This window comes from Burkholderia sp. lig30 (assembly GCF_000687455.2).
Taxonomy (GTDB): domain Bacteria; phylum Pseudomonadota; class Gammaproteobacteria; order Burkholderiales; family Burkholderiaceae; genus Burkholderia.
In genome coordinates, this window is record NZ_JGVW01000095.1 from 1 (window position 1) to 55,429 (window position 55,429).

56 protein-coding genes (1 of these 56 cut by a window edge) are annotated in these 55,429 nt (G+C 68.1%); 32 read left to right on the forward strand and 24 right to left on the reverse strand.

The annotated features are described in order from the left end of the window. The 5 genes from LIG30_RS18940 to LIG30_RS18960 all read right to left on the reverse strand — a co-directional run. Window positions 1–993 (reverse strand): NAD(P)/FAD-dependent oxidoreductase (locus tag LIG30_RS18940; RefSeq protein WP_038714588.1); only part of this gene is annotated, 993 nt, incomplete at its 3' end. 20 nt (window positions 994–1,013) lie between these two features. Then, window positions 1,014–1,679: a HutD/Ves family protein gene (locus LIG30_RS18945; protein WP_038714453.1), complete on the reverse strand. Its 666-nt coding sequence runs from the start codon at window positions 1,677–1,679 to the stop codon at window positions 1,014–1,016. Further along, on the reverse strand, window positions 1,676–2,611 hold the full coding sequence (locus LIG30_RS18950; RefSeq protein WP_038714454.1) for an electron transfer flavoprotein subunit alpha/FixB family protein: 936 nt from the start codon (window positions 2,609–2,611) through the stop codon (window positions 1,676–1,678). The genes LIG30_RS18945 and LIG30_RS18950 overlap by 4 nt, the downstream gene beginning before the upstream one ends. Beyond that, window positions 2,608–3,387 (reverse strand): electron transfer flavoprotein subunit beta/FixA family protein, encoded by a 780-nt coding sequence (locus tag LIG30_RS18955; RefSeq protein WP_038714456.1) that lies wholly within the window; start codon window positions 3,385–3,387, stop codon window positions 2,608–2,610. The genes LIG30_RS18950 and LIG30_RS18955 overlap by 4 nt, the downstream gene beginning before the upstream one ends. A 27-nt stretch (window positions 3,388–3,414) precedes the next feature. Further along, window positions 3,415–4,599 carry an NAD(P)/FAD-dependent oxidoreductase gene (locus LIG30_RS18960; protein ID WP_038714458.1) on the reverse strand — a complete coding sequence of 395 codons (1,185 nt, stop codon included), beginning with the start codon at window positions 4,597–4,599 and terminating at the stop codon, window positions 3,415–3,417. Window positions 4,600–4,845: 246 nt separating this feature from the next. Here LIG30_RS18960 and LIG30_RS18965 point away from each other — a divergent pair, with 246 nt between their 5' ends. Both LIG30_RS18965 and hutG read left to right on the forward strand, forming a co-directional pair. Continuing rightward, entirely contained in the window at window positions 4,846–5,811 is a 966-nt protein-coding gene (locus tag LIG30_RS18965) for a LysR family transcriptional regulator (protein WP_038714459.1), read from the forward strand. 17 nt (window positions 5,812–5,828) lie between these two features. Next, window positions 5,829–6,635 (forward strand): N-formylglutamate deformylase, encoded by an 807-nt coding sequence (hutG, locus tag LIG30_RS18970; RefSeq protein WP_038714590.1) that lies wholly within the window; start codon window positions 5,829–5,831, stop codon window positions 6,633–6,635. Between the two features lie 212 nt (window positions 6,636–6,847). Here the strand turns inward: hutG and LIG30_RS18975 are convergent, their stop codons facing one another. Beyond that, window positions 6,848–7,450: a helix-turn-helix domain-containing protein gene (locus LIG30_RS18975; protein ID WP_038714460.1), complete on the reverse strand. Its 603-nt coding sequence runs from the start codon at window positions 7,448–7,450 to the stop codon at window positions 6,848–6,850. Between the two features lie 247 nt (window positions 7,451–7,697). Between LIG30_RS18975 and glnT the strand changes: the two genes are divergently transcribed. The 7 genes from glnT to LIG30_RS19005 all read left to right on the forward strand — a co-directional run bounded on the left by glnT (window position 7,698) and on the right by LIG30_RS19005 (window position 15,358). Further along, on the forward strand, window positions 7,698–9,086 hold the full coding sequence (glnT, locus tag LIG30_RS18980; protein WP_235510337.1) for a type III glutamate--ammonia ligase: 1,389 nt from the start codon (window positions 7,698–7,700) through the stop codon (window positions 9,084–9,086). Between the two features lie 10 nt (window positions 9,087–9,096). Further along, window positions 9,097–10,005 (forward strand): class II glutamine amidotransferase, encoded by a 909-nt coding sequence (locus LIG30_RS18985; RefSeq protein WP_038714462.1) that lies wholly within the window; start codon window positions 9,097–9,099, stop codon window positions 10,003–10,005. Then, entirely contained in the window at window positions 9,993–10,682 is a 690-nt protein-coding gene (locus LIG30_RS18990) for a protein glxC (protein ID WP_038714464.1), read from the forward strand. Before LIG30_RS18985 ends, LIG30_RS18990 begins: the two co-directional genes overlap by 13 nt. A 26-nt stretch (window positions 10,683–10,708) precedes the next feature. Further along, window positions 10,709–12,070, forward strand: coding sequence for an FMN-binding glutamate synthase family protein (locus LIG30_RS18995; RefSeq protein WP_038714467.1), 1,362 nt, complete (start codon window positions 10,709–10,711; stop codon window positions 12,068–12,070). A 131-nt stretch (window positions 12,071–12,201) separates the two neighbouring features. Further along, window positions 12,202–13,602: an ammonium transporter gene (locus tag LIG30_RS19000; RefSeq protein WP_038714468.1), complete on the forward strand. Its 1,401-nt coding sequence runs from the start codon at window positions 12,202–12,204 to the stop codon at window positions 13,600–13,602. Window positions 13,603–13,992: 390 nt separating this feature from the next. Then, complete coding sequence (locus LIG30_RS26840) at window positions 13,993–14,154, forward strand: hypothetical protein (RefSeq protein WP_160326711.1); 162 nt, start codon at window positions 13,993–13,995, stop codon at window positions 14,152–14,154. Between the two features lie 130 nt (window positions 14,155–14,284). Continuing rightward, window positions 14,285–15,358, forward strand: a complete 1,074-nt coding sequence (locus LIG30_RS19005; RefSeq protein ID WP_038714469.1) for a porin — start codon at window positions 14,285–14,287, stop codon at window positions 15,356–15,358. A gap of 206 nt (window positions 15,359–15,564) precedes the next feature. Here the strand turns inward: LIG30_RS19005 and LIG30_RS19010 are convergent, their stop codons facing one another. Further along, window positions 15,565–15,963, reverse strand: a complete 399-nt coding sequence (locus LIG30_RS19010; protein WP_038714471.1) for a GreA/GreB family elongation factor — start codon at window positions 15,961–15,963, stop codon at window positions 15,565–15,567. A 520-nt stretch (window positions 15,964–16,483) separates the two neighbouring features. Here LIG30_RS19010 and LIG30_RS19015 point away from each other — a divergent pair. Beyond that, entirely contained in the window at window positions 16,484–16,813 is a 330-nt protein-coding gene (locus LIG30_RS19015; protein ID WP_038714474.1) for a DUF4148 domain-containing protein, read from the forward strand. Between the two features lie 163 nt (window positions 16,814–16,976). Here LIG30_RS19015 and LIG30_RS19020 read toward each other — a convergent pair whose 3' ends face one another. Continuing rightward, a complete protein-coding gene (locus LIG30_RS19020) occupies window positions 16,977–17,438 on the reverse strand; it encodes a CBS domain-containing protein (RefSeq protein ID WP_038714476.1) in 462 nt (153 codons plus the stop codon). Between the two features lie 178 nt (window positions 17,439–17,616). Here LIG30_RS19020 and ribA point away from each other — a divergent pair, with 178 nt between their 5' ends. After that, the gene (gene ribA / locus LIG30_RS19025) at window positions 17,617–18,267 is read left to right on the forward strand and encodes a GTP cyclohydrolase II (RefSeq protein WP_038714478.1); all 651 of its coding nucleotides are present in this window, start codon (window positions 17,617–17,619) and stop codon (window positions 18,265–18,267) included. Between the two features lie 348 nt (window positions 18,268–18,615). Here the strand turns inward: ribA and LIG30_RS19030 are convergent, their stop codons facing one another. Both LIG30_RS19030 and LIG30_RS19035 read right to left on the reverse strand, forming a co-directional pair. After that, on the reverse strand, window positions 18,616–19,353 hold the full coding sequence (locus tag LIG30_RS19030) for a hypothetical protein (protein WP_038714480.1): 738 nt from the start codon (window positions 19,351–19,353) through the stop codon (window positions 18,616–18,618). 55 nt (window positions 19,354–19,408) lie between these two features. Beyond that, entirely contained in the window at window positions 19,409–20,011 is a 603-nt protein-coding gene (locus LIG30_RS19035; RefSeq protein WP_038714481.1) for an acyl-homoserine-lactone synthase, read from the reverse strand. A 398-nt stretch (window positions 20,012–20,409) separates the two neighbouring features. On the opposite strand from LIG30_RS19035, the gene LIG30_RS19040 reads away from it, so the two are divergent. Further along, window positions 20,410–21,144: an autoinducer binding domain-containing protein gene (locus LIG30_RS19040; protein WP_038714484.1), complete on the forward strand. Its 735-nt coding sequence runs from the start codon at window positions 20,410–20,412 to the stop codon at window positions 21,142–21,144. A 52-nt stretch (window positions 21,145–21,196) separates the two neighbouring features. Here LIG30_RS19040 and LIG30_RS19045 read toward each other — a convergent pair whose 3' ends face one another. The 3 genes from LIG30_RS19045 to LIG30_RS19055 all read right to left on the reverse strand — a co-directional run bounded on the left by LIG30_RS19045 (window position 21,197) and on the right by LIG30_RS19055 (window position 24,080). After that, window positions 21,197–21,904: an MgtC/SapB family protein gene (locus LIG30_RS19045; RefSeq protein WP_038714486.1), complete on the reverse strand. Its 708-nt coding sequence runs from the start codon at window positions 21,902–21,904 to the stop codon at window positions 21,197–21,199. 387 nt (window positions 21,905–22,291) lie between these two features. Further along, a complete protein-coding gene (locus LIG30_RS19050) occupies window positions 22,292–23,455 on the reverse strand; it encodes a metallophosphoesterase (protein ID WP_038714488.1) in 1,164 nt (387 codons plus the stop codon). A gap of 40 nt (window positions 23,456–23,495) precedes the next feature. Beyond that, window positions 23,496–24,080 carry a malonic semialdehyde reductase gene (locus LIG30_RS19055; RefSeq protein ID WP_038714490.1) on the reverse strand — a complete coding sequence of 195 codons (585 nt, stop codon included), beginning with the start codon at window positions 24,078–24,080 and terminating at the stop codon, window positions 23,496–23,498. A gap of 315 nt (window positions 24,081–24,395) precedes the next feature. Between LIG30_RS19055 and LIG30_RS19060 the strand changes: the two genes are divergently transcribed. Further along, window positions 24,396–25,004, forward strand: coding sequence for an alpha-ketoglutarate-dependent dioxygenase AlkB family protein (locus LIG30_RS19060; RefSeq protein ID WP_038714491.1), 609 nt, complete (start codon window positions 24,396–24,398; stop codon window positions 25,002–25,004). Window positions 25,005–25,099: 95 nt separating this feature from the next. Then, on the forward strand, window positions 25,100–26,050 hold the full coding sequence (locus LIG30_RS19065; RefSeq protein ID WP_038714494.1) for an IclR family transcriptional regulator: 951 nt from the start codon (window positions 25,100–25,102) through the stop codon (window positions 26,048–26,050). Between the two features lie 114 nt (window positions 26,051–26,164). Here the strand turns inward: LIG30_RS19065 and LIG30_RS19070 are convergent, their stop codons facing one another. Continuing rightward, entirely contained in the window at window positions 26,165–27,244 is a 1,080-nt protein-coding gene (locus tag LIG30_RS19070; RefSeq protein ID WP_038714496.1) for a porin, read from the reverse strand. Window positions 27,245–27,671: 427 nt separating this feature from the next. On the opposite strand from LIG30_RS19070, the gene LIG30_RS19075 reads away from it, so the two are divergent. The 14 genes from LIG30_RS19075 to LIG30_RS19140 all read left to right on the forward strand — a co-directional run bounded on the left by LIG30_RS19075 (window position 27,672) and on the right by LIG30_RS19140 (window position 41,054). Next, window positions 27,672–27,989 (forward strand): non-heme iron oxygenase ferredoxin subunit, encoded by a 318-nt coding sequence (locus tag LIG30_RS19075; RefSeq protein WP_038714497.1) that lies wholly within the window; start codon window positions 27,672–27,674, stop codon window positions 27,987–27,989. Window position 27,990: 1 nt separating this feature from the next. Next, complete coding sequence (locus tag LIG30_RS19080) at window positions 27,991–28,302, forward strand: recombinase-like helix-turn-helix domain-containing protein (protein WP_038714499.1); 312 nt, start codon at window positions 27,991–27,993, stop codon at window positions 28,300–28,302. 46 nt (window positions 28,303–28,348) lie between these two features. Then, window positions 28,349–29,422 carry an aromatic ring-hydroxylating dioxygenase subunit alpha gene (locus LIG30_RS19085; RefSeq protein WP_038714501.1) on the forward strand — a complete coding sequence of 358 codons (1,074 nt, stop codon included), beginning with the start codon at window positions 28,349–28,351 and terminating at the stop codon, window positions 29,420–29,422. Further along, window positions 29,415–30,185: an SDR family oxidoreductase gene (locus LIG30_RS19090; protein WP_038714503.1), complete on the forward strand. Its 771-nt coding sequence runs from the start codon at window positions 29,415–29,417 to the stop codon at window positions 30,183–30,185. The genes LIG30_RS19085 and LIG30_RS19090 overlap by 8 nt, the downstream gene beginning before the upstream one ends. Window positions 30,186–30,211: 26 nt before the next feature. Then, window positions 30,212–30,739, forward strand: a complete 528-nt coding sequence (locus LIG30_RS19095; protein ID WP_038714593.1) for a cupin domain-containing protein — start codon at window positions 30,212–30,214, stop codon at window positions 30,737–30,739. Between the two features lie 18 nt (window positions 30,740–30,757). Further along, the gene (locus tag LIG30_RS19100) at window positions 30,758–31,654 is read left to right on the forward strand and encodes an alpha/beta fold hydrolase (protein WP_038714504.1); all 897 of its coding nucleotides are present in this window, start codon (window positions 30,758–30,760) and stop codon (window positions 31,652–31,654) included. After that, window positions 31,651–32,505 carry an IclR family transcriptional regulator gene (locus LIG30_RS19105; RefSeq protein ID WP_038714595.1) on the forward strand — a complete coding sequence of 285 codons (855 nt, stop codon included), beginning with the start codon at window positions 31,651–31,653 and terminating at the stop codon, window positions 32,503–32,505. Before LIG30_RS19100 ends, LIG30_RS19105 begins: the two co-directional genes overlap by 4 nt. A gap of 73 nt (window positions 32,506–32,578) precedes the next feature. Next, window positions 32,579–33,376, forward strand: a complete 798-nt coding sequence (locus LIG30_RS19110; protein WP_038714506.1) for an SDR family oxidoreductase — start codon at window positions 32,579–32,581, stop codon at window positions 33,374–33,376. After that, window positions 33,369–35,042, forward strand: coding sequence for a thiamine pyrophosphate-binding protein (locus LIG30_RS19115; RefSeq protein WP_038714507.1), 1,674 nt, complete (start codon window positions 33,369–33,371; stop codon window positions 35,040–35,042). Before LIG30_RS19110 ends, LIG30_RS19115 begins: the two co-directional genes overlap by 8 nt. Next, window positions 35,035–35,862: an aspartate dehydrogenase gene (locus LIG30_RS19120; RefSeq protein WP_038714508.1), complete on the forward strand. Its 828-nt coding sequence runs from the start codon at window positions 35,035–35,037 to the stop codon at window positions 35,860–35,862. The genes LIG30_RS19115 and LIG30_RS19120 overlap by 8 nt, the downstream gene beginning before the upstream one ends. Window positions 35,863–35,884: 22 nt before the next feature. Beyond that, window positions 35,885–37,375, forward strand: a complete 1,491-nt coding sequence (locus LIG30_RS19125) for an aldehyde dehydrogenase (RefSeq protein WP_038714511.1) — start codon at window positions 35,885–35,887, stop codon at window positions 37,373–37,375. Between the two features lie 18 nt (window positions 37,376–37,393). After that, complete coding sequence (locus tag LIG30_RS19130) at window positions 37,394–38,359, forward strand: VOC family protein (protein WP_038714513.1); 966 nt, start codon at window positions 37,394–37,396, stop codon at window positions 38,357–38,359. Then, the gene (locus LIG30_RS19135; RefSeq protein WP_038714514.1) at window positions 38,352–39,620 is read left to right on the forward strand and encodes an NAD(P)/FAD-dependent oxidoreductase; all 1,269 of its coding nucleotides are present in this window, start codon (window positions 38,352–38,354) and stop codon (window positions 39,618–39,620) included. Before LIG30_RS19130 ends, LIG30_RS19135 begins: the two co-directional genes overlap by 8 nt. Before the next feature lie 33 nt (window positions 39,621–39,653). Then, entirely contained in the window at window positions 39,654–41,054 is a 1,401-nt protein-coding gene (locus LIG30_RS19140) for an MFS transporter (RefSeq protein WP_038714515.1), read from the forward strand. 82 nt (window positions 41,055–41,136) lie between these two features. Here the strand turns inward: LIG30_RS19140 and LIG30_RS19145 are convergent, their stop codons facing one another. Next, a complete protein-coding gene (locus LIG30_RS19145) occupies window positions 41,137–41,571 on the reverse strand; it encodes a universal stress protein (RefSeq protein WP_038714518.1) in 435 nt (144 codons plus the stop codon). Window positions 41,572–42,016: 445 nt separating this feature from the next. Between LIG30_RS19145 and LIG30_RS19150 the strand changes: the two genes are divergently transcribed. The 3 genes from LIG30_RS19150 to LIG30_RS19160 all read left to right on the forward strand — a co-directional run bounded on the left by LIG30_RS19150 (window position 42,017) and on the right by LIG30_RS19160 (window position 45,494). Then, window positions 42,017–43,501: an amidase gene (locus LIG30_RS19150; protein ID WP_038714519.1), complete on the forward strand. Its 1,485-nt coding sequence runs from the start codon at window positions 42,017–42,019 to the stop codon at window positions 43,499–43,501. Window positions 43,502–43,856: 355 nt separating this feature from the next. Beyond that, window positions 43,857–44,540 carry a hypothetical protein gene (locus LIG30_RS19155; protein ID WP_038714520.1) on the forward strand — a complete coding sequence of 228 codons (684 nt, stop codon included), beginning with the start codon at window positions 43,857–43,859 and terminating at the stop codon, window positions 44,538–44,540. A 96-nt stretch (window positions 44,541–44,636) separates the two neighbouring features. Then, entirely contained in the window at window positions 44,637–45,494 is an 858-nt protein-coding gene (locus LIG30_RS19160) for an arylamine N-acetyltransferase family protein (protein WP_038714522.1), read from the forward strand. A 104-nt stretch (window positions 45,495–45,598) separates the two neighbouring features. Here LIG30_RS19160 and LIG30_RS19165 read toward each other — a convergent pair whose 3' ends face one another. From LIG30_RS19165 to LIG30_RS19175, 3 genes are read right to left on the reverse strand one after another with little or no spacing between them, the layout of a single operon-like run. Beyond that, window positions 45,599–46,498, reverse strand: coding sequence for a metal-dependent hydrolase (locus tag LIG30_RS19165; RefSeq protein ID WP_038714523.1), 900 nt, complete (start codon window positions 46,496–46,498; stop codon window positions 45,599–45,601). Further along, on the reverse strand, window positions 46,495–47,409 hold the full coding sequence (locus tag LIG30_RS19170; protein WP_038714525.1) for an SDR family NAD(P)-dependent oxidoreductase: 915 nt from the start codon (window positions 47,407–47,409) through the stop codon (window positions 46,495–46,497). Before LIG30_RS19170 ends, LIG30_RS19165 begins: the two co-directional genes overlap by 4 nt. Window positions 47,410–47,444: 35 nt before the next feature. Next, a complete protein-coding gene (locus tag LIG30_RS19175) occupies window positions 47,445–49,022 on the reverse strand; it encodes a flavin-containing monooxygenase (protein WP_038714528.1) in 1,578 nt (525 codons plus the stop codon). A gap of 532 nt (window positions 49,023–49,554) precedes the next feature. On the opposite strand from LIG30_RS19175, the gene speB reads away from it, so the two are divergent. Then, window positions 49,555–50,523: an agmatinase gene (gene speB, locus LIG30_RS19180; protein ID WP_038714530.1), complete on the forward strand. Its 969-nt coding sequence runs from the start codon at window positions 49,555–49,557 to the stop codon at window positions 50,521–50,523. 70 nt (window positions 50,524–50,593) lie between these two features. Here the strand turns inward: speB and LIG30_RS19185 are convergent, their stop codons facing one another. The 6 genes from LIG30_RS19185 to LIG30_RS19205 form a co-directional block, all read right to left on the reverse strand. After that, window positions 50,594–51,586, reverse strand: a complete 993-nt coding sequence (locus LIG30_RS19185) for a sulfonate ABC transporter substrate-binding protein (protein ID WP_038714533.1) — start codon at window positions 51,584–51,586, stop codon at window positions 50,594–50,596. Window positions 51,587–51,756: 170 nt separating this feature from the next. Continuing rightward, a complete protein-coding gene (locus LIG30_RS19190) occupies window positions 51,757–52,590 on the reverse strand; it encodes a MerR family transcriptional regulator (protein WP_038714535.1) in 834 nt (277 codons plus the stop codon). An 82-nt stretch (window positions 52,591–52,672) separates the two neighbouring features. Then, entirely contained in the window at window positions 52,673–52,816 is a 144-nt protein-coding gene (locus tag LIG30_RS25510; protein ID WP_083494093.1) for a DUF2474 family protein, read from the reverse strand. Then, a complete protein-coding gene (gene cydB, locus LIG30_RS19195; RefSeq protein ID WP_038714538.1) occupies window positions 52,794–53,795 on the reverse strand; it encodes a cytochrome d ubiquinol oxidase subunit II in 1,002 nt (333 codons plus the stop codon). The genes LIG30_RS25510 and cydB overlap by 23 nt, the downstream gene beginning before the upstream one ends. 15 nt (window positions 53,796–53,810) lie before the next feature. After that, window positions 53,811–55,217: a cytochrome ubiquinol oxidase subunit I gene (locus LIG30_RS19200; protein ID WP_051995093.1), complete on the reverse strand. Its 1,407-nt coding sequence runs from the start codon at window positions 55,215–55,217 to the stop codon at window positions 53,811–53,813. Window positions 55,218–55,384: 167 nt separating this feature from the next. Further along, window positions 55,385–55,429, reverse strand: the end of a protein-coding gene (locus LIG30_RS19205; protein ID WP_051995094.1) for an MDR family MFS transporter. 1,494 nt of this gene lie beyond the right edge of the window; the window shows 45 of its 1,539 coding nt (coding positions 1,495–1,539); its start codon lies beyond the right edge, outside the window — the gene reads right to left on this strand; it ends in the stop codon at window positions 55,385–55,387.

Consider the following 55,429-nt stretch of genomic DNA (forward strand, 5'->3'; position numbering starts at 1 on the left):
CGCGCCGCCCGGGAACACCGTTTTCGGCAGCGACAGCAGCCCGCCCGCGGTGATCGCGCGCGCGCCGTACGACACCCGCTTGCCGCCTTCGAGGAATTTGCGGATTTCCGGGTGCGTCTTGTAGCGCTGGAACTCCTCGAACGGCGACAGGTACGGGTTCGTGTAGCCGAGGCCCACCACGAAGCCGACCACCACCTGGTTGTTGTCCATGTGGTACAGGAACGAGCCGCCGTAGGTGTCCGACTTCAGCGGCCAGCCGGCCGTGTGGATCACGAGGCCCGGCTGGTGCTTCGCCGGGTCGATCTCCCACAGTTCCTTGATGCCGATCCCGTACGCCTGCGGATCGGCGTTCGCGTCGAGCTTGAATTTGGAGATCAACTGACGGCCCAGATGCCCGCGGCAGCCTTCGGCGAACAGCGTGTACTTCGCGTGCAGTTCCATGCCGAGCTGGAAGTTCTCGGTCGGCTCGCCGTCCTTGCCCACGCCCATGTTGCCGGTCGCGACGCCTTTCACCGAGCCGTCTTCGTGATACAGAATCTCGGCAGCCGGGAAGCCCGGGAAGATCTCGACGCCCAACGCCTCCGCCTGCTGGCCGAGCCAGCGCGTGACGTTGCCGAGGCTGATCACGTAGTTGCCGTGGTTCTGGAAGTTGGCCGGCAGCGCCCAGTTCGGCACCGCCTTCGCGCCCGTCTCGGACAGGAACAGGAAGCGGTCTTCCGTCACGTCGACGGTCAGCGGCGCGCCCTGTTCCTTCCAGTCGGGGATCAGCTCGGTGATCGCACGCGGGTCCATCACCGCGCCGGACAGGATGTGCGCGCCGATTTCGGAGCCCTTCTCGAGCACGCACACGCCGATCTCGGCGCCTTTCTCGGCGGCGAGCTGCTTGAGCCGGATCGCCGCCGACAGCCCGGCCGGGCCGCCGCCGACGATCACGACGTCGTATTCCATGGATTCGCGCGGACCGTACGATTCGATAAGCGAGGCGTGTGTCATGAACGGGCAATGAGTAACGGTCAGGGAGCGGCCGGCTCGATCGCGATCGAGATCAGCCGGGATTCGGGCGCGGCGGGGCGCAGGTCGAGTTCTTCGCCGCGCCCCTCCAGCCACAGGCCATGCAGCGGCACAAGGGTTTGCGTGCTGAGCAGCGCGCTGCCGACGTGCCACTGGCCGGCCGCGCAGATCAGCAGATGCGTCGGCGCGGGCGTGATGCGGCGCGAATGCGTCGTGACGACGACGGCGGCGCGGCACGCGGCACGGCGCGTCATCACGTTCAGCACGTGGGTCGGCCGCACGATGCCGCTCGTCCACATCAGCAGGTCGCCGGGGAAGTGCGCCGGCTGTGTGGGCAGGGCGATCAGGTGCCCGTCCTGCAGGTGCAGCTCGACGCTCGCGTCGTCGACCGGCACGAGCGTACGGTCGATCCCCGGAAACTGCGAGAAGCGGGCCGACCCTTCGAGCGTCGCGAGACTGATCCGCCAGTCGGCGTCGCCGTCGGCGCCGGCGCGGCGCGCGATCATGCGCGTGACGCCCGCGCCGTTCGCCCAGGCCTCGGGCGCGATCCGCGTGCAGTCGACGAACCGCACGCCCGGGTAGTGCGGCGCCGCGTGGCCGCCAGCGGCATGGGCGGACGCGGCCGAACGCCCCGGTCCGGTCGCCGCGGCACGATGCGCGAGCGTCATGCGACGCCTCCCGCGCCGACGTGGCGCTCGAGCGCGGCCATCACGTCGAACAGGTCGCCGACGAAGCCGATGTCGGCGAACGAGAAGATCGGCGCGTCGGCGTCCTTGTTGACGGCGACGATGAGCTTCGAGTCCTTCATCCCGGCCAGATGCTGGACCGCGCCGGAGATTCCGAACGCGACATAGACGTCGGGCGCGACGGTCTTCCCGGTTTGCCCGACCTGGATCGCGTTCGGCGCGTAGCCTGCGTCGACGGCCGCGCGCGATGCGCCGAGCGCCGCGCCGAGCCGTGACGCGAGCGCGCCGAGCCGCGCCATGTTGTCGCCCGACGCGAGCCCGCGCCCGCCCGAGACGACGATCGGCGCATTCGCGAGGTCGATCCCGCTCGACTGCGCGCCGTGCCGTTCAAGCAGCGTCGTCGCGGCGAATTCGGGCGGCGCGTCGAGCGAGACGACCGGAGCCGGCGACGCCCGGTCGCCTGCGGCGGCGAACGACGACGCGCGCACGGTCAGGAAGGTCGTGTCGCGCGCGCTGGCCACCGTCGCGACGACGCTGCCCGCATACAGGCCGCGGACGAACCGGCCGTCGTCGGTCACGCCGGTCACGTCGGCGACGAACGCCGCGCCGGCGAGCGCGGCGGCGCGCGGCAACGCGTTGCGGCCGAGCGTGCGGTGCGCGGCCGCGATCGCCGCATAGCCCGGCGCCAGCGCGGCCAGCTGGGCCGCGAGCCGCTCGGGCGTGAGCGCGGTGGCCGCGTCCGCCAGAAGAATCCGGTCGACGCCGTCGATCAGCGCAGCCTGCGCGGCGGCGTCGGGATCGGTGACGAGCACGTCGACCGGCCGGCGGCATGCCTGCACGGCGCTGACGACGCGCCTGAGCGCGTCGCCCAGCAGGCCGTCGGCGGTCGTTTCTGCGATGACGAGCGTTCTCATGCGGAGGCTCCGGAATGAACAAAGACATGGTGTGACGCGAGGGCGGCGACGAGCGCGTCGATATCGGCGACGCGCTCGCCCGCGCGGCGCACGGCCGGCTCTTCGAGCCGGACCGTCTGCGACGCCGGCGCGAGGTCGATCCCGAATCGCGCGGCCTCGACGACCGCGAGCGGCTTCTGTTTCGCCTTGATGATGCTCGGCAACGTGACGCGCCGCGGCTCGGCGAGGCGCAGGTCGGCGCTGACCACGGCGCGCCCGGACAGCCGCCAGGTCGCGGTGCCGCTGTCGTCGCCGCAGGTGACGCGCCAGCCGTCGCCGTCGCGCGCGAGCGCCGTCGCGTCGAGCCCCTGCGGCCAGCCGAGCAGGCCGGCGAGCATCGGCGCGACGCCGCCCGTGTCGTCGTCGATCGCCTGCTTGCCGCAGAGCACGAGGTCGTACGGCGAGGTATCGAGGAACGCCTTCAGCAGGCGTGCGACGCCGAGCGGATCGAGCGACGCGGCGGCATCGCCTGCGTCGATCAGGATCGCATCGTCCGCGCCCATCGCGAGGCCGGTGCGCAGCACGTCCTGGCCGGCCGGCGAGCCGCACGTGACGACGCTCACGTGCGCGGCGTGGCCGGCCTCGCGCAGGCGCAGCGCCATTTCGAGCGCGCATTCGTCGAACGGGTTGATGGACATCTTGAGGCCGGCCGTCTCGATCGCGCCGGACGTGCCGACGCGCACGCGCACGTTCGGATCGACGACGCGCTTGACGGGCACGAGTATCTTGAGGGTCATGGCAATGTCTCGTCGAAGCGGGTTGAATCAGGACACGGCGCCGAGGCCGTACTTGCCGGTGAGCAGCGCGCCGGTCGCGAAGCGCTCGAGCGCGTAGGGCGCGAGCGACACGTCGGTCGGCAGGCCGAGCGCGTGCTGCGCGAGCAGCTTGCCGATGCCGGGCGACAGCTTGAAGCCGTGGCCGGAGAAGCCGAAGCCGACGACGAGCCCTTCGATGTCGCCGACATTGCCGAGCACCGGATTCCAGTCGGGCGTGACGTCGTAGACGCCGGTCCACGACGACGCGAGCCCGGCCGTCTCGTAGGCCGGGAAGCGCTCGGCGACCTGCGCGCCGACCTCGGCGACGTAATCGAGCGAGATGTCGCCCTGTTCGGTCTCGGGCGCGTTCAGCGTCTCGCCGACCACGCCCTCGGATACGAGCATCTGGGCGCCGCCGTAGCTGCGGTAATACAGCATGCCGGGCGAGCCGAGATCCTTGAACGCCGGCATCTTGAACGTGTAGCGCGCATCGCATTCGAGCGCGAGCACGGTATGCCGTTCCGGCTTGACGGGCAGCGGCACGCCGATCCAGCCCGACAGCTCGGGCGTCCAGATGTTCTGCGTGCTGACCAGCGTGCCGCAGGTGAAGCGGCCCGCGCTCGTGTCGACGCCGACGATGCGGCGGCCGTCGCGCACGATCCCCGTGACGGTAGTGCCTTCGAGGATCTTCACGCCGCGCCGGCGCGCCGATTTCGCGAAGCTCGTCGCGACGAGGTACGCGTCGGCGAAACCGGCTTCCGGCTCGAAGCCGATCAGCGCGGCGTCGTCGAATTGCGCGATCGGCAGGCGCTCGTGCGCCTCGTTCCGGTCGAGCAGCCGGACCTCGATGTCCATCGCGCGCTGTGCGTCGAGCGACGCGCGCAGCGGGTCGAGCTTGTCGCCGTCGGGCGCGCAGATCATGTAGCCGCACTTGACGAGGCCGCACGACGCCTCGTCGTCGCCGACATATTCGGCGAAATTGTTGAATGCCCACCACGACGCGCGCGCCAGCTCGACGTTCTGGCGGACCGAATAATGCGTGCGCAGCAGGCCGGACGATTGCGATGTGGTGCCGGCGCCGATCGTGCCGCGCTCGACGACGAGCACGTTGGCGGCGCCGAGCGACGCGAGGTGATGGGCGACCGATGCGCCGATCACGCCGGCGCCGATCACGATGAAGTCGTAGTGGCTCATGGTTTCCCTCTGGGTAGGCGGTGAGCCGATTCTAGGGAACGGGGCGGTGGCGGAATTTTGTATTAGGCAAACTTATGACGCGTGCGCGGAAGTGCGGATCGAGCGCCCGCATCGCCCGATCCGGGGCACCATCGATTCCGTGTTGCCGGATCGGCCGCTTTCGACGGCCAACGGCTTTGCATGGGGCCGCAGCAAGCGCTGAAGCGCTAACTGCGGTCGACCGCTTTGCATGGGATCAGAGTAACGATGAGACGTACCCCGCCCCCCATTGACCTGCGCGCCCTGCAGGCATTCGTCGCCGTGTGCGAGACCGGCTCGATGACCGCCGCGGCGAGGCGCATCGGCGTGAGCCAGAGCGCGGTCAGCCAGGCGATATCCGCGCTCGAGCGCGACCAGGGCGCGGTGCTGTTCGATCGCGACAGCCGCCCGCCGCGGCCCAACATTGCCGGGCGCGCGCTGCTCGAGCTCGCCGGCCCGCTGCTCGAACACGCGCAGCGGGTGAGCACGCAGGTCGGCGACGCATCGGACGCGGGCCGCCTGCCGGTGCGGCTCGGCTGCGTCGATTCGTTCGCGGCGACGGTCGGCCCGGAGCTGATCCGCGCGGTGTCGGGCACGTCCAGGCAGATTTCGATGTGGTCCGGCCTGACGCCGGGCCTCGGCAAGCAGCTGCACGACCGGGAACTCGACGTCGCGGTGTGCACGCAAATCGCGCTCAGCGACGCGCGCATCGTCGAGGTGCCGCTGTTCTCCGAGGCGTTCGTCGCCGTCGTCGCGCGCAGCCACCTGGCCGGCCGTGCGCCGCTCGACTGGCGCGCGCTCGCGGCCGAGCTGCCGCTGATCCGCTACACGGCGCGCTCCGTGATCGGCCAGCAGGTCGAACGGTTCGCGCGCCACCTCGGCATCGACAGCCCGAGACGCTTCGAATTCGACGCGACGGACCCGTTGCTGAGCCTCGTGAGCGCGCGGCTCGGCTTCGCGATCTCGACGCCGCTGTGCCTGTGGCAGGCGCGGCATTACCTCGGCGAGATCGCCGTGCTGCCGCTACCGTCCGGGCGGCTGGGACGGCGTGATTTCTTTCTGTTGCACCGGCAGGGCGAGTGGGAGGACTTCGTCAAGGAGATCGTCGCGCTGACGCGGACCGTGATCGACCGTTCGATCCGGCCGGCGCTCGCGCGCGCCTTGCCGCAGCTGCCCGACGACGCGCTGCTTTGATCCGTATGGAGCCCGTGATGAGCGACCTGTATACATTGCGGCGTGGCGACGCGCCGCTGCTGATTTCGATTCCGCACCTGGGTGCGGCGATCCCGGCGCCGCTGCGCGACGCGTATTCCGACGCCGCGCTGACGCTCGCCGACACCGACTGGCACCTCGACCGCCTGTACGGGTTCGCGTCGGCGCTCGGCGCGACCGTGCTCGGCGCGACGGTGTCGCGCTATGTGATCGACCTCAATCGCCCGCCCGGCGACGAGAGCCTTTACCCGGGCCAGACGACGACGGGCCTGTGCCCGGCCGAGACGTTTCGCGGCGAGCCGGTCTACCGGGAAGGCCGCGCGCCCGACGTGCAGGAAAAGGCGCGCCGGGTCGCCGCGTACTGGCGGCCGTATCACGCGGCGCTGGAAGCCGAGCTGGCGCGGCTGCGGGCGCGTCACGACCACGTGCTGCTATGGGAGGCGCACTCGATCGCGAGCGTGCTGCCGAGGCTGTTCGACGGGAAGCTGCCGGACCTGAACATCGGCACGCAGGACGGCCGGACCGCCGCGCCGTCCGTGCAGGCCGCGGTCGAGCGCGAGGCCGCTGCAAGCGCATATGCGTCGGTCGCGAACGGCCGCTTCAAAGGCGGCTATATCACCCGCAGGTTCGGCGAGCCGTCGCGCGGCGTGCACGCGATCCAGCTCGAGATGTGCCAGTCGACCTACATGAGCGAGACGTCTCCGTTCGCGTACGACGCGGCGCGCGCGGCGGCCGTCGAGCCGACGTTGCGCCGGATGATCGAGGCGGCGCTCGACGCGCTCGCGTCGCTGCCGGCCGCAGCATAAGGATTGCTGATACATCTTCGTAACCGTGGTTCCCGTTTCAGTGCGACGCTGCACCGCATTCACTCCGGGACCGCACCTTCGACAGGCAGAGCCCGCGCATGAAGCCGATGACGAATACGCCCGACGCCGCTCAAAGTGTTTATCAGTGGGAATCTTTTATTCCTGATGATAAACATGGCACAGAGCTTGCATCATGTGTTGCGGCGGCAGGCTCACTCTTCGGCGGGCTGGCCGTAGACGAAGATCGACAGGAACTGGATCGGGGTCTTGATCAGGCGTTCCGGGCCGTGCGGAACATCGGCGCGGAACGTCAGGGTGTCGCCCGGATGCAGCACGTAGGTCTGCTGGCCGTGCCGGTACTCGATCACGCCCTTGAGCATGTGGATGAACTCGGTGCCGGGATGCTCGAACACCGGAAAGCGTTCGGCCTGGTCCTCCATCGTGATCAGGAACGGCTCGAAGAGCTTGCGGGGGCCCTGGTCGTACGCGAGCAGATGGTAGGTGTGGCCGCTTTTCGTGCCCTTGCGGACCACCTCCATGCCGGCGCCTTTCTTCACGAGCTGGGCGCCGCCCTGGGGGACGTCGAAGTTGCGGAACAGCGTGGAGATGGAGACGCCGAGCGCCTGCGCGATCCGGTGGAGGACGTCGAGGCCGGTTGAAGTCTGCGCGTTCTCGATCTTCGAGAGCATGCCGCGGCTGATGCCGGCCTGCTGCGCGACCTGCGCGATGGTCAGGCCGTGGCGCTGGCGAAGCTCGCGGATCGTCGAGCCGAGATAGCGTTCGAGCGGTGTCTTGCTGTCGTCTGCGGGGTGCATCGTCACCTCGGAAAAAGGACAAGGTTAGCAGATCGCGGTATGCGCGCCGGCGGCCCCGGAGCCGCCGACGTGCGCACCGAGAGTTTCATGGCAGGAATTATTATTGCATGACAATAAATTCCTCCGCACACTGCGGACATGCCTGCAGCGCGCCCCATCCGGCGCTTGCACGTGTCGCGCAGACGGGCCGTCCGGGTGTCGGGCGGTTTCCTTAAATCATCGAAGGACGTAGCTGGAAGGAGTGACGATGAACCTGAACGATGCGAGCAAGTTGCCGGTCAACGTGCTCGGAAGCGTACCCCGCTTCGACTCCGCGGACGAAGCGCAGGCGTACCTCACGCAGCAGGGCGTGAAGTACGTGCTCGCGCAATTCGTCGATATTCACGGCGTGGCCAAGGCGAAGTCGGTGCCGGTCGCGCACCTGGGCAGCGTGCTGAAGGCGGGCGCGGGCTTTGCCGGTTTCGCGATCTGGGGTGTCGGCATCGAGCCGAACGGGCCGGACTACATGGCGGTCGGCGATCTCGCGACGCTCACGCCGGTGCCGTGGCAGCCGGGCCTCGCGCGGATCGTCTGCGACGGCCACGTCGACGGCGCGCCGTGGGTGTTCGACTCCCGCGTGACGCTCAAGCGCCAGGCCGCGCGCCTGTCCGAGCGGGGCTGGACGCTGTTCACCGGGCTCGAGCCGGAGTTCTCGCTGCTGAAGCGCTCGGCGTCGGGCACGCTGGAGCCGTGCGATCCGAGCGACACGCTCGCGAAGCCGTGCTACGACTACAAGGGCCTGTCGCGCACCCGGGTGTTCCTCGAGCGGCTCACCGAGGCGCTGCGCGCGGTCGGCATCGACGTCTACCAGATCGACCACGAGGACGCGAACGGCCAGTTCGAGATCAACTACACGTACACCGACTGCCTGACGTCGTGCGACCACTACGTGTTCTTCAAGATGGCCGCGTCGGAGATCGCGAACGAGCTCGGGATGATCTGCTCGTTCATGCCGAAGCCGTTCGCGAACCGCCCCGGCAACGGCATGCACATGCACATGTCGATCGGCGACGGCGAGCGCAACCTGTTCGCGGATTCGGCCGATCCGCTCGGCATGGGCCTGTCGGCGCTCGGCTACCAGTTCACCGCCGGCCTGCTGGCGCACGCGCCGGCGCTGACCGCGCTCTGCAACCCGACCGTGAACTCGTACAAGCGTCTCGTCGTCGGCCGCTCGCTGACCGGCGCGACCTGGGCGCCGGCCTACATCAGCTATGGCGACAACAACCGCTCGACGATGGTGCGCATGCCCGGCGGCCGGATCGAGCTGCGCCTGCCCGACGGCGCATGCAACCCGTATCTCGCGACGGCGGCGGTGATCGCGGCCGGCCTGGACGGCATCGACCGCGGCCTGTCGCCGGGCACTCCCGCGAACGAGAACCTGTACGAGTGGCCGGCGCAGAAGCTTCGCGAGCACGGCATCGGCGTGCTGCCGCAAAACCTCGGCGAAGCACTCGATGCGCTCGAATCCGATCGGCTGATCCTCGACGCGCTCGGGCCGGTGGCCGACGAATTCCTCAAGCTCAAGCGCATGGAGTGGCTCGAATACATGCGCCACGTATCGGATTGGGAAGTCAGGCAGTACCTCGATTTTTTTTAAGGAGAACAACATGTGCGGAATCGTAGGATTGCTGGTGAAGACACCGGCATTGCGCGAGCGGCTCGGCGAGCTGATGGTGCCGATGCTGATCGGCATGACCGAGCGCGGCCCGGATTCGGCCGGCCTCGCCGTGTTCGGCGATGCGGTCGGCGCGAGCCAGCGCAAGCTCAGCCTGTACTCCGGCTTCACGGACGAGGGTGAGCATTTCCCGTGGGACGTGCTGCTCGATCGCCTGAACGCGTCGCTCGACGCCACGGCGCGCATCGAGGCAAAGCGCAATCATGCGGTGCTGACCGTCCAGGGACAGGCCGACACGGCCCGGCACTGGCTGCAGGAGCACTACCCGCGCATTTACGTGCTGTCGGCGGGGCGCTCGATCGATCTGTACAAGGACATCGGCTCGCCCGCCGAGGTCGCCGACCGCTATGCGTTCGCCGGCCTGAAGGGCTCGCACCTCGTCGGCCACACGCGGATGGCGACCGAGTCGGCCGTGACGCCCGATCGCGCGCACCCGTTTACGGCCGGCGAGGATTTCTGCCTCGTGCACAACGGCTCGCTGTCGAACCCGTACGGGGTGCGCCGCAAGCTCGAGCCGAAGGGCATCCATTTCGACACCGACAACGACACCGAGGCCGCGTGCCGCTTCCTCGAATGGCGGCTGCGCGAGGGCGACGCGCTGCCGGTCGCGCTGCAGAAGGGCTTCGAGGAGCTCGACGGCTTCTACACGTTCCTGATGGGCACCACGACCGAGCTGGCGCTGATCCGCGATCCGTTCGCGTGCAAGCCCGCCGTCGTCGCCGAGAACGACGACTACGTCGCGATCGCGTCCGAGTTCCGCTCGCTCGCGCATCTGCCGGACATCAAGAACGCGAAGGTATTCGAACCCGCACCCGAGGAGATGTATGTATGGAACGCGTGACATTCGACCTTGAGCACGCATCGATCAGGGACGTCAACCAATTCCTGCACGGCAGCGCGGACGCGCTCGCGGGCAAGGAGGTCGTCGTGACGTCGCCGAACGGTGCGCACAACATCGCGGTCGGCGTCGATGCCGACGTGAAGATCCGCATCGAAGGACATGCCGGCTACTACGCGGGCGGCATGAACAAGCATGCGTCGATCGTGATCGACGGCAGCGCCGGCACCGGCGTCGCCGAGAACATGATGAGCGGCAAGGTGCACGTGAAGGGCTTCGCGTCGAACGGCGCGGGCGCGTCCGCGCACGGCGGGCTGCTCGTGATCGACGGCGACGCCGGGCTGCGCTGCGGGATTTCGCTGAAGGGCGGCGACATCGTCGTCGGCGGTTCGGTCGGCAGCTTCTCCGCGTTCATGGCGCAGGCCGGGCGCATGGTGATCTGCGGCGACGCCGGCGACGCGCTCGGCGATTCGCTGTACGAGGCCGTGCTGTACGTGAAGGGCGAGGTGAAATCGCTCGGCGCCGACGCGCAGTTCGAGCCGATGAGCGACGCGGATGTCAGCGCGGTCGCCGCGCTGCTCGACGCGGCCGGCCTGGATCACGACCCGCGTGCGTTCAGGCGCATCGCGTCGGCCCGCACGCTGTATCACTGGAACGCAGACGCGGACCAGGAATATTGAATCCACTGCCTGTTCGGGAAAACGCCATGGAAGCCAAACCCATTCATTTCGCTCGCTTGCAGCACGAAGAGTCGCACGGTTACGACCGCAAGACGATCGACTACATCCACACGGCCGCCCAGCGCGGTCTTTACGAGATCCGCGGGCTCGGGGCGAAGCGGCCGGTGCCGCATTTCGACGACCTGCTGTTCCTCGGCGCATCGCTGTCGCGCTATCCGCTCGAAGGCTATCGCGAGAAGTGCTCGACCGAGACCGTGCTCGGCACCCGCTTCGCGAAGAAGCCGATCGTGCTCGACATGCCGATCACGGTCGCCGGCATGAGCTTCGGCGCGCTGTCGGCGAACGTGAAGGAGGCGCTCGGCCGCGCCGCGACGGCGGCCGGCACGTCGACGACGACCGGCGACGGCGGCATGACCCAGGAGGAGCGCCGCTCGTCGAAGACGCTCGTCTATCAATGCCTGCCGTCGCGCTACGGGTTCAATCCCGACGACGTGCGCCGCGCCGACGCGATCGAGGTCGTGATCGGCCAGGGCGCGAAGCCGGGCGGCGGCGGCATGCTGCTCGGGCAGAAGGTCAACCCGCGCGTGGCCGCGATGCGCACGCTGCCGGCGGGCGTCGACCAGCGCTCCGCGAGCCGCCATCCTGACTGGACCGGCCCGGACGATCTCGCGATCAAGATCCAGGAGCTGCGCGAGATCACCGACTGGGAGAAGCCGATCTACGTGAAGGTCGGCGCGACGCGCACGTTCAACGACGTGAAGCTCGCGGTGCATGCGGGCGCGGACGTCGTCGTGGTCGACGGGATGCAGGGCGGCACCGCCGCCACGCAGACCTGCTTCATCGAGAACGTCGGCATCCCGACGCTCGCCGCGGTTCGCCAGGCCGTCGACGCGCTCGAGGACCTGAACATGAAAGGCCAGGTGCAGTTGATCGTGTCCGGCGGCATCCGTACCGGCGCCGATGTCGCGAAGGCGCTCGCGCTCGGCGCGGACGCGGTGGCGATCGGGCAGGGCGTGCTGATGGCGCTCGGCTGCAACGGCGACACGTATTTCCAGGATGGCGCGCTGCATTCGGCCGTGGCGGACTATGCGGCGCTGAACACGTCGCCGGGGTTCTGCCACCACTGCCATACGGGCAAGTGCCCGGTCGGCGTGACGACGCAGGACGCGGTGCTCGAGCAGCGCGTGTATCCCGAGGAAGGCGCGCGCCGGGTACGCAACTACCTGAAGACGCTGAACATGGAGCTGGCGACCATCGCGCGCGCGTGCGGCAAGCAGAACGTGCACCACCTGGAGCCGGAGGATCTCGTCGCGCTGACGGTCGAGTCGGCCGCGATGGCGCGGGTGCCGCTCGCCGGCACGTCGTGGATACCGAGGCAGCGCGACTGACGCGCACCGGGCCGCGTGCATCGCGCCGCAACCCCGTCCGGGCCGGCCATGCGGGCGGTCCGCCTGATCCGTTTTGCGACGACGCAGGCTTTGCGAGAACGCCCGCGTCGCCATTTTCGAGGAATCGACGAATGAAAAGAGTAATCGGATGGCTTGCATTGCTCGGGCTCGCGGCGTTCGCCGCGCCCGCGCTGGCGGACGGCGTCGCGGCGGGCGTGGCGCCCGTGCCGAACAAGGGCGACACGGCCTGGATGATCGTCGCGACGCTGCTCGTCGTGATGATGGCGGCGCCCGGGCTCGGGCTCTTTTACGGCGGCATGGTGCGCGCGAAGAACATGCTGTCGATCCTGATGCAGACGCTCGTGGTGTTCTGCGTGCTCGGCGTGCTGTGGGCCGTGTACGGATACAGCATTGCGTTCACCGAGGGCAACGCGTTCTTCGGCGGTCTCGGCAAGGCGTTTCTCGTCGGCATCACGCCGGATTCGACTGCCGCGACGTTCAGCAAGGGCGTCGTGATTCCGGAATTCATCTACGTGTCGTTCCAGCTGACGTTCGCCGCGATCACGCCCGCGCTGATCGTCGGCGGCATCGCCGAGCGTGCGAAGTTCTCCGCAGTGCTGATGTTCATGGTGCTGTGGTTCACGTTCTCGTACCTGCCGATCGCGCACATGGTCTGGTACTGGGCCGGCCCGGACGCATACACGAGCGCGGCGGCGGGCGACAAGGCCACCGCGACGGCGGGCTTCCTGTTCCAGAAGGGCGCGATCGATTTCGCCGGCGGCACTGTCGTTCACATCAATGCCGGGATCGCCGCGCTCGTCGGCGCGATCATGATCGGCAAGCGCGTCGGGTTCGGCCGCGAGACGATGGCGCCGCACAGCCTGACCATGACGATGATCGGCGGGTCGCTGCTGTGGGTCGGCTGGTTCGGCTTCAACGTCGGCTCCGCGCTCGAGGCCAGCGGCGCGGCCACGCTGGCGTTCGTGACGACGCTGCTCGCGACGTGCGCGGCCACGGTCTCGTGGACATTCGTCGAGTGGACGATGAAGAAGAAGCCGTCGATGCTCGGCGCGGTGTCGGGCGCGATCGCGGGCCTCGTCGTGATCACGCCCGCATGCGGTTTCGTCGGCCCGATGGGCGCGATCGCGATGGGCCTGATCGCGGGCGTGGTGTGCTATTGGGGCGTGAACGGGCTCAAGCGCCTGATCGGCGTCGACGATTCGCTCGACGTATTCGGTGTGCACTGCCTTGGCGGAATCACGGGCGCGCTCTTGACCGGCGTCTTCGCGTCGCCGTCGCTCGGCGGCACGGGCGTCTACGACTATGTCGCGAACAAGGTGGCCGACTATCACATCGTCGACCAGCTGATCGCGCAGTGCTGGGGCGTCGGCACGTCGCTCGTCTGGTCGGCCGTCGTGTCGGTCGTCGCGTTCAAGCTGGTCGACATGACGATCGGCCTGCGCGTCGAGCAGGAGGACGAGCGCGAAGGGCTCGACGTCAGCGCGCACGGCGAAACCGCTTACCACTCTTGAGCATCCGCGGGCCGGCGGTGCGTTCCGTGTTCCGCCGGGCGTCAGTCTATCCGTTCGCCTATATATATAGATACGGGCGGCGGCGTTCGTGTCGTAGCCGAGGAGGCGAGCGGCCGGGGCGCCCGTTACAGGAAAGCCCGCGGGGCCGCCGGTGTGGCCTGGACGGGCAATGGACAGCCGGCGGGCCGGGCGTCGGGTGCGCCGCGGGCGTCGCCAGCCGCCATGGGCTGCGACCGATCGGCGCACCTGGCCGCCGCCGCTGACTCGCGCGGGTGTTGCGCCGATGTCAGGGCACTTTGACCTTCCGGGTAGAATTCGGTAAAAATTGCCGGATTCACTGACCTCCTCGCACGCCGTTTGTTGTTTATATGCAACCGTCAAGACAGTGACATGAAAGAATGGTTGGATGGAGGTGACCAAAAAGCCCACGTCAAGATGGCAAAAAATATTGTCAAAACAAATACTTATGGGGTTCGTGCGGGGGGATTATTTCTAAATCAGGAAAAAGTTATTTCTTTATTTGCGAATGGCGGCCCTAGGGTACACCCCTAAACTCACGGTTCCAGAACGGGCAACTATCCGGGCGCAGCCAGCAGGACCGATGGCGTTTCCGGGCGGTTGCAGACCGTTTACTGAAACAGGTCGCAAGACCTGCCTCTTTTTATAGAAGGGAGCTCCACGAATGAAGAAGACTCTGATCGTTGCAGCAGCTGCAGCATCGTTCGCAACCGTCGCTCACGCGCAAAGCAGCGTCACGCTGTACGGCGTGCTCGACGCAGGCATCACGTACCAAAGCAACGTCGCCAGCAAGGATCGCTGGGCGATGGGCAATGGCATCGACCAAAGCCGCTTCGGCCTGCGTGGTTCGGAAGACCTCGGTGGCGGCCTGAAGGCAATCTTCACGTTGGAAAGCGGCTTCAACATCGGTAACGGCCGCTTCGCGAACAACAACGGCATGTTCAACCGCCAGGCTTTCGTTGGCCTGTCGAGCAACTACGGCACGGTTACGCTGGGCCGTCAGTATGACTCCGTCCAGGACTACCTCGCTCCGCTGACCGCAACGGGCAGCTGGGGTGGCACGTACTTCGCTCACCCGCTCAACAACGACAACCTGAGCACGGACGGCGGCTACGCAGCTAACAACACCATCAAGTTCGCGAGCGCGAACTACGCTGGCCTGCAATTCGGCGGCACGTACTCGTTCTCGAACAACACGAACTTCGGCAACAACCGTGCATACAGCGGCGGCGTGTCGTACCAGTTCCAAGGCCTGAAGGTCGCGGGTGCGTTCTCGCAAGCGAACAACCCGGGTACGGCGGCGAACGGCGCGATTGACGCAGTGAACGTGCAAGGTCGCGTGCGCACGTACGGTGCTGGCGCATCGTATGCATTCGGCCCGGCAGAAGTCGGCGCAGCATGGACGCAATCGCGCCTCGACAGCACGGTCACCGGCTCGGTCCGCGCTGACAACTACGAAGTCAACGGCAAGTACAACCTGACGCCGGCTCTGGGTCTGGGCATTGCTTACACGTACACGAACGCTCGCCTGGGTGGCGATACCAGCGCTCACTGGAACCAAGTCGGCCTGCAGGCTGACTACGCGCTGTCGAAGCGCACCGACGTGTACGCACAAGCTGTGTACCAGCGTGCAAGCGGCGCGAACGCAGCCATCTACAACGGCGGTGCTCTGAGCGATCAGCTGAGCTCGTCGATCAACCAAACCGCAGCAACGGTTGGTCTGCGTCACCGCTTCTAAGCGTGACGGCTGGGTAACCAGCTTCGAAAAAGCCGCCTTCGGGCGGCTTTTTTTATGCGCGCAACGAATGCGACGGTTGCCGTGCGCCAGCTCACGCATGACGCGTGCCGCCGTTCTCCAGATGCAAAAAAGCGAGGCCCGTCCGCGGCGCCTCGCTTCGTCATGGTGGGCGGAACCCGCGCCGCCAGCGGCGCGCGGCCGCCGCGTCAGCGCGTGTATTCGCCGTTGGCCTCCGGCTGGAACACGATTTCGACGACCTTCATCGGCTTCTCGATGCCGCTGGGCTGCATCACCTTCACCAGTTGGCCGCGCTGCGTGCCGAGCAGCGCCATGCCCACCGGCGAGAAGACGTTCAGGCGCCCGTGCTCGAGGCTGGCGTCTTCCGGATAGACGATCGTCCAGGTCGTGCGGTCCTGCGTGGCTTCGTCGACGAGCGTGATCGTCGAATTCATCGTGACGACGTTCGACTTGATGGCGTCCGGCTCGACGATGTCGGCGTGCTCGAGCAGCGTATCGAGCAGGCTCTGGAAGCGCGGGTTGTGCTCGGCGTGTTTTTCGAGGCGCGCGACGTCGAGTTCAGTCAACTGGTAAAGGCGTTTCTTCATGGCAATTCTCCAAATGATCGGCAGGGCAGGCGTGGCTTACCTGTGTGGATCGCCCGGAGCCTGCCTGGCGGCGGCTCCGGAAAGGAGACTGGGCCGTCAGATCAAGCGCCGGGCATCGGCCAGCGGAGCCGAAGCCATGCGTCGAGTGCGGAACGGGGCCGGCGTGCCGGCGTGTGCGCGCGCGCCGGCCGAACCGAGCGGCGAAGGAGCGGAGGGTGAGCGGGCGCGCATGATGGGGCGTGAATCGTCGATGGAAATGCAATCTTACGATTTTACAACATATTCTGACAAACCCTGCAGGCCAGCGTGTCAGCCATTTGCAAGAGATTGTTGCCGAAATGATGCAATTGGAATGCCAATGTTCGCGTAATGGTTAAACATATTTGCTGTTTCCGAAACAGTTTGTGTCGAAACAAAGGGTTTCCCCTTGGTGGGGTGGCGGCTAGACTGGATTCAATCGCTTCGGACAGTGCTGCCGGGAGCGACGCCATAACACAACAAGTTTCGGAGGTAAGTCACCATGAAGTCGATCATCTACGCGGCAATTGCCGCATCCGCGCTTGCCGTCCCGCTCGCGTCGTTCGCACAGGCGGGCGAGCCGGTCACGCGCGACCAGGTCAAGGCCGAGCTTCTCCAGCTCGAGCGGAACGGCTACCAGCCCGAAGCCAGCGATGCGCAGTATCCGGCCAACATCCAGGCTGCCGAGGCGCGCATCCAGCCGGCGCAACAGCAGACGCTGGCCCGCGCGGACACGAGCGGTTTCGGTGCGATGCCGGCGAGCGAGGGCCAGTCGGGCCGCCGCATGATGTCGGCGCCGAACCCGGTCAACTCGATCTACTTCGGCCAGTAACGAACACGGAACTGTCGACGAGCGCGGCACGACGATGCGCTTGCGCGCGAATGGCGTGCTGCTTTCGCGGCAGAAACGGGCAGGACCTCCGTCGCCGCATCCCGGCGGCTTTACGCCCAGACGCGTATCGCGTTTGGGCCTTTTTTGCTGGGATGCGCGGCGTTCAGACGGACGTGACCGCGGGCGTGCCGTGGATGTAGCGCTCGAGCTGGCTGATCGTGAACTGCTGATCGGCGATCACGCTCTTGACCAGGTCGCCGATCGAGATGAGGCCGATCAGCTTGCCGTCGTCGAGCACGGGGAGGTGGCGCATCCGGTGTTCGGTCATCAACGCCATGCACGCGTCGCTCGATTGCTGCGGCTCGACGTAGCGCACCTTGGCGGTCATGATTTCCTCGACCCGCGTGGCCTTCGACGAGCGATCCAGCAGCACGATCTTGCGCGCGTAGTCGCGCTCGGTGACGATGCCCGCGATGTCGTCGCCGTCCATCACCAGCAGTGCGCCGATGCCTTTTTCCGCCATCAGCCTGATGGCGTCGTAGACGAGATCGGTCTTCCTGACGGTGTAGACGGTACGGCCCGAATCCGGCTTGGCTCTGAGAATCTGCGCGACAGTCGTACTCATACGCTTCCTCCGTGTGCTGGGCGATAAAGGGAAGACGGAACGTGCTGCGTGTCGCCCGGTGAGACCAGTATAGATCGGGCCGGCAACGGCACGCGCGTTGCAGATTGCAGATTAGCGGTAAACTTCCGTCACGTGCCATCCAGAACATTCCTTAATTTCTAATCGTTCGATTCAATTCATGATGTCTTCGCGTCCCCAACCGCCCCAGGCGGGCGATGGCCGGGCCGACGAGTGCGTGACGCTCGTGGCCACCGCCTCGCTTCCCACGCGTTACGGCACCTTCACGTCGTACGCATTTCGTGTCGCGGGCAGCGATGCCGAGCATCTCGCGCTCGTGGCGGGCGAGGTGGCCGGCCAGCAGTCCGTGCTGACGCGGCTCCACTCCGAATGTCTGACGGGTGACGTATTCGGCTCGTACCGCTGCGACTGCGGCGAGCAACTGGATCTGGCGTTGCGTTACATCGCCGCGGAAGGGTGCGGCGTGTTGCTGTACTTGCGCGGTCACGAAGGGCGCGGCATCGGGCTGAGCAACAAGATCCGCGCCTATGCGCTGCAGGAGCAGGGCCGCGACACCGTCGAGGCGAATCTCGACCTGGGCCTGCCGGACGACGCCCGCGAATACGATTCGGCCGCCGCGATCCTGCGGATCCTCGGCGTGACGTCGGTTCGGCTGATGAGCAACAACCCGAAGAAATTCGACACGCTCGTGAAGCACGGCATCCCGGTGTGCGAGCGCGTCGCGCTCGCGGTGCCGGTGCGCGAGGAAAACGAGCGTTATATCCGCACCAAGCAGGCGAAGTTCGGCCACTATTTCGAAGAAAACGAATAACGCATGGCCCGGCCGTCCACGAGGCCGCGCCTCGCCGGGGGTGTCGATGCCCGCGAGGCGGGCGGGCTGTGCGCGCGGCTGTGTGCTCTCTGAGGGCTGGGGTGCAAGCCCCGACGGTGGGCGTCGCGCGACTGTCTCCGCGTTCCGCGGCGATGACGGCTGGCAAGCGTCGGCCCGTGCGCCGACGCAGAAAAGAAAAAAGCCCGCTGCTTGAGCGGGCTGAATCCATGTTTGGAGACATGGAGGAGACAGGTGCTAATTTAGGGGAAAACCCTAGACATGGCAAGTCCTTGTTGTGCATTTGCAACGGCTTTGCAGGGGTGGCGTACTGTCGCGCCCCCTTGCCCGCTACCGCCCCGCCGTTTCGCGCAAGCGATGTTCGCCGAAGCGCTCGTGCGCGATCGGCAATGCGAACTTGTCCCGCATCTCCGTTTCGATCCACGCGCATGCCGCGCGCGTGCAGTCGTTCAGCACATGCCGGAGCGTATGGCTGTCGATGTCGTAGACGAATCGCACGCCGACCTCGTCGTCGTTCAGCTTGCGTTCGATCTCGTTGAGTTGCAGGTGCGGCGCGCGCTGATGCGCGAGCGCGCGGAACTCGTCGAAGTGGTATTCGAGCCAGTCCGCGAAAAACAGCGCGTCGCTTCGGCAGGTGAGGCGAAACGCCGCGCTGCGCGACAGGCGCGCCTCGTTGTCCGCCTCCGGCCAGGGCGCGGCGACGGGCGCGAGTGGTCCCTGGATGTGCCGGTAGGACGCGCGGTCGCGCAGCGCGTGCCAGAACAGCGCGTCGCCCGCGGCGGCGGACGGCTGCATCGTCAGATCGTTGCGGCCGTCCGCCGCCGCGTCGATCTCGCGAATCACGAGGCGCAACGAGCACAGCGGCTCGTTGCCGGTCAGGAGCGTCGCCGGATACGGCACGCCAGGCACGCGCGGCAGCGCATCGTCGGCGCGGAACACGAGCCCGCGCCGGTCGAGTCGCAGGAGCGGCAAAGGCGCAGGGAAGCAAGGATGCGCGACGACGATCCGCCTGTCGGCAGCACTCGTCAATCCGGGCATCATCGCGCGAAAGACCGTCGAATGGTCCACGTTGAATCTCCTTCAAATACGACGTCGCCCGAGCCGTCAATGCGCGTTCGGGCGACTATGCCTTGCCGGCGGCAAGGCTTCCGGCAATACCGAGCGCGGCACACGTTTGCGGATCGTCGACCTCGATCCAGCACGCCACCACCATCCTACCGTCGATCTGCCTGGCCGGGCCGGCGCGATGCGCATGCACGCCGATGCGGCGAAACAGGCGCTCCATGCTGGCGAACGTGACGCCGATCAGCCGCCGCGCGCCGAGCCGCACCGCGCACTCGACGACGGCCGCGAGCATCGGCCGGATCGCCCACGCCGCGTCGCCCGAACCGGTCTTGCCGCCAGTCGCGGCAAACCGCGACAATTCCCACACGGACGCGGACTGCGGAAGGGTCACGTCCTGGCCGAGCAGGTCCGCGAACAGCGCCTTGAGCAGGTATGGCCGGGTGGTCGGCAGCAGCCGCGCGCAGCCGCACATCTCGCCGAGGCTGTTGCGCGCGTACACGTAGACCGTATCGTCGCGATCGAACGCATCGTGCTCGAAACATTCGTTCGCAGACGGAAGCGCCCAGCCAAGCTGCTCGATGAACACGTGGCGCCGGAAGCGCCCCAGATCCGCCGCAAGGTCGTGTGGCAGCCGCCCGTCGTCGTGAACGAAGGTCCGCATGGTGTCCTCGGATTTGCGCTTGGTATGGCCGCATTACAGCGTGCGCCCCGAGGCGGCGGTAACTGTCAGTTTTTACAGGGTAGCTGTCGGCAGCGAACGGCCGGATCGTGGGATCGGTTTCTTGAACGGCTGGATTGAAAAGGCGTGCCGTCTTGCATATAAAGACGGCCGATGCTGCATAATTGTCAGACGAATATTTGGCCGGTTGTCACTGGCGCGCCGGCTCGGCATGATAGGTGCCATTGCCCGCGAGGATCGCCATGCGATTGGCGCCGTCCGGCGCGAGCGGCGCGCTTGCCGGGCGCTGCCCGGGGAGGGTGAACCCATGCGCGACTGTAGCAGTCTGGAGTCGCGCTGAAACCTGACAATTATGGCAGCGTGACGTTGTCGGAGATCGAATGGAACTGCGCTGGCAAGACGCCTATGACCAATTGAGTGCCGCGGAAGACGAGCAACAGCTCTTTCGGCTGATCGCGGCCTACTCGAAGCGCCTGGGCTTCGAGTATTGCAGCTATGGCATCCGGGTGCCGCTGCCGGTATCGAAGCCCGCGGTCGCGATCTTCGATACGTATCCGGACGGCTGGATGGCGCACTATCAGGCGCAGAACTACATCGAGATCGATTCGACGGTTCGCGACGGCGCGCTCAGCACCAACATGATCGTCTGGCCCGATCTCGACAAGGCCGGATCGTCCGGAGCCGAAGCGTCGCCGCTGTGGTCGGATGCGCGGGAGCACGGGCTGTCGGTGGGCGTCGCGCAATCGAGCTGGGCGGCGCGCGGCGCATTCGGCCTGCTGACCCTCGCGCGTGACGCCGACCCCCTCACGCCAGCCGAAATCAACATGCTGACGCTGCAGACCAACTGGCTCGCCAATCTGTCGCATTCGCTGATGAGCCGCTTCATGGTGCCGAAGCTGGCGCCGGAGGCGAAGGTCGCGCTGACCGCGCGCGAGCGCGAGGTGCTGTGCTGGACCGCCGACGGCAAGACGGCCTGCGAGATCGGTCAGATCCTCAGCATCTCGGAACGGACCGTGAACTTCCACGTCAACAACGTCCTCGAAAAGCTCGGCGCGACCAACAAGGTGCAGGCGGTCGTCAAGGCGATCTCGACCGGGCTGATCGACACGCCCTGAACGCGGCGCACGGCGCGCGGTCGCGCGGCGGCACCCGCGTGCCGCGCGCCGTTCATTCCATCATCGGTTCGGCTTCCTTCGCGGTCCAGCTGACGCTGGAGACGCTTTTCTCCATGCTGATGCGGCTCGCGATCTGTTCGAGCTTCGGCTGGTCCTTCGGATGCAGCTTGAGCGTCGCGGTCACCTTCAGCCGGTCCGGCTGGTCGGGGACGTCTTCGCTCGTCAGGCTCTGGAACGACAACGGTTTCGCATACATCGAATTCGACAGCACCGTGCGGATGTGCACTTCGTCGGCCGCGAGGCAGATCACCGTGATCTGGTACTCGCGCACCAGGTCGGCATTCGACACCGGCGTGGCGTTGATCGCCTGGCTGACGCCGCGCAGCAGCGTGTTGGTCAGCAGCACGACGCCGGTGCCGGCGAACGCCGGCATGTAGTGGCCGGCGCCGGCCAGCACGCCGACGGCGGCCGAGCACCAGAGCGTCGCCGCGGTGTTGATGCCCTGGATCGAGCCTTTGTCGCGCATGATGACGCCGCCGCCGAGGAAGCCGACGCCGGACACGACATAGGCCGCGATCTGCGTGACGCCGGGGATGCCGTTGCCCGTCAGCACGCCGAGCGTGACGAACAGGCAGGCGCCGCTCGCGACCAGCGTGATCGTGCGCAGGCCCGCGGTGCGTTGCCGCATCTGGCGTTCGAGGCCGATTGCGACGCCGCAGGCGAACGCGGTGAAGAGGCGAAGTGCGAATTCGAATGTCATGAGTCTTGCTGTCCTGTTGGCGCATGCGCGGCATGCTTGCGTGTCCGCCCGGACGGGGGGCGCGCAATTGCCGTCATCGCGCGGCACTGTACCGTGCGAACCGATATGGAAGTGTGAAACGGGGCGGCGTGCCAAACTCGCGGGAACGCGAGCCGGGCAGCAAGGACTGCGGCGGGCAGGCGTTCAGGCGGCGAGAGGAGCACGCATCGTGCTGCAACTGTCCACGTTGATTCCTGAGTGATTGAATGGGCGGCATTCTAGGCGGCGGCGCGTGTTTGCGTCAACCGGCGGGTGGCGCGCCACTGTCCCGGTGTGCGTATGTACGAGTGCGAAGGCGAAGGCGAAGGCGTGCGAGAGACAATCAGCGCGTGCTGCCGCGCCCGGCGATCAGCGCGCGCTGCCGCGCACGAGCCGCACGCGCGTGATCTCCGACGGCGCGCCGAAGCGCTTGGGCGGCCCCCAGTAGCCGGTGCCGCGGCTCGTATAGACCCATAGCCCGTTCCAGCGCGCGAGCCCGGCCGTAAACGGCTGCTGCAGCCGCACGAAAAAATTCCACGGAAAGAACTGGCCGCCGTGCGTATGCCCGGACAACTGCAGCGTGAAGCCGGCCTCGGCCGCCGCGGCCGCGCTGCGCGGCTGATGCGCGAGCAGCACGCGGATGCGCACGTCGGGCGGCGCACCGGCGAGCGCGCCGCCCGGGTCGCTGCGGTGCGCCGGCTCGAACTGGCCCGCCGAGTAGTCGGTCACGCCGGCGATCACGAGCCGGCCGGCGTCGTGCTCGATCGTGCGGTGCTCGTTGAGCAGCACATGCAGCCCGAGCCGCCGGAACTCGTCGATCCACTGCTGCGCGCCGGAGTAGTACTCGTGATTGCCGGTGACGACATAGGCCCCGTGCCGGGCGCGCAGCTCGCCGAGCGGCGCCGCGTGGCCGGCGAGCTGCGCGACGCTGCCGTCGACGACGTCGCCCGTCACCGCGATCAGGTCCGGCTGCAGCCGGTTGACGGCCTGCACGATCGACGCGACGTAGCCGCGCTTGATCGTCGGGCCGACGTGAATGTCGCTGATCTGGACGATCGAGAAGCCGTGCAGCGCGTCGGGCAGATCGTCGATCGGCACGTCGACGTGCACGACGCGCGCGCGTCGCCGCGCGTTCAGGAAGCCGACCGCGCTGACGGCCAGCGCGAGCAGCGGCACCGCAGTCGCGCTGATGCCGCGCCATCGCGCGAGCGATACCGCATGCGGCGCGAGCGCATCGACGGTCAGAAGCGACGCGAGCAGCAGGTCGCGCGCCAGGGTCAGCACGAGCAGCGACGAAAAGAAGCCCATCGCGAGCAAGCCGGCCCATGCGAACCGGTCGCCGAGCGGATGCGACTCGAGGCGGCGCGACAGCATCCCGAGCGGGATCAGGAAGCAGGACGCGACCAGCCACAGCGCCGCGGCCACGCGCAGCGCGGGCGACGCGAGGTCGGGGATCAGCCTGAACCCGACGTACGCGTGAAGCAGCACGCCGATCACGGTCAACCGGAGCAGGAAAGCGGAGATGCGTCGCATGGAGGGGAGCGTGGCGAGGTTGCGTCGAGCCGCGTGCCGGTCAGGCGATGCGGGCGATGTCGTCGAAATCGAAGCGCGGGCTGCGCGGATGCAGCACCGACGCGTCGCCGTAACCGAGGTTGACGAGGAAGTTGCTCTTGACCGTCGTGCCGGCGAAGAACGCGGCGTCGACCGCCGCGTTGTCGAAGCCGGACATCGGGCCGGCATCGAGCCCGAGCGCGCGGGCGGCCATGATCAGGTACGCGCCTTGCAGCGACGAGTTGCGGAACGCGGTGGCCTGGATCAGCGCATCGTTGCCTGCGAACCAGCTGCGTGCGTCGGCGTGCGGGAACAGGCGCGGCAGGTGTTCGTAGAACGCCATGTCCATGCCGACGATCGCCGTGACGGGCGCCGCCATCGTCTTCTCGACGTTGCCTTCCGAAAGGGCCGGCTTGAGACGGGCCTTCGCTTCGGGCGACTTGACGAACACGAAGCGCGCCGGGCTCGAATTCGCCGACGTCGGCCCGAGTTTCGTCAGATCGACCAGCTGATGGAGCAGGGCATCGTCGACCGGCTTGTCCTGCCACGCATTGTGCGTGCGCGCATGGCGGAACAGCTGATCGAGGGCGGAATCGGAAAGAAACATGATGTGATCCGGAAAAGCGCCGCCGGGTCGCGCCGGACGGCTTGCAAGCAGGAATGGAGTGCGGCGCCGCGGCCCGAACGGCCGCGGCGCGGTGCGACATGCCGCGATGATAGCCCGATGCGGGGGAATTCACCTGCCTGCAGTCGCGCGCATGGCATCGTGCCTGTCCGCCTGTCCGCCTGTCCGCCTGTCCGCCTGTCCGCCTGTCCGTTTGCCCGTTTGGCGTGCGTGCACGCGCATGGCGAGGGCGGCCGCGCTTCGCTAGTATTCAGGTATGCGGCGGGCGCGGTATGCGTCGCCGCTTGCTCAACTGACATGCCGATGTTCGATCTCTTCGATGACACGCCCGCGCCGGACGTGGACTGGTATCCGGACTGGCTCGCGCGCGACGCGGCCGATCGCGCGATGGCCGCGCTGATCGACGAGGTCGCGTGGCGCCAGGACGCGATCCGCACGCCGCGCGGCCGCATTCCGCTGCCAAGGCTCACCGCGTGGCAAGGCGAGCCGGACGCCGTCTACGTGTATTCGGGCATCCGCAACGTGCCCGCGCCGTGGACGCCTGCGGTGCTCGAACTGAAGCGCGCGGCCGAGGCGGCGTGTCGTGCGCACTTCAACAGCGTGCTGCTCAACCGCTACCGCAACGGGCAGGACAGCATGGGCTGGCACGCGGACAACGAGCCGGAACTGGGCGATGCGCCGGTGATCGCGTCGGTGAGCCTCGGCGCGATGCGGGTGTTCGACCTGCGTCATCGGGCCACCGGCGTCACGCACGCGTACCGGCTCGCGCACGGCAGCCTGCTCGTGATGCGCGGCCGGACTCAGGCGGAGTGGCAGCATCGGGTGCCGAAGGCGCCTTCGGTGCAGGGCGAGCGGATCAACCTGACGTTCCGCTGGGTGACACCGGCGCCGCCGGCGAGCGGATAGCCGCGCGCCGCGCCGGCCTGCCTCCGGCCGGGGCTGCAAACGCGAATGTCCTTCGCGCTATGATTCGGTTTCTTTTTCGTCAACTCCATGCGCACATGGCCAAAACAACGATGAGCGGCGGCGCGAAGCCGGCCGGTGAGCCGGCGCGGCAGCCGCGCCGCGCGGCGCCCGCAAGCGATGCGCCCGAGCATGCCGCCGGCGACGACGAATCGGCCGGCGGTGCCTCGTCATACCTCGTGCCGGGCCTCGAGCGCGGCCTGCGGATCCTGTCCGAGTTTTCCGCGCGCGAGCCGGTGCTGGGCGCGCCCGAGCTGTCGAAGCGCATCGGCATTCCGCGCACCACGACGTTTCGCCTGCTGCAGACGCTCGAAGCGCTCGGCTTTCTCGAGCGGGTCAACGGCGACCGGCATTTCCGGCTCGGCGTCGGCGTGCTGCGGCTCGGCTTCGAATACCTGAATTCGCTCGAACTGACCGATCTCGGCGCGCCCGTGCTCGAGCGGCTGCGCGATGCGACCGGCCTGTCCACGCATCTGGTGATCCGCGACCAGCGCGACGTGGTGTTCGTCGCGAAGGCGCAGAGCCACGCGTCGATGTTCGGCTCGGTCAAGGTGCATGTCGGCACGCGGCTGCCCGCGCATGCGACCGTGCATGGCCACGTGCTGATGGGCGACCTGACGCGCGACGCGCTGCGCCAGCTCTACCCGGAAAAGCGCCTCGATCAGTTCACCGAGCGCACGCCGGGAACGGTCGACGAGCTCTACGAGCGCGTCCGCCAGTATGCGCGGCTCGGCTATGCGCTCAGCGAAGGGGCATTCGAGGCCGGCATTTCGGCGGTGACCGCGCCGGTACGCGATCATTCCGGCTCGATCGTCGCGGCGATCACCGCGACAGTGCCGCGCTCGGAGATCGGCGAGGCCGCGGAGAAGGAGCGGCTCGTCGAGGCCGTGTGCGGCGCGGCGGTCGATCTGTCCCGGCGTCTCGATTACCGGCCGCTCGACAGCGATCCGACCGTCGCGCACGCGCGCCACAAGGTCGCGATGTTCTGACCGGTCGCGCCGGGCGGGGGCGTGGCGAAGCGCGAAGAAAGCGCGCCCGCTGCTTTTCCCGCAGGCGGCCTGCGCCGCGCAACGCGCACGCGGGCTCGCGCGGCGGGCATGCCGTCAGAACGAATGGTGGATGCCCGCGAGCACGACGACCTGATTCGCGGTGCTCGACACGCCGGCCGTGAAGAACGCCGCCCGCGCACCGCCCGTCGCATGCTCGTACAGCACGTTCGCATAGAGTTGCGTGCGCTTCGACAGCGCGTAGACGTCGCCCAGCTCGAACTGCGTCCAGCGCCGCCCGGCGAGCGTCGATGTCGCCGCGCCGCCTGCGATCGTGTTGAACGGGCTCGTGCGGTAATTCGCGCCCACGTCGTAGCTCTGGAACGTGTCCGAGAAGCCGTTCGACTGCATTCTGGTGCGCGTGTAAAGCGCGTGGACGAGCCAGTCGCCGAGCTGGTACGACGCACCCGCGCCGATGTTCTCGACCTTGTCCGCGACATAGCCGTTCGCCGTGTTCTGGCCCTGGAAGTTCGCGATACCGGTCTGGCCGACGAGGATCGAGCGGTTGTGCTCGTTCGAATAGACGGCCGCCGCCTTGAACGGCCCGTTCGCGTAGTTCAGCGCGACGCCGACCGACCTGCCCTCCGAAAAATTCGTGGTGTTGCCGAGCGCCATCATCGCCGCGGCGGAGAAGCCCGCGACGCTCGGCGAGCGGTACTTGACGGCATTGTTGTACGGCACGTTGCCGGTCGCGGCCAGCGCGTCGATGTTGCCCGGATGGAACGCATACCAGCTCATCGCGAGGTACGCGGTGCTGAGCGGGTCGAGATAGTCGAAGCTGAGCGGCGTCTGGCGGCCGAGCGTCAGCGTGCCGTAGCGCTCGCCGCTGAGCCCGACCCAGGCGGCGCGGTTCCAGATCGTGTTCGCGGTCGCGAACGCGCCGTTGTTCGTGTAGAAGCCGTTTTCGAGCTGGAAGATCGCCGACAGCCCGCCGCCCAGATCCTCCCGTCCCTTCAGCCCCCAGCGATCCGGCTGGGTGTTGCCCTGAATCATTGCCCATTTCGCATGCCCGCCGACGTTGTTCACGTAGGCGATGCCCGCATCCAGGCTGCCGTACAGCGTCACGCTGCTCTGTGCCCATGCGCCGGACGCGGCGCCCATTCCGATGACTGCTGCTGCAACTGCACGCTTGACCATTTGATCTCCTGACTCTGCGCTCGATGTAAACGGCGGTGGCGGTGCGCGAAACGGATGGCCACGCGCATTTCCACGGCAAGACGGGCGATTATTGTGTTCCATATATGGAACCATGTGCCTCTGGTGGAATGGAGTATAGGGCGACGGATCGACGGAAAAAAATTAATTTTTCGGGCCGGAGCGGCTTGGCTGCGCGGCGTCGAGCCGCCGCAGGCAACGTGCGGCCAGCGCATAAACATACGAAAAATAACAAAGTTTCCCGTATGTCGAGACTCCGCAGATGATCTTCGCGCGTCCGGTCGGTATTTTCCCTAGGGCACGCAGCTTTTTGTTTTTCTCCCGGAAAGTCGCTCATATAATCACCATCCATAAACCGGTGTTCCGGATATGGAACAAACGACGAGTCGATCAGAAGGAGGGGTGTGAGATGTCTGAACAATGGGTTTGCGCCGGACATGCCGGCGCCTTGTCCGAGGATGCGCCGATCGAGTTCAAGCGGACCGACGGCGTCGAGATCGGGATCTACCGCGTCGGCGACGCGGTGTATGCGCTCGAGAACGTGTGCCCGCATGCGTACGCGCTGCTGACGCAGGGCTTCGTCGACGAAGGCACGGTCGAATGCCCGTTGCACGAGGCGGTGTTCGACATCCGGACGGGCGAGTGCCTGAAGGGGCCCGGCGGCCGCGCGCTGAAGACGTACGCGGTGCGCCTCGCCGGCGAGGAAATCCAGATCAAGGTGGAATGACATGAAAGAGACGACCGTGAACTTCAACCCGTTCCTCAAGCCGTGGGTGGCGCCGCAGCCGAACAACGTCGCCGGCAACGGGCAGATCGAGATCCCCGGGCAGACCGAAAACCTGATCTGGCAGAACCGCAAGGCCGAACCGACCCAATACGAAAACGACCTCGGCGACGCGCTCGAGCGCGTGTTCGATGCCGGCGCGACCGAACTGTCCGACGTGGTCGACGGGCTGAACCGCATCGGCTTTCGCACGCCGGACGGCGCGCCGTGGACCACCGGGCGTTTCTGCGCGGAACTCGCCGCGCTCGCGGAATGACCGCGAACGAAGCCGACAAGAAGACAACTGCATCCGGAGCACACTGATGACGTCCCCCGCACACCCGCATTCCCCCGCCGATCCGGTCCGCGACTATCTCGACCGCGGCATCCGCAACTACTGGTATCCCGTCGCGCCGGGCTGGCAGGTGTCGAATGCGCCCGTCGGCATCACGCGCCTGGGCGAGCAGATCGTGCTGTGGCGCGACCAGCACGGCAAGGTCCACGCGCTGGAGGATCGCTGCCCGCACCGCGGCGCGCGCCTGTCGCTCGGCTGGAACCTTGGCGGCAACGTCGCGTGCTGGTATCACGGCGTCGAGGTCGACGGCACCGGCACGGTCAACAAGGTGCCGGCCGTGTCGAACTGCCCGCTCGAAGGGCAGAAGTGCGTGAAGTCGTACCCGGTCGACGAACAGGCCGGCGCGATCTTCCTGTGGTTCGGCGACGACGCGCATGCCGAGCCCGCGCCGCTCGGGCTTCCCGAGGAACTGGCCGGCGGCGAATTCGCGCATTTCCTGTGCGTGTCGAACTGGACGTGCAATTACCAGTACGCGATCGACAACGTGATGGACCCGATGCACGGCGCGTACCTGCATGCGACGTCGCACTCGATGGCCGAAGGCGACAAGCAGGCCGACATGCGCGTGCGCAAGACCGAATCCGGCCTGATGTTCGAGAAGGTCGGCCAGCGCGACGTGAACTTCGACTGGGTCGAGCTCGGCGAGACCGGCTGCCTGTGGAAGCGTCTCGCGATTCCGTACCGGCAGAAATACGGCCCGGGCGGCAATTTCGGCATCGTCGGCTTTGCGACGCCGGTGGATCGCGACCACTGCCAGGTGTACTTCTGGCGTACCCGCAAGGTCAGCGGCTGGCAGCGCGACGTCTGGCGCTTCATGTACCGCAACCGTCTGGAAGGCCTGCACTGGGCCGTGCTCGAGCAGGACCGCTACGTCCTCGAGAGCCTCGCGCCGAACGCGCGCGATCACGAATATCTCTATCAGCACGACGTCGGCATCACGCGCGTGCGCCGGATGCTGCGCCAGCGCGCGCAGGAGCATCTCGCCGCGCTCGACGCACACCGCGCCGCGCATCCGGCCGCGACGGAGCACGCGCATGGCTGAGCACGCTCAAGCGATTGCGCTCGCCGGCCGGCGCGTGCTGGTCACGGGCGGCGCGCGGGGCCTCGGCGCGGCGTTCGTTAAGGCGCTCGCCGCCGCCGGCGCGCAGGTCGCGTTCGGCGACGTGCTGGCCGACGAAGGCCGCGCGCTCGCCGCGCAGCTGGCCGGGCAAGGCCGCACCGCGCACTTCATCGCACTGGATCTCGCCGATCCGGCCAGCATCGACGCGTTCGTCGCGCAGGGCGCGGCCGCGCTCGGCGGCCTCGACGGCCTCGTCAACAACGCGGCGATCACGAACTCGGGCGGCCGGCTGTCGACGGAGCTCGACGCGGCCACCTGGGACGCGGTGATGAACGTCAACGTACGCGGCGTGTGGCTCGCGAGCAATGCGGCGCTGCCGCACCTCGCGCGCTCGGGGCGCGGCGCGATCGTGAACCTCGCGTCCGATACCGCGCTCTGGGGGGCGCCGAAGCTGCTCGCGTACGTCGCGAGCAAGGGCGCGGTGATCGCGATGACGCACGCGCAGGCCCGCGAATTCGGTCCGCACGGCGTGACGGTCAACGCGATCGCGCCGGGGCTCACCGACGTCGAGGCGACCGCCTACGTGCCGGCCGAACGCCACGCGCATTACCTGCAAGGCCGCGCGCTGGCGCGCGCGCAGGTGCCGGACGACGTGACCGGCCCGGTGCTGTTCCTGCTGTCCGACGCCGCGCGCTTCGTGACGGGTCAACTGCTGCCGGTCAACGGCGGCTTCGTAATGAACTGATGGTTTTCACTCTTGAGGAGATGACGATGGCGGATGTCGATATCGAACGCAAATCGTGGGATCGGCCGGACGGCGCGACCTTCGGCGAATGGATGGATGCGCGTGTCGCGCGCTTCGCGACGCGTCGCTACGACTGGGACGCGCTGAAGTTCCAGGCCGACTACGACCCGCAGTACCGCCGCGCGCAGATGCGCTACGTCGGCACGGGCGGCACGGGCGTCGCCAAGGACGTCAACACGGTGCCGGCGGGCAGCTTCACGTTCTCGACGATGGTGATTCCGGCCGGCAACGTCGGCCCGAGCCACATCCACATCGACGTCGAGGAAATTTTCTTCGTGCTGCGCGGCAGGATGAAGGTGATCTGCGAGCGCAACGGCGAGACGTGGGAAGCGATCCTCGGCGAGCGCGACCTGATTTCGGTGCCGCCGGGCGTCTATCGCACCGAGATCAACATCGGCGAGGAAGACGCGCTGATGTGCGTGATGCTGGGCTCGCCGAAGCCGACCACGCCGACGTATCCGCCGGATTCGCCGCTCGCGAAGATCAAGCGTTGAGCCGGAGCGGATGAAGCGATGAGTGTCATCGACAAGCGCGAACGCAATCGCACCGCGGCCCATGCCGCGCTGCTCGAGCGTTTTCCCGAGCGGCGCTGCGACGCAGGCGCGGCCGGCACGATCGGGTATCGAGAAGCGGGGGCGGCGCATGCCGCATCGGGGTATCCGGTCGTGCTGCTGCACGGCATCGGCTCGGGCGCCGCGTCCTGGGTGCATCAGCTCGATGCGCTCGGCGCGTCGCGGCGCGTCCTCGCGTGGGACGCGCCCGGCTACGGCGCGTCGACGCCGGTCCTCGGCCTGTCGCCGGCCGCCGCCGACTACGCGGCGGCGCTGAGCGCGTGGCTCGACGCGCTCGGCATCGCGCGCTGCGTACTGGTTGGCCATTCGCTCGGCGCGATCGTCGCGGGCGCATTCGCACGCAGCCTGCCGGCACGTCTGGCGGGCCTGCTGCTGATCTCGCCGGCCGGCGGCTACGGCAGCGCGCCGGCCGACACACGCGACGCGCGCCGCAACGCACGGCTCGCGATGCTCGCCGAGCTCGGCCCGGCCGGCCTCGCGGAACAGCGCAGCGCGAACATGCTGTCCGGGTTCGCGAGCGAGGAAGCGCGCGCATGGGTGCGCTGGAACATGGCGCGCATCGCGCCGGCCGGTTACGCGCAGGCGACGCACCTGCTCGCGAACGCGGATCTCGCCGCGGATCTCGCCGGCTACCGCGGGCGCACCGCGGTGGCGGTCGGCGCGGACGACGCGATCACGCCGCCCGCCGCGTGCGAGCGCATCGCGGCCGCCGCCCACGTCGGGCTGCAGGTGGTGCCGCAAGCCGGTCATGCCGGTTACGTCGAGGCGCCTGCCGTCTATTCGGCATTGATCGACGCGTTCTGCCGTCAGTGCGACACGCAGCGGAGGGGGCGATGAGCGAACCGATGCCCAACGAGCCGGAGGGCGCGAAGGCCGACGCGAACTACGTCGTGCCGGGTCTCGAGCGCGGCCTGCGGATTCTCGCGGAATTTTCGCCGCGCGAGCCGGTGCTGGGCGCGCCCGAGCTGTCGAAGCGACTCGGCATTCCGCGCACGACGGTGTTCCGGCTGCTGCAGACGCTCGAATCACTCGGCTTCCTCGAGCGTGCGGACAAGGATCGCAACTACCGGCTCGGCGTCGCGGTGCTGCGGCTCGGCTTCGAGTATCTGAGCTCGCTCGAGCTGACCGATCTCGGCCTGCCGGTGATCGAGCACCTGCGCGACGCGACCGGCTTCACGACGCACATCGTGATTCGCGACGGCCGCGACGTGGTGTTCGTCGCGAAGGCGCAGAGCCGGGCGCCGGCGTTCAGCTCGGTGCGCGTGAACGTCGGCACGCGGCTGCCCGCGCACGCGACGACGCACGGCCACGTGCTGATGGGCGACCTGTCGCTGGCGGAGTTGCGCGCGCTGTACCCGGAGGGGCGGCTCGATCGTGCGACGAAGGCGACGCCCGAGACGGTCGACGCGCTCCACGAAGCGATCCGCGAGGATGCGCTGCGCGGCTACGGCATCAGCAATGCGTCGTTCGAGCGCGGCATCTCCGTCGTCACCGCGCCGGTGCGCAACGACACGCAGAAGATCGTCGCGTGCCTCACCGTGACGGTGCCGCGCCCGGAGATCGACGCGGCGCTGATCGCAGACGGGCTGATCGACAAGGTGCAGCGCGCGGCGGCCGAGCTGTCGCGGCGGCTCAACTATCGCTCGGATGACGAGCACATGTTTCTGAAGGCATTGGGAGTGAAATGAAACGATCCCCACGCATGCTGCCCCCGGGCGGGGCGGCCGGTACCCCCGTGACGATCCTGCGAGGCGCGACGACATGATCCAGATCGATTTGACCGGACAGGTCGCGGTGGTGACGGGCGGATCGTCCGGCATCGGGCTCGCGACGGCCGAGCTTTTTCTGAACGCGGGCGCGTCGGTCGCGATCTGCGGCCGCGACGGTGAACGCCTCGCGCGCGCCGAAGCGGCGCTGAACGGGAAATTCCCGCATGCGCCGCTGCTCGCCGCGCGCTGCAACGTGCTCGAAGACGGCGACGTTGCCGCGTTCGCGCAAGCGGTGTCCGACCGCTTCGGCCGCGCCGACATGCTGATCAACAACGCGGGCCAGGGGCGTGTGTCGACGTTCGCCGACACGACCGACGACGCATGGCGCGACGAGCTCGAACTGAAGTATTTCAGCATCATCCGGCCGACGCGCGCATTCCTGCCGCTGCTGCGCGACGCGGCCGCGCCGACGATCACCTGCGTGAATTCGCTGCTCGCGCTGCAGCCGGAGCCGCACATGGTCGCGACGTCGTCCGCGCGCGCCGGCGTGCTGAGCCTCGTGAAGTCGCTCGCGAACGAGCTCGCGCCGCAGCGCATCCGGGTCAACTCGATCCTGATCGGCATCGTCGAATCCGGGCAGTGGCGCCGCCGCCACGAAGCCCAGGCGCAGCCCGGCGAGAGCTGGGAAGCGTGGACGGGCGAACTCGCTCGCAAGAAGAACATTCCGCTGAATCGCTTCGGCCGGCCCGACGAGGCCGCCTGGGCGCTCTTTTATCTCGCAACGCATCTGTCGTCCTACACGACGGGCAGCCATATCGACGTATCAGGAGGCTTTGCACGCCATGTCTAACAACACCAGAACCACGGTCGGCGAGCTGATCGCCGCCTTTCTCGAACAGTGCGGCGTGAAGACCGCGTTCGGCGTCATCTCGATCCACAACATGCCGATCCTCGACGCGATCCACTCGCGCGGCAACATCCGCTATGTGGGTGCCCGCGGCGAAGCGGGCGCGGTGAACATGGCCGACGGCCTCGCGCGCGTGTCCGGCGGCCTCGGCGTCGCGTTCACGAGCACCGGCACCGCGGCGGGCAACGCGGCGGGCGCGATGGTCGAGGCGCTGACGGCGGGCACCGCGCTGCTGCACATCACCGGCCAGATCGAGACGCCCTATCTGGATCAGGATCTCGCCTACATCCACGAAGCGCCGGACCAGCTTTCGATGCTGAACGCGATCTCGAAGGCCGCGTATCGCGTGCGCACGGTCGAGACGGTGCTGCCGACGATCCGCGAGGCGGTGCGGGTGGCGCAGACCGCGCCGAGCGGCCCGGTGTCGGTCGAGATTCCGATCGACATCCAGGCAGCTGAAATCGAATGGCCGGACGATCTGGCGCCCGCGCACGTGTCGGTTGGCGAGCACGACAGCGCGCGCGTCGCGAAGCTGGCCGACGCGCTGGCGGCCGCGCGCCGTCCGCTGTTGTGGCTCGGCGGCGGCGCGCGTCACGCACGCGCCGAGGTCGAGCGACTCGTCCGGCTCGGTGTTGGCGTCGTGACGAGCGTGCAGGGCCGCGGCGTGCTGCCGGAAGACCATCCGGCGACGCTCGGCGCGTTCAACGTCCACGCGGCGGTCGAGGCGTTCTACAAGACCTGCGACGCGCTCGTCGTCGTCGGCTCGCGCCTGCGCGGCAACGAGACGCTCAAGTACAAGCTCGCGCTGCCGCGGCCGCTCTATCGTGTCGACGCCGACGCGCTCGCCGACAACCGCGGCTACCGCAACGACCTGTTCGTCCACGGCGACGCGAAGCGTGTGCTGGCCGAACTCGCCGACCGCCTCGAAGGCCGCCTGAAGGTCGATCCGCAGTTCGCGGCCGATCTCGCGGCGGCGCGCGAGCAGGCGTCGGCCGACGTCGCGAAGGGGCTCGGGCCCTACCGGCAGCTCGTCGACACGCTGCAGCAGGCGGTCGGCCGCGACTACAACTGGGTGCGCGACGTGACGATCTCGAACAGCACGTGGGGCAACCGTCTGCTGAAGATCTTCGAGCCGCGCGCGGGCGTCCATGCGCTCGGTGGCGGGATCGGCCAGGGCATGCAGATGGCGATCGGCGCGGCGCTCGCCGGCGCCGCGGCGAAGACGGTCTGCCTCGTCGGCGACGGCGGCCTGATGGTCAACGTCGGCGAGCTGGCGACCGCCGTGCAGGAAAACGCCGACGTGATGATCGTGCTGATGAACGACCAGTGCTACGGCGTGATCCGCAACATCCAGGACGCGCAGTATGGCGGCCGCCGCTGCTACGTCGATCTGCACCAGCCGGATTTCGCGCAATTCTGCGCGAGCCTCGGCCTCACGCATCACCGGATCACGTCGCTCGACCAGGCGGAGCGCATCGTGCGCGACGGGCTCGCGAAGGCCGGCCCGGTGCTGGTCGAGGTCGACATGCTGTCGGTCGGCTCGTTCGCATCGGCGTTCGCCGGCCCGCCGGTCAAGAAGGACGTGCCCGAGGAGCGCCAGTATGCGTGACGCGCACGCACACGGGCACGCACCCGTCGACGTCGCGATGATCGGCTTCGGCGCGATCGGCGCGGCGGTGTATCGCGCGGTCGAGCACGACGCGGCGTTGCGCATCGCGCACGTGATCGTGCCCGAACACCAGCGCGAGGCGGTGCAGCACGCGCTCGGCGGCGCCGTCGAGGTGGTGTCGTCGGTGGGGGCGCTTGCGCACCGGCCGCAGTTCGCGCTCGAATGCGCGGGGCATGGCGCGCTCGTCGATCACGTCGTCCCGCTGCTGAAGGCGGGCACTGATTGCGCGGTCGCGTCGATCGGCGCGCTGTCGGATCTGGCGCTGCTCGATGTGCTGTTGCAGGCGGCCGACGAGGGCGGCGCGACGCTCACGCTCCTGTCCGGCGCGATCGGCGGCATCGACGCGCTCGCGGCCGCGAAGCAGGGCGGCCTCGACGAGGTGCTGTACGTCGGCCGCAAGCCGCCGCCCGGCTGGCTCGGCACGCCGGCCGAGGCATTGTGCGACCTGCGTGCGATGACCGAAGCGCAGACGATCTTCGAGGGAACGGCGCGCGACGCGGCGCGCCTGTACCCGAAGAACGCAAACGTCGCGGCGACGGTCGCGCTGGCCGGCCTCGGCCTCGACCGGACCCGCGTGCGCCTGATCGCCGATCCGGCGGTGACGCGCAACGTGCACCGGATCACCGCGCGCGGCGCATTTGGCGAGATGTCGCTCGAAATGAGCGGCAAGCCGCTGCCCGACAACCCGAAGACTTCCGCATTGACGGCCTTCAGCGCGATTCGCGCGCTGCGCAACCGCGCGGCCCGCTGCGTGATCTGAAGCAGCTACGGACGGACCCCACATGACTGCATTCGATTCCTCCCTCGTCCCGAACGGCGAGATCTTCGTCGGTGGCGAATGGCGCAACGGCCGCGGCGCGAAGACGCCGAATTTCTACCCGGCCGACCAGTCGCTGAACACCGAAATCCACATGGCCGACGCGGCCGACGCGAACGAGGCCGTCGAGGCCGCCGACGCCGCGTGGCGCCGCGCGGACTGGGCTGGCCTCAAGCCGCACCAGCGGGCGGCCGTGCTGTACCGCCTGTCGGATCTGATCGACGCGAATCGCGAGGCGCTTGCGCATCTGCAACGCCGCGACAACGGCAAGCCGATCGGCGAGACGCGCGCGCTCGTGACGAGCGCCGCGAGTACGTTCCGCTACTTCGCCGCGTGCGCGGAAACGATGGAAGAGGAACTGACGCCGTCGCGCGGCGACTACCTGACGATGAGCGTCCACGAGCCGCTCGGCGTCGTCGCGGCGATCACGCCGTGGAATTCGCCGATCGCGTCCGACGCGCAGAAGCTTGGCCCGGCGCTCGCGGCGGGCAATGCGGTCGTGCTGAAGCCCGCCGAGGTGACGCCGCTCGCGTCGCTCGCGCTCGCGCGCCTCGTCGAGCAGGCCGGCGTGCCGCGCGGCGTGGTGTCGGTGATTCCCGGCAAGGGCTCGGTCGTCGGCGACGCGCTGGTGCGCCATCCGCGCGTGAAGAAGGTGTCGTTTACGGGCGGCACGGAAGTCGGGCGCGGCATCGCGCGCGCCGCCGCCGACAAACTGATGCCGCTGTCGCTCGAACTCGGCGGCAAGTCGCCGACGATCGTGTTCGACGACGCCGACCTCGATCACGCGGTCAACGGCGTGCTGTACGGCATCTTCAGCTCGTCCGGCGAATCGTGCATCGCAGGCTCGCGGCTGTTCGTGCAGCGCGCGATCTACGACGCATTCGTCGCGCGCCTGACGGAACGCGCGCGCGCGCTGCGCGTCGGCGATCCGGCGAGCGAGCGCACGCAGATGGGGCCGCTCGTCACCGCGCAGCATCGCGAGTCGATCGAGCGCTACGTCGCGCTCGGCCGCGACGAAGGCGGCCGCGTGCTGTGCGGCGGCGAGCGTCCGGCCGGCGAAGGCCGCGAGCGCGGCTTCTTCTATCTGCCGACGATCCTCGGCGGGCTGACCAACCGTGCCCGCATCTGCCAGGAAGAGATATTCGGGCCGGTGCTCGTCGTGCTGCCGTTCGACGACGAGGCCGCGCTGATCGCCGACGCGAACGACAGTGCGTTCGGCCTTGCGGCCGGCATCTGGACGCGCGACTACAAGCGCGCGTGGCGGATCGGCCGTGCGCTCGAGACGGGCACCGTGTGGATCAACACCTACAAGCAATTCTCGATCTCGACGCCGTTCGCCGGCTGGAAGGACAGCGGCATGGGGCGCGAGAAGGGGCGTCTCGGCATCCGCGAGTACATGCAGCAGAAGAGCCTGTACTGGGGCTTGAACGACGCGCCGCTGCCGTGGGCGAACTGAGCGAAGGGGAGTTACGCAATGAGTATTTCAGGTATCGAGCAGATCACGTACGGCGTCGAGGATCTGGCGCTGTGCCGGCGCTTTTTCGCCGATTGGGGGCTCAGGGAGGTCGCGCACGATGCGTCGCGCGCGCGCTTCGAGACGATGAACGGCTGCACCGTGCTGCTCGTCGACGCGAACGATCCGTCGTTGCCGGCGGCGTTCGAGCCCGGCTCGACGCTGCGCGAGGTCACGTGGGGCGTCGCGTCGCCGGCCGAACTGGATGCGCTGCGCGCGAAGCTGGCCGGCCAGCCCGGCTATTACGCGCGTGACGACGCGGTCGGCTGCATCGACCCGAACGGCATGGCAATCCGCATCGAGGTGACGAGAAAGCACGCGCTCGACATCAAGGGTTCGCTGTCGAACGTATGGGGCGAGACGCTGCGCGTCGACCGGCCGAGCACGATCTATGCACGTGCGGAGCCGGTCGAGGTCGGGCACGTCGTGTTCTTCACGAACCGGCTCGATGCGCAGGAGGTGTTCTATCACGAACTGCTGGGCTTCGAGACGTCGGACCGCTATCCGGGGCGCGGCGCGTTCATGCGCTGCGCGCCGCACGGCGGCCACCACGACCTGTTCCTGCTTGCGCTGCCGAATGGCAAGCGCGGCCTGAACCACGTCGCGTTCACCGTGCGCGACATCCACGAGGTGTTCGGCGGCGGCATGCACATCGACCGCTGCGGCTGGGAAACGCAGCTCGGGCCGGGCCGGCATCCGGTGTCGTCCGCGTACTTCTGGTATTTCCAGAACCCGGCCGGCGGGCTGATCGAGTATTACGCGGACGAGGACGTGCTGACGCCCGCATGGCAGCCGCGCGAATTCGAGCCGGGCCCGACCGTGTTCGCCGAATGGGCGATCGACGGCGGGATCGACGGCAATACTCGCCGCGAGAAGCATGCGAAGGCGCCGGAAGGCCGGTTCATGACGGAGCGCAAAGATGACTGACGCAAGCACGCAGGGCAGCGCCGCGCCCGGCACGGTGGTCGTGATCGGCGGCGGGCAGGCAGCGGGCTGGGTGCTGAAGACGCTGCGCGCCGAAGGCTTCGCCGGCCGGCTCGTGATGATCGCCGACGAGCCGCATCTGCCGTACGAGCGCCCGCCGCTGTCGAAGGCGGTACTCGCGGGCGACGCGCACATCGAAACCGTGCGCGTCGTGCAGCCGGACGAATTCGCGTCGCTGAACGTCGACGCGTGGCAACCGGAGCGCGCCGCGTCGATCGATCGCACGCGGCGCATCGTACGCACGGCGAGCGGCCGCGAGGTCGAATACGACCGGCTCGTCATCGCCACCGGCGGAACGTCGCGCCGCTTGCCGGATTCACTCGTCAGGACTGCGAATCTGCATTACCTGCGCACGCTCGACGAAGCGGCCGAACTGGGCGGCAAGCTGCGCGCGAGCCGGCGCGTGCTCGTGATCGGCGGCGGCTGGATCGGGCTCGAAGTTGCGGCGACCGCGCGCAAGCTCGGCGTCGAGGCGGTCGTCGTCGAAGGCGCGCCGCGCCTGTGTGCGCGTTCGGTGCCGCCGGTCGTGTCGAATTTCCTGCTCGAGCTGCATCGCGCGAATGGCGTCGACGTGCGTCTGGACGCATCGCTCGCGTCGCTCGACCCGCAGCCGGGTGACGCATCGAAAGTGCGCGCGACGCTCGCGGACGGCACGACGGTCGATGCGGATTTCGCGGTGGCGGGCATCGGCCTCGCGCTGAACGCGTCGCTTGCGTCCGACGCGGGGCTCGCGGTCGACGACGGCATCGTGGTCGACGAATGCGGCGCGACGAGCGACCCGGCGATATTCGCGTGCGGCGACGTCGCGAACCACCACAACGCGTGGCTGAAACGGCGCGTGCGTCTCGAATCGTGGGCGAACGCGCAGAACCAGGCGATCGCCGTCGCGAAGGCGGTGCTCGGCGTGCGCGCGCCGTATGCGGAGATCCCGTGGTTCTGGTCGGATCAGTACGACGTCAACCTGCAGATCCTCGGCGACCTGCCGGCCGACGCGCAGATCGTCGTGCGCGGCGAGCTCGCGGCGGGGGGCGCGACGGCTGGAGCCCCTCCCAGGTGGACGCTGTTTTTCGTTGGCGACGGCCATTTGAAAGGGGTCGTCGCCGTCAACAACGCGCGTGAACTGAAGCTCGCGCGCAAGTGGATGAATCAGGGGCGCGCGGTGGACATGGACGCGCTGACGGATACGACCAAGGCGCTGGCCTGACCCGGCAGCGGGAACACGGAGAGGACTACCCGAATGAGCACACTAGACAACGTCGTGGGCGGCCGCGCCACGATGGAGGCTGCCGCCTCCACGCCGGGCGCGATCATCGCGCGGCTCGAGCGTCTCCCGGCCAATGCGATGCAGATTCGCGCGCGCGTGCTGATCGGCACGGCGACGTTTTTCGACGGCTTCGACGTGATCACGATCGCCGCGACGCTGCCGCTCCTGATCCACAAGTGGGGACTCTCGCCGACGCAAATCGGGCTGCTGATCGCGTCGGGCGCGATCGGCCAGCTGGTCGGCGCGCTGCTGTTTCCCGCGCTCGCGGAAAAGCACGGCCGCGTGAAGGCGATCGCGTGGAGTTCGGCGGTGATCGGCGTCACGTCGATCGCATGCGGATTCGCGCCGACGTTCGAGGTGTTCGTGCTGCTGCGCATCCTGCAGGGTCTCGGCCTCGGCGGCGAGCTGCCGGTCGCGGCGACATACATCAACGAGATCACGCGCGCGCACGGCCGCGGCCGCTTCGTGCTGCTCTACGAGATCGTGTTCCCGATCGGCCTGCTCGCGTCGATGGCGCTCGGCGCCTGGCTCGTGCCGCGCTTCGGCTGGGAAATCATGTATTTCGTCGGCGGCCTGCCGCTCGTGCTGTCGCTGGTGCTCACGCGTCTCGTTCCCGAATCGCCGCGCTGGCTGGCGTCGCGCGGCCGGCTCGCGGAGGCGGGGCAGGCCGTCGGCCTGTTCGAGGCGTCGGCGAAGGGGCCGCTCCAGCCGGTGACGCAGGCCGCGGAGTTCGACGAGATCGTGCGCCGGCATCCGAAGCGTCGCATGGCCGACCTGTTCAGCCCCGCGTACCGGAAGCGCACGCTGGCCGTCGCGACGCTGTGGGCGACCTGCGGCTTCATCCAGTACGGCCTGTCGACCTGGCTGCCGACGATCTACAAGGACTTCTATCACGCGCCGCTGCAGGTCGCGCTGAACCTCGCGGTGGTCGGCTCGGTGATGGGCGTCGCCGGTTCGCTCGCGTCGGCGCTCCTCGTCGACAGGATCGGCCGCAAGCCGGTCATCACGTGGTCGTTCGTCCTGTGCGCGGCGTCGCTTGCGCTGGCCGGGGTCTATCACGCGTCGTCGGTGTACGTCGTCGCGATGTTCTGCTCGCTGTCGCTCGGTCTGATGGCGGCGGGCTTCATCACCGCATACGTGTATACGCCGGAGCAATATCCGACCAGCATCCGCGCAGCGGGATGCGGCCTCGGCAGTGCGTGGCTGAAGATCGCGTCGTTCGTCGCGCCGATGGTGGTGCCGCACGCGATCGTCGGCGGCAACCTGAGCCCCGCGTTCTATCTGCTCGGCGCAGTGCCGCTGCTGGCGGCCGTGACCGTGCATTTCGTCGGCATAGAGACGAACGGCAAGGTGCTCGAGCAACTCGAGGCGTAAGCGGCGGGCGCCGTACGCGCACGCCCTGAGCGGCCTGGACGGTGTCCGGGCCGCTTTTTTGTCGCGGCGCGCGATCGAGCGCTTACTGCACGGCCGTGACCGGAATGTTCGAGATGCGCACGAGGCGATCGAGGATGCCGCGGTGGAAGAACGACAGGAGGGTGTGAAGCGGATCGCGGCGGGGGGCTGCGACGACGATTTCGTCGCAACCGGTCTCGGCGGCCGTGCTGGCGATCGTATCGGCGATCGGGCCGACTTTCATGACGACGCTGTATTTGACGTTCGCGTCCTGCAGGATCCGGATGGCTTTCGCCAGGTCGCCTTCCGAGAAGTCATGTTCGAGCTGGCGGAGCCTGGACAACGGGTGATATGCCTCGAGTCTCGTGGCTTCCAGTGGCGGCTGGACGTTGATCAACACGATCTCCGACGCGCATCGTTCTCGGTAGAGGAAAGTGGCGTGGCGCACCGCCTGCAACGAGCGCGGCGAGTGGCCCACCGGAACCAGCAGCTTGAGCATGTCATGTGTCCCATTGACAAGATGTCTTCAGCGTAGCGCGCAGCGTGCCGGGATGGTCTAAAGAGTCGCCGTGCCGGTGTAAAAAAAGCGTAAACGCGGCGGCGCGCGATCTGCGCCCGCATATAACAAATATAAGAAATTTATGTTTATGCGCATAAAGTCGTGAGACGGATTGTTTCAGCTCAGGCCCCAAATAACCGGAAGCTGGCGGCAGCGCCCGGCCGTCGCGCGGCGATTCAGTCGAATTCGCAGTGAATCCACGCGGAAAATAACCAGGGCCGCCTTCCGCATGTCGCGTAGAGTAGAGCGTCACCGGGCGAGCGCACGCGCATCGTTTCCGCGCGCAAGCCCGCCGTGCGACGGCCGTCGCGGCCACTGCCGCAGAAGCAGAAGCCGCGCGGGCCGCGCCGCCCGATGCACATCCACCGCGTTCAGGAGACTCCGCATGCCGCACGGCGCCCCGTCGTTTCTCGCTCCCGCATCCGTTCCCGTGGATCCGATCGTGCGCCTGCCGGCGGGCGAGCTGGCCGGCGCGATCCGCCGCAAGGAAGTCTCGTGCGTCGAGACGATGACCGCATACCTTGACCACATCGCGCGCGTCAACGGCGCGATCAACGCGATCGTGGCGCTGCGCGATCGCGACGCGCTGCTCGCCGAGGCCGCGCAAAAGGATGCGGCCCTCGCGCGCGGCGAATACCATGGCTGGCTTCACGGCATCCCGCAGGCGCCGAAGGATCTCGCGATGACCAAGGGGCTCGTGACGACGCTCGGCTCGCCGATCTTCCGGACGATGGTGCCGCAGGCCGATTCGGTCACCGTCGCGCGGATGCGCGCCGCGGGCGCGATCTTCATCGGCAAGACCAACACGCCGGAGTTCGGCCTCGGCTCGCACACGTTCAACGAAGTCTACGGCGTCACGCGCAATCCATACGATCTGACGAAGAGTGCGGGCGGCAGCAGCGGCGGCGCGGCGGCCGCGCTTGCGGCGCGGATGCTGCCGGTCGCGGACGGCAGCGATTTCGGCGGATCGTTGCGCAATCCCGCCGCGTTCTGCAATGTCTACGGGTTTCGCCCGTCGCGGGGGCGCGTGCCGCGCTGGCCGAACGCCGACGTGTTCGTGCAGCAGCTCGGCACCGAAGGGCCGATGGGGCGCACGGTCGCCGACGTCGCGCAACTGCTGGCGATTCAGGCGGGCTACGATCCGCGCGATCCGCTGTCGCTCGCCGACGATCCCGCAGTGTTCGCACAGCCGCTCGACGCCGACCTGCGCGGCAAGCGCATCGCGTGGGTGGGTGACTGGAACGGTTATCTCGCGACGGAGCCGGGCGTGCTCGCATGCTGCGACGCGGGACTCGGCACGCTGCGCGACATCGGCTGCGAGGTCGACGCCGCGTTGCCGGCGTTCGCGCCCGAGCGGATCTGGCAGATCTGGCTTGCGCACCGGCACTGGCTGTCCGGCGGCGGCCTGTTGATGCACTACCGCGAGCCGTCGCGGCGCGCGCAACTGAAGCCGGAGGCGATCTTCGAGGTCGAGGGGCTGCTCGCGATGTCGGGCGCGGACGTGTTCGACGCGAGTGCGGCGCGCAGCGCGTGGCACCAGGCGCTGCTGAGCTTCTTCGAGCGTTACGACTTCATCGCCGCGCCGACCGCGCAGGTCTTCCCGTTCGATGCGAACGCGCGCTGGCCGCGCGAGATCGCCGGCCGGACGATGGATACCTATCACCGCTGGATGGAGACGGTCGTGCCGTGGACGCTTGCCGGCTGCCCGGTGATCAACGTGCCGGTCGGCTTCAACGACGCCGGCCTGCCGATGGGCATGCAGCTGATCGGCAGGCCGCGCGGCGATCTCGCGGTGCTGCAGCTCGCGCAAGGCTACGAGCGGGCGTGCGACTGGGTCGGCGCGCGGCGGCCGGACTGGTTCGCCGCGTGAGCGGCGCGACCTGATAGCTGCACACCGCTTCGAGCGTGGTCTCGCTGCTGCGCACGCCGCACGGGCCGCCGTCGGAGGCGAGCGACCCGGTCGAGCGAGCGGGCGTGACCGCCGACCTTGACGTTGGTCAGCGCAACGCTAGTGCCGTCGTTGTCGCGGCCGGCGAGGGGCGATCGAGGGCGAGGCGGCCCGTGGCGGCTTGCGGATTCGTGCCGAATGCGCATCTCGGCTACGGATGGCGTCCGCTTGGCAAGGGGCCGCGCGGCACAATTTCGTATCGAGGTGTATCAATCGTTGCGACGCGCGGTGCGCCGCTCGGACAATGCCGGGTTGGCATTTCTGAACGGAGACACACATGAAGACGATTCGCGTGACCGGCAAGGGTCTCGCAGGGGCAGGCCTTGTCTGCAGCGTGCTGATGAGCGGCGCCGCATACGCGCAGCTCGATCTGCAATCGCTCGGCGCGTCGCTGCTCGGCGGCGCGCCGCAGCAGGCGGCGCCGTCGCAGGGCATGACGCAATTGCTGCAGTCGTATGCCGGCGCGAATCAGCAGGTGCTTGCCGGCCAGTCGTCGCTCGCGTCGGCGATGGGCCTCACGGGCGCGGCGGGGCAGGCCCGGCAGGCGGCCACGCTGCTGGGCGGGAACAACGCGCTGACGCCGGCCGCGCTGTCGCAAATGGGCGGCGCGCAGCAGTCGGTGTCGCAGGCGCTCGGCCAGGCGTTCGCGAACGGCGGCGCGGCGCACGGCACGATCGACAGGCAGGCGTTCGGCAGCGGCCTGGCGTCGCTCGGCCAGGGACTTACCCAGTATTCGCAACTGCAGTCCGGCCTCGGCAACCTGGGCTCGGCGAACGCCGCATCGCTGCTGCAGGCGGGCCTCGATCCGCAGAACCGCCAGGCCGCGTCATACATCGCGCAAAGCGCGCCCGGTCAGCTGCAGCAGCTCGCCGCGACGCTGAGCCAGGCGGTGCAGTTCGCGACGAGCCAGGGCATCCCGGTTCCATCGGTGGCGACCTCGGCGCTGAAGCTGCTGCCATGACGTCGGCCCGGCGGGCATCGCATGCGATGCCCCCGCGTTGCATCGGGATTTGCGCCGGTGCTATCGTGTGGCGTCCCCGCACCCGGTGCTTTCCCCATGAGCAAGCCGTTCGACCTTTCCCGTTACTTCGCGCGCATCGGTTACGACGGCCCCGCCGCCCCGACGCTCGACGTGCTGCGCCGTCTGCATCTGCTGCATCCGCAGGCCATTCCGTTTGAGAACCTCGATCCGCTGACCGGCGCGCGCGTCGCGCTCGACGTTCCCGCAGTCGTCGCGAAGCTGGTCGAACGGCGGCGTGGCGGCTATTGCTTCGAGCAGAACAAGCTGTTTCACGCGGCGCTGACGCAGATCGGCTTTCATGTCACGCCGCTGATCGCGCGGGTGCGCTGGCAGCGGCCCGCCGACACGGCGACCGCGCAGACCCACATGCTGCTGCGCATCGACGTCGACGGCGAGGCGTGGATCGCCGATGTCGGCTTCGGCGGGGTGACGCTCACCGCGCCGCTGCGCAGCACGCCGGGCGTGCGCCAGGCAACGCCGCACGGCGTGTTTCGTCTCGTCGAGACGGAGCTGCCGGACGAGATCGTCTGCGAGTTCGAGACGGCGAACGGCTGGCAGCCGGTCTACCGGTTTTCCGGAAAGCCGGTGGAGTGGATCGATTACGACGCGGCGAACTGGTTCACGTCGACCTTCCCCGCTTCGCTGTTCGTGCACGACCTGATTGCGTGCCGCGTGCTGCCCGATGGCCGCGCCACGCTCGTCAACACCGTGCTGACCGTGCGCGACGGCGCGGGGCAGGCAAGCACGCACCGTTTCGACGACGCGCTCGCGTGGGAAGCCTGCCTGCGCGAGACGTTGCATATCGATCCGGCGGGTTTCGATGTCGCGGCCCTGTTCGACCGGCTCGCGGTGCGCGGCGACAGCCTTGCCGCGGGCGCGCCGGCCGCGCGCTGAGCGGGCGCAGCCGGCTTTCTCTTCGCGTTCGCCGCGCCGAAGCCGCCGAAGCGCGACGCGATCGGGCCGGCGGCGCGCATCGTGATCCCGTGCGCGCCGTCGCGTCACGCCTGCTGCGGCGCGGGATGCAGCGGCACCCGGCGCGGCGCGGCCTGCGCCGCATAGCGCGCGTTGGTCGCGTCGATCTTCGCGATCAGCCCGTCGATCCGGCCGAGCACCTCGCGGTTGTCGTGATCCCACGGGTGGAAGCCCGGCTTGAAGTAGCGCAGCCACTCCATCGCGATGCACGGGAACACGCCGTAACGCGGCCCGTACAGGAACTTCACGAGATTCCATGTGCCGCCGAATGCCCATTTCCCGTGGCGGCGGCGATGCGCGGCCATCAGCCGGACGTGGTAATCGAACACGATCGTCCAGAACAGCGCGGTCGTCAGCAGCATCGTGCCGGTGCGCAGCAGGTAGCGCTTGAGGCCCGGCTTCATCACGACGTTCCACACGTCGTAGGACACCGCCTTGTGCTCGGTTTCCTCCAGCGCGTGCCACAGCCACATCTGCGTGTAGCCGTCGACCGAGCCGTCGATGCGGTGGCCGCCGTCCGACAGCAGCAGGTCCGCCAGCATCGCCGTGTAGTGCTCGAGCGCGATCGTGATCGCGAGCTGCATCGATGGCGGCAGGATCTTGCGCATGAAGCCGAGGATCGCCCACAGCCGCTTGTCGAGCTTGTGCGCGGGCAGGCCGGCCGACTGCAGCAGGTCGTTGTACTCGACGTGCTCGCGGGTGTGCATCGCTTCCTGGCCGATGAAGCCGAGCACCTGTTTCTTCAGCTCGGGATCGTCGATCCGGTCGCGGTAGGCGCGCACCGAATCCATGAAGAAGCGCTCGCCGGCGGGAAACAGCAGCGACAGCGCGTTCATGAAATGCGTGACCGGCACGCCCCTGACATGCCAGTCGCGGGCGCGGTCGGGCGGCAGTGCGAAGCGAATGTCGCGACGAATCGGCATCATGACGGTTCTCCCTGTTTACCAGTGTTGTTGTACGTTGCGCCGGCCGTGCGCGCGGCGCGGCGGCGCGCCTTCGCGGCCTCGTGCCGGGTCGCCAGCACCACGAGCGCCTGATAGGCGGCGGGCAGGATGCGCGCCATCCAGTCCGCGGCGCGCGCGTCCCGGCCGATCAGCACGCGGCGCGCATTCCCGCGCACCCCGTGCAGGATCGTGCGCGCGGCGTCGTCCGCGGTCGTGATGAAGAATTTCTCGAACGTGTCCTTGCCCTGCTGCTCGTTCTCGACCATGAAGCCGACCATGTTCTTCGACACGCGGCTCGACTGTGCGATGTTGGTGCGGATGCCGCCCGGATGCACGCAGGTCGCCGATACGCCGCACTTCATCATGTCGAGCTCCTGGCGCAGCGACTCGGTGAAGCCGCGCACCGCGTATTTCGTCGCGTTGTAGCCGCTCATGCCGGGCTGCGCGAAGATCCCGAAGATGCTCGACGTGTTGATCACGTGGCCGTTGCCCGACGCCTTAAGGTACGGCAGGAACGCCTTCGTGCCGTGCACGACGCCCCAGAAGTTGATGTTCACGATCCATTCCAGATCGCCGTAGTCCATCCCGTCGATCGTGCTCGACAGCGCGACGCCCGCGTTGTTGAAGATCAGGTTGGCGCCGCCGTGCGCGTGCGCGGTCTCGTCCGCCCACGCGAACATTGCGTCGCGGTCGCCGACGTCGAGCACGTGCGTCGTCACGCGCACCGATGGCGCGATCGCACGCACGATGCGCTCGGTTTCGGCGAGGCCGGCGGCGTTCCTGTCGGCGAGCGACAGGTGGCAGCGCGCCTGCGCGAGCTGCAGCGCGAGCGCGCGGCCCATGCCCGAGCCCGCGCCCGTGATTGCGGCGACCTTGTCGTTGAAATCCTTCATGTCGATTGGCTCCGTATAGGGGGCTGTATGGCGTCTCAGGCCGCTTCCGCCGACGTGGCAGGCGTCGCCGTCGGCTGCGTGGCGGCGTCGCGGCGCGGCGCGTGGTATGCGTGGTAATCGGCCATCGAGAAGCGCGCCGTCGCCTGCCGGAAGCGCCACGTGAAGCCCGGCCAGAGCGTGGTGTTCTTGCCGGTGCGCGGATCGAGGTACCAGCTCTTGCAGCCGCCCGTCGACCAGATCGCCTTCTTCAGTTTCGATTGCAGCCGCGTGTTGTACTGCGCCTCGACAAGCGGACGCACTTCGACCGCGTCGGCGCGCTCGCGGCGCATCGCGTCGAGCGCGCCGAGGATGTATGCGATCTGCGACTCGATCATGAACACCATCGAGTTGTGGCCGAGGCCGGTGTTCGGGCCGACGATCATGAAGAAGTTCGGATAGCCCGGCAGCGTGGTGCCGAGGTATGCGTGCGCGCCGTCGCGCCACGTGTCGACGATGTCCGCGCCGCCTCGGCCAAGGATCACGCCGCGCGGGAACGGATCGGCGACCTGGAAGCCGGTGCCGTAGATCAGGCAGTCGACTTCGTGGCGCGTGCCGTCGGCCGTCACTACTGCGTTCGCGTCGATGCGCGCGATGCCGGTCGTCACGACGTCGACGTTCTTGCGCGACAGCGCCGGGTAGTAGTCGTTCGAGATCAGCACGCGCTTGCAGCCGAGCGTGTAGTCCGGCGTGACGGCGTCGCGCAGCGCCGGGTCCGGAATCTGCCGGCGGATGTGGCGCAACGCGAGTTTCTGCACGTTCTTCATCAGCGCCGGGTGGATCGCGAAGCCGAGCACGCGCGCTTCGAGCGACCAGTAGATGCCGCTCCTCACGAGCCTTTGCGTGAACGGCAACGTGCGGAACAGCCATTGCTCGGTTTTCGCGAGCGGCCGGTCGGGCTTCGGCATGATCCACGGCGGCGTGCGCTGGAACAGCGCGAGCTGCTTCACGCGCGGCGCGATCTGCGGCACGAACTGGATCGCGCTCGCACCGGTGCCGATCACGGCGACGCGCTTGCCGTCGAGCGGGTAGCCGTGGTCCCACTGCTGCGAGTGGAACGCCTTGCCCTCGAACGTCTCGACGCCCGGGATCGCCGGCAGCGCCGCGCGCGACAGGCCGCCCATGCCGGACACCAGCACGCGGGCGCTGATGCGCTTGCCGTTCGCGAACGCGAGGCGCCAGCGGTGCGCGGTCTCGTCGTACGCGGCGCTGACGAGTTCGTGGTTCAGGCGCAGGTGCGGGCCGATGTGAAAGCGCTGCACGCAGTCTTCGAGGTACGCGCGGATTTCCGGCTGCGGCGCGAACATGCGCGTCCAGCGCGGGTTCGGCGCGAACGAGAACGAATAGACGTGCGATTGCACGTCGCACCCGCACCCGGGGTAGTGGTTGTCGCGCCAGGTGCCGCCGACCGATGCCGCCTTCTCGACGACGGCGAAGTCGGTCACGCCGGTCTGGCGCAGGCGGATCGCCATGCCGAGGCCGGCGAAACCGCTGCCGATGATGGCGATGTCGATGGATTCGTCGGGGCCGTCGTGGCCGAGGGGGCCGAAAGGCAGGGTGCGCGTGCGAGCATTCATCCGGGTGTCTCCGCTATGGCTCATTTTTTAATGTTACATTGCGTGATGTAACGATAGTGAGTGCGCCGGAAAACCGCAAGGTGGTAGAAGCGGGACTCTAAGTGCACGAACGGCGGGGGCTAAAACGCGGCTGGATGCTGGCGGCTATGAGGGCGGGCAAGCGGGCAAGGGGGCAAGCGGGCAGGCGGGCGCGGCACGGCTGCCGGCCATTATCAGCAAGAACCTTTCCGCAGAAACCGGCGATTCCCTCTAGAACCGCCGCACGCATCGAACGGTTTCGCGACGCGCAACGCGCGACAAGCGACAAGCGACAAGCGACTCCGGGACAGCCCCGGCTCGCCGCCCGAATTTCGGCTTGCTATGATCGCCGCGGGACGACTCATCCCACCCGGCTGCGCTACAGGATTCGCAAGCCAGCGCGACGGTCGCCGAGCAGCATCACGCGCCGCGCGTTCCCAATGAATCCGTGCCGACTCCCCGCCACTTTCCGACACGCGGGCGGGACCGGCTTCTCAAGAAAGCAGGTTCGACAATGACCGAACTTCTCCTTGGCGACGGCGCCATTCGCCGCGATTCCCCTTATGGTTCCTCGATCGAAAACACCTATGCAGGTGTGCTGTCGTTCATGCGGCGCAACTACAGCCGCGCGATCGACGGCGTCGACGTGGTGATGTCGGGTGTTCCGCTCGATCTGGCCACGACCTACCGCTCCGGCGCGCGTCTCGGCCCGGCGGCGATCCGCGCGGCGAGCGTGCAGCTCGCGGAGCTCAATCCGTATCCGTGGGGCTTTGATCCGTTCGACGATCTCGCGGCCGTCGATTACGGCGACTGCTGGTTCGACGCGCACAACCCGCTGTCGATCAAGCCAGCGATCGTCGAGCATGCGCGCACGATCCTGCGCTCGGGCGCGAAGATGCTGACTTTCGGCGGCGATCACTTCATTACGTATCCGCTGCTGATCGCGCATGCGGAACGCTACGGCAAGCCGCTGTCGCTGATCCATTTCGACGCGCATTGCGACACCTGGGCCGACGACGCGCCCGACAGCCTGAATCACGGCACGATGTTCTACAAGGCGGTGAAGGACGGGCTGATCGACCCGGCGACGTCGGTGCAGGTCGGCATCCGCACGTGGAACGACGATTTCCTCGGGATTCCCCGGCTGGACGCCGCATGGGTGCACGAGCACGGGCCGCGCGCGGCGGTCGAGCGGATCGTCGAGATCGTCGGCACGCGGCCGGCCTACCTGACTTTCGACATCGACTGCCTCGATCCCGCGTTCGCACCGGGCACCGGCACGCCGGTCGCGGGCGGGCTGTCGTCCGCGCAGGCGCTCGCGATCGTGCGCGCGCTCGGCGCGGTGAACCTGATCGGCGCGGATGTCGTGGAAGTCGCGCCCGCGTACGACCACGCGGAAATCACCGCGATCGCGGCCGCGCATGTCGCGTGCGACGTGCTGTGTCTGTGGCGGCAGAAGAAGGTGGCGGGGGCGTTGCGCTGACGGCCATCACCGGCCGTGAAAACGGCCGCGCCCGGGCGCGATGCGCGGGCGCGGCGTCAGGCGCTGCGGGTTACTTCGCCGCCAGCGCCGACGTCACGCCTTTATCGCTCCACGCGTTGTCGCTGACGGTAATCTTTTGCGGAATCAGCTTCACGCCGTAGAACGCATCGGCGACACCCTGCTGGCTCGCGACGATCCGTTCGTCGATCGGCACCGCGCCGAACGGCATGCGCTTGAGCCAGGTCTCGACCAGCGCTTGCGGGAGGCCGACCTTCGGCGCGAGCAGCGCGGCGGTCTCGGCCGGATGCTGGTTGGCCCAGAGGCCCGTGGCGCGCGCCTGCTGGAGCACCGCGCCGACGATCTCCGGATGCCGCTGCGCGAAATCGCGCGTCGCCTCGTAGAAGTTGTAGGCGCCGGCGAGCCCGGTGTAATCGGACAGCGTGCGCACCTTGAGCGCATCCTGCGCGGCGGCGTAATACGGATCCCAGACGGCCCACGCGTCGACGTTGCCGCTCTCGAACGCGGCGCGCGCGTCGGCGGGCGGCAGGTAGACCGGATGGATCTCGTCGTAGCGCACGCCCGCTTTCTGCAACGCCTTCAGCAGCAGGTAGTTCGCGCTCGAGCCTTTTTGCAGCACGACCTTCTTGCCGCGCAGGTCCGCGACGGTCCGGATCGGCGAATCGGGTTTCACGAACACCGCCTCGCCGTGCGGCGATGGCGGCTCCGCGCCGACGTACACGAAGCGCACGCCGGCCGCCTGCGCGAACACGGGCGGCGGCGCGCCGGTGTAGCCGAAGTCGATGCTGTTCGCGTTCAGCGCCTCGAGCAGCTGCGGCCCGGCGGGGAACTCGAACCATTGCACGCTGTAGCCGAGTGGTTTCAGGCGGCCTTCAAGCGCGCCTTGCGCCTTGACGATCGACAGCAGTCCGGCCTTCTGATAGCCGATGCGCACGACCTTGTCGGGGCTGCCCTGCGCGAACGCGGACAGGTACATGGACGCGGCGGACAGCGTGAGGAGCGCGACCGCGGCAGTGCGGGGCATCCAGCGGGTGAAACGAATCATCAGGCGATCTCCGTGCGAATCTTCATCGAGCGAACGGCCGTGATGCCGCTCCAGTCGAGGAATCGTCGCACGGGCGACCGTGCCGGCAAACGAAGTATTGCCGATATGAATATGACGGCCGCTTGCTTGTCGGCCGTGACCGACCGTGAGCGGCGTGGACAGGCCGGCCTTTATGCGTCGCCGTTGCCGTCCTCGGGCGCCGCGTGGCGGGCGGCTTCGTCGCTGAGCTTCTTGTCGAGGATCGTCGCGACGCGCCCGCCGAGATACGCTCCGGCCGCCGTTTCGAGCGCGCGGCTGGTCTCGCCTTCGACGAACACCGCCGCGAGCGGACGCAGGCGCCAGATCGCGTCGACGAGTGCGGGGACGTCGGTGGGCGGCGGCAGCGCGCCGGCGTCGTAGCGGTCGAGCCGTTTCACGACGAGGTCGACGAGCAGGCGCGCGATCGCATCGAAATGCGGCCGTGCGAGGCCGATCGCGTCGACCAGTTCGCGCACCGGGATGCCTTCCCTGACCATCGCGGCGGCCGCCTCGAGCAGCGCCGGGCTCTTCGCGACGAACGAGATGCCGCGCCGCTCCAGCAGCCCGAGCTCGGTCACGCGCGCGAGCGACGCGGGCGTCTGCGGGCCGAACATCTGCGCGAGCGCGGCGACCGAGTAGGTCTTCGGGCGCTCGTGCGACCAGCGGCCGCCGATCGCGGTTTCGAGGCCGAGGATCGAGCGCAGGTCGTGCCCCTCGTCGATCGCCATGATCAGGTCCTGGATGTTCGCGAGCGTGTAGCCGCGCGCCAGCAGGTGATTGACGAGCTTCAGGCGGGCGACGTGCGTATCGTCGTAGATGCCGACGCGGCCGCGCTTCTCGGGCGGCGCGAGCAGGCCGCGATCCTGATACGCGCGGACGTTGCGGACGGTCGTGTCGGAGACGCGCGCCAGCTCGTCGACGGTGTACTCGTTGCGGGGCGCGTCCGCGGCGGCCTCGTCGGGAATGGTGTGAGTCGGTTTCGGCATGCGGCCATTCTAGCGCGGCGCGGCACGCGGCGGCGACGCCGGCCGCGCCGGGGCGGCCGGCGTCAACCGCGCTGCCGCGCGCTCAATGCGGCAGCAGCAGGCGGAACACGGCGGCAAGCGCGCCGACCGCCGCCACGCCGCCGCACCACAGCCCGACGAACCAGAGCACGCGGTGCAGCAGTGGGCTCGGGCGTGGCGCCGCGTCAGTGGTAGTGGAGTTCCGCATGATCGGTTTTCCCCCGGAAGACGCGGTAGCCGAGCGCCGTATAGGCGAGGATCACCGGCACGATCACGACCGCGCCGACCAGCGTGAACGCCTGGCTGGCGTGCGGCGCCGCTGCTTGCCAGAGGGTGACGCCCGGCAGGATCGCATACGGCCAGACGGTGGCGAGCAGGCCGACGTAGCCAAGGAAGATGTAGCCGAGCGCGAGCAGGAACGGCGCGGTGCCGTGGCGCGCGCGCACCGCCCGGTGCATGCCCCACGTGCACAGCGCGACGAGCACGGGCACCGGGAGCAGCCAGTGCAGCAGCGACGAGTCGAACCAGCGGGCCGGGAACATCGGCGCGAGGCGCGGCGTCCAGATCGTGACGACGACGATCGTCAGGACCTGCAGCGCGGTGAGCGGCGGCACCACGCGGTAGAGCCTGCGCTGCAGGTCGCCGTCGGTTTTCGCGATCAGCCAGCAGCAGCCGAGCAGCGCGTACGTGATCACGAGCGCGAGCCCCGTGAACAGCGAGAACGGCGTCAGCCAGTCGAACCCATGGCCCGCGAACCTGCCGTGCTCGACCGGAATGCCCGACAGCCAGCTGCCGATCACCACGCCCTGAAAGAACGTTGCGCCCGCCGAGCCGCCGATGAACGCGAGATCCCACAGGTGGCGGGTCCTGCGCGATTTCCCGCGAATCTCGAACGCGACGCCGCGGAAGATGAGGCAGATCGTCATGAACAGCAGCGGCAGGTAGAGCGCGGACAGGACGACCGAATAGACCATCGGAAACACCGCGTACAGCGACGCGCCGCCGAGCACCATCCACGTTTCGTTGCCGTCCCATACCGGCGCGACGGAGCTCATCATGCGGTTGCGGTCGTCATCGTGCGGGAAGAACGGGAAGACGATGCCGATGCCGAGGTCGAAGCCGTCCAGCATGACGTACATCCAGACGCCGAACGCGATGATCGCGGCCCAGGTGATTGTGATATCCATGATGTGAGTCCGATGTCAGGTGGCGCTGCGGTTCGCGGTCTGCGCGGCCGGCAGCGTCGCGCGCGGATGAGGGGGGCGCGGGCTCGACGGGCGCGGCGTGCCGTCCGGCTCGCCGGCGGACGACGGGCTGGTGCGCGCGAGCTTCAGCATGTAGTAGATGCCGGTGCCGAACACCAGCGCGTAGACCACGACGAACGCGAGCAGCGTGATGCCGACCTGCTGGGCCGTCACCGGAGACATCGCGTCGGTGGTCCGCATCATCCCGTAGACGACCCACGGCTGGCGGCCGACCTCCGTCGTCATCCAGCCGGCGAGCAGGCTGACGAATCCCGACGGTCCCATCAGCAATGCGAAGCGATGGAATGCGCGGGAATCGAACAGCCGCCCGCGACGCTTCAGCACGAAGCCGACGATCGCGAGCAGCGCCATCAGCACGCCGAGCCCCGCCATGATCCGGAAGCTCCAGAACACGATCGTCGCATCGGGGCGGTCGGCGGGCGGGAACGACTTCAGGCCGGCGATCCGGCCATCCCACGTATGGGTCAGGACGAGACTGCCGAGGTGCGGAACGGCGACGCGGTAGCGGGTCGTCTCCGCCTGCATGTCGGGGATGCCGAACAGGTTGAGCGCGGTGCCGCCCTGTTCCGTGTCCCACAGCCCTTCGATCGCCGCGAGCTTGGCGGGCTGATGGCGGAGCGTGTTCAGGCCGTGCGCGTCGCCGACGAGGATCTGCACCGGCGCGAGGACCAGCAGCAGCCCGAGCGCCATCGAGAACATGGTGCGGACCGCCGGGTCGCGGCGGCCCCGCAGCAAGTGCCACGCGCCCGTCGCGGCGACGAACAGCGCCGCGACGATGAACGCCGCGAGCCCCATGTGCGCGAGCCGGTACGGGAACGACGGGTTGAACACGATCTGCCACCAGTCGAGCGGCACGACGCGCTGATCGACGATGGCGATGCCCTGCGGCGTCTGCATCCAGCTGTTCGACGCGAGAATCCAGAACATCGAGATGATCGTGCCGATCGCGACCAGCGCGGTCGCGCAGAAGTGCGCGACGCGGCCGACGCGGTTCCAGCCGAACAGCATGATGCCGAGGAATCCCGCTTCGAGGAAGAACGCGGTCAGTACCTCGTACGCGAGCAGCGGGCCGGTGACGGCGCCGGCGAAGCTCGAGAAGCCGGCCCAGTTCGTGCCGAACTCGTAGCTCATCACGATGCCGGACACGACGCCCATGCCGAACGCGACCGCGAAGATCTTCGACCAGTAGAGGCACAGCGTCTTGTAGACGGGATTGCCGGTCTTGAGCCAGAGGCCTTCGAGCACCGCGATGAAGCTGGACAGGCCGATGCTCAATGCAGGAAAGATGATGTGGAACGATACCGTGAACGCGAACTGTATTCGCGCGAGTGAAAGCGCATCCATGAGGAACCTATCTGAGAGACTGGAGGGCGGCGCGGCGGTTGGATCCGCATCACCGTGGCCCATTGTCGGGAGCGCGCCCGCGGCCGCACAGCAGCACATGGGGCGGAAACGGGCGCAGCAGGGCGTGGATGCCTGCGGTGTAATGTCTCAGGTAGGTGCCGGTGCGCTCAGGACTGCTTGCCCGCGGGGCTGTCCTGCGGCGCACGGATCGA

Coding starts and splice junctions, on each gene's coding strand:
- LIG30_RS19005 (WP_038714469.1), top strand. CDS start 14,285: ATGAAGAAGACTCTGATCGTTGCAGCAGCTGCAGCATCGTTCGCAACC.
- LIG30_RS19060 (WP_038714491.1), top strand. CDS start 24,396: ATGCCGATGTTCGATCTCTTCGATGACACGCCCGCGCCGGACGTGGAC.
- LIG30_RS18985 (WP_038714462.1), top strand. CDS start 9,097: ATGTGCGGAATCGTAGGATTGCTGGTGAAGACACCGGCATTGCGCGAG.
- LIG30_RS19075 (WP_038714497.1), top strand. CDS start 27,672: ATGTCTGAACAATGGGTTTGCGCCGGACATGCCGGCGCCTTGTCCGAG.
- LIG30_RS19095 (WP_038714593.1), top strand. CDS start 30,212: ATGGCGGATGTCGATATCGAACGCAAATCGTGGGATCGGCCGGACGGC.
- LIG30_RS19170 (WP_038714525.1), bottom strand. CDS start 47,409: ATGAAGGATTTCAACGACAAGGTCGCCGCAATCACGGGCGCGGGCTCG.
- LIG30_RS25510 (WP_083494093.1), bottom strand. CDS start 52,816: ATGCGGAACTCCACTACCACTGACGCGGCGCCACGCCCGAGCCCACTG.
- LIG30_RS18960 (WP_038714458.1), bottom strand. CDS start 4,599: ATGAGCCACTACGACTTCATCGTGATCGGCGCCGGCGTGATCGGCGCA.
- LIG30_RS18995 (WP_038714467.1), top strand. CDS start 10,709: ATGGAAGCCAAACCCATTCATTTCGCTCGCTTGCAGCACGAAGAGTCG.
- cydB (WP_038714538.1), bottom strand. CDS start 53,795: ATGGATATCACAATCACCTGGGCCGCGATCATCGCGTTCGGCGTCTGG.
- LIG30_RS19055 (WP_038714490.1), bottom strand. CDS start 24,080: ATGTTTCTTTCCGATTCCGCCCTCGATCAGCTGTTCCGCCATGCGCGC.
- LIG30_RS19110 (WP_038714506.1), top strand. CDS start 32,579: ATGATCCAGATCGATTTGACCGGACAGGTCGCGGTGGTGACGGGCGGA.
- LIG30_RS19150 (WP_038714519.1), top strand. CDS start 42,017: ATGCCGCACGGCGCCCCGTCGTTTCTCGCTCCCGCATCCGTTCCCGTG.
- LIG30_RS19190 (WP_038714535.1), bottom strand. CDS start 52,590: ATGCCGAAACCGACTCACACCATTCCCGACGAGGCCGCCGCGGACGCG.
- LIG30_RS26840 (WP_160326711.1), top strand. CDS start 13,993: ATGAAAGAATGGTTGGATGGAGGTGACCAAAAAGCCCACGTCAAGATG.
- LIG30_RS19035 (WP_038714481.1), bottom strand. CDS start 20,011: ATGCGGACCTTCGTTCACGACGACGGGCGGCTGCCACACGACCTTGCG.
- LIG30_RS18950 (WP_038714454.1), bottom strand. CDS start 2,611: ATGAGAACGCTCGTCATCGCAGAAACGACCGCCGACGGCCTGCTGGGC.
- LIG30_RS19145 (WP_038714518.1), bottom strand. CDS start 41,571: ATGCTCAAGCTGCTGGTTCCGGTGGGCCACTCGCCGCGCTCGTTGCAG.
- LIG30_RS19065 (WP_038714494.1), top strand. CDS start 25,100: ATGGCCAAAACAACGATGAGCGGCGGCGCGAAGCCGGCCGGTGAGCCG.
- LIG30_RS19160 (WP_038714522.1), top strand. CDS start 44,637: ATGAGCAAGCCGTTCGACCTTTCCCGTTACTTCGCGCGCATCGGTTAC.
- LIG30_RS19185 (WP_038714533.1), bottom strand. CDS start 51,586: ATGATTCGTTTCACCCGCTGGATGCCCCGCACTGCCGCGGTCGCGCTC.
- LIG30_RS19200 (WP_051995093.1), bottom strand. CDS start 55,217: ATGGATGCGCTTTCACTCGCGCGAATACAGTTCGCGTTCACGGTATCG.
- LIG30_RS19135 (WP_038714514.1), top strand. CDS start 38,352: ATGACTGACGCAAGCACGCAGGGCAGCGCCGCGCCCGGCACGGTGGTC.
- LIG30_RS19155 (WP_038714520.1), top strand. CDS start 43,857: ATGAAGACGATTCGCGTGACCGGCAAGGGTCTCGCAGGGGCAGGCCTT.
- LIG30_RS19010 (WP_038714471.1), bottom strand. CDS start 15,963: ATGAAGAAACGCCTTTACCAGTTGACTGAACTCGACGTCGCGCGCCTC.
- LIG30_RS19085 (WP_038714501.1), top strand. CDS start 28,349: ATGACGTCCCCCGCACACCCGCATTCCCCCGCCGATCCGGTCCGCGAC.
- LIG30_RS19050 (WP_038714488.1), bottom strand. CDS start 23,455: ATGCGACGCATCTCCGCTTTCCTGCTCCGGTTGACCGTGATCGGCGTG.
- LIG30_RS19175 (WP_038714528.1), bottom strand. CDS start 49,022: ATGAATGCTCGCACGCGCACCCTGCCTTTCGGCCCCCTCGGCCACGAC.
- LIG30_RS19130 (WP_038714513.1), top strand. CDS start 37,394: ATGAGTATTTCAGGTATCGAGCAGATCACGTACGGCGTCGAGGATCTG.
- LIG30_RS18965 (WP_038714459.1), top strand. CDS start 4,846: ATGAGACGTACCCCGCCCCCCATTGACCTGCGCGCCCTGCAGGCATTC.
- LIG30_RS18975 (WP_038714460.1), bottom strand. CDS start 7,450: ATGCACCCCGCAGACGACAGCAAGACACCGCTCGAACGCTATCTCGGC.
- LIG30_RS19100 (WP_038714504.1), top strand. CDS start 30,758: ATGAGTGTCATCGACAAGCGCGAACGCAATCGCACCGCGGCCCATGCC.
- LIG30_RS19080 (WP_038714499.1), top strand. CDS start 27,991: ATGAAAGAGACGACCGTGAACTTCAACCCGTTCCTCAAGCCGTGGGTG.
- LIG30_RS19165 (WP_038714523.1), bottom strand. CDS start 46,498: ATGATGCCGATTCGTCGCGACATTCGCTTCGCACTGCCGCCCGACCGC.
- LIG30_RS19020 (WP_038714476.1), bottom strand. CDS start 17,438: ATGAGTACGACTGTCGCGCAGATTCTCAGAGCCAAGCCGGATTCGGGC.
- LIG30_RS18945 (WP_038714453.1), bottom strand. CDS start 1,679: ATGACGCTCGCGCATCGTGCCGCGGCGACCGGACCGGGGCGTTCGGCC.
- LIG30_RS19070 (WP_038714496.1), bottom strand. CDS start 27,244: ATGGTCAAGCGTGCAGTTGCAGCAGCAGTCATCGGAATGGGCGCCGCG.
- hutG (WP_038714590.1), top strand. CDS start 5,829: ATGAGCGACCTGTATACATTGCGGCGTGGCGACGCGCCGCTGCTGATT.
- LIG30_RS19125 (WP_038714511.1), top strand. CDS start 35,885: ATGACTGCATTCGATTCCTCCCTCGTCCCGAACGGCGAGATCTTCGTC.
- LIG30_RS19105 (WP_038714595.1), top strand. CDS start 31,651: ATGAGCGAACCGATGCCCAACGAGCCGGAGGGCGCGAAGGCCGACGCG.
- LIG30_RS19040 (WP_038714484.1), top strand. CDS start 20,410: ATGGAACTGCGCTGGCAAGACGCCTATGACCAATTGAGTGCCGCGGAA.
- LIG30_RS18990 (WP_038714464.1), top strand. CDS start 9,993: ATGGAACGCGTGACATTCGACCTTGAGCACGCATCGATCAGGGACGTC.
- LIG30_RS18955 (WP_038714456.1), bottom strand. CDS start 3,387: ATGACCCTCAAGATACTCGTGCCCGTCAAGCGCGTCGTCGATCCGAAC.
- speB (WP_038714530.1), top strand. CDS start 49,555: ATGACCGAACTTCTCCTTGGCGACGGCGCCATTCGCCGCGATTCCCCT.
- glnT (WP_235510337.1), top strand. CDS start 7,698: ATGAACCTGAACGATGCGAGCAAGTTGCCGGTCAACGTGCTCGGAAGC.
- LIG30_RS19045 (WP_038714486.1), bottom strand. CDS start 21,904: ATGACATTCGAATTCGCACTTCGCCTCTTCACCGCGTTCGCCTGCGGC.
- ribA (WP_038714478.1), top strand. CDS start 17,617: ATGATGTCTTCGCGTCCCCAACCGCCCCAGGCGGGCGATGGCCGGGCC.
- LIG30_RS19140 (WP_038714515.1), top strand. CDS start 39,654: ATGAGCACACTAGACAACGTCGTGGGCGGCCGCGCCACGATGGAGGCT.
- LIG30_RS19090 (WP_038714503.1), top strand. CDS start 29,415: ATGGCTGAGCACGCTCAAGCGATTGCGCTCGCCGGCCGGCGCGTGCTG.
- LIG30_RS19000 (WP_038714468.1), top strand. CDS start 12,202: ATGAAAAGAGTAATCGGATGGCTTGCATTGCTCGGGCTCGCGGCGTTC.
- LIG30_RS19120 (WP_038714508.1), top strand. CDS start 35,035: ATGCGTGACGCGCACGCACACGGGCACGCACCCGTCGACGTCGCGATG.
- LIG30_RS19115 (WP_038714507.1), top strand. CDS start 33,369: ATGTCTAACAACACCAGAACCACGGTCGGCGAGCTGATCGCCGCCTTT.
- LIG30_RS19015 (WP_038714474.1), top strand. CDS start 16,484: ATGAAGTCGATCATCTACGCGGCAATTGCCGCATCCGCGCTTGCCGTC.